This window comes from Streptomyces sp. NPDC033229 (genome assembly GCF_055576875.1).
Genome location: NZ_JBVIQR010000001.1, coordinates 256,889 through 313,571, shown reverse-complemented (window position 1 = coordinate 313,571; position 56,683 = coordinate 256,889). Strand labels below are relative to the sequence as shown.

Genomic DNA, 56,683 nt, shown 5'->3' with positions numbered 1-56,683 from the left:
ACCGAGGAGCGCAGGCGCCGCAAGGAGACCGTCTACGGCATCGCCTCGTACGTACTCCTCTTCTGCTGTGCCGCCGTCGCCGCCGCGCTCTCCTTCCACGGCCTGGTCGGCTTCGGACAGCAGAACCTGGGACTGACGGACGGCTGGGAGTACCTGGTCCCCTTCGGCCTCGACGGCGCGGCGATGTTCTGCTCCGTCCTCGCCGTCCGCGAGGCCAGCCACGGCGACGCGGCCCTCGGCTCGCGGCTGCTGGTGTGGACCTTCGCCGGCGCCGCCGCCTGGTTCAACTGGGTGCACGCGCCGCGCGGGATAGACCACGCGGGCGCCCCGCAGTTCTTCGCGGGGATGTCGCTGTCGGCGGCGGTGCTCTTCGACCGCGCGCTCAAACAGACCCGCCGGGCCGCGCTGCGCGAACAGGGCCTGGTGCCCCGCCCGTTGCCGCAGATCCGCATAGTGCGGTGGCTGCGGGCTCCGCGCGAGACCTTCGGCGCCTGGTCGCTGATGCTGCTCGAGGGCGTACGGACGCTGGACGAAGCCGTCGAGGAGGTCCGCGAGGACAAACGGCAGCGGGAACAGCACCGGATCCGCCAGCGGGAGGCGGGCAGGCTGGAACGGGCCCGTCTCAAGGCCTACAACCGGCAGCACCGGGCGTGGGGCCTCGGCCGCGGCGGCGGCCAGCAAGTGGACGTGCGCCCGCCCAGCGCCTCGGGACCGGCCGCCGTACCCGCCGCCGCGCAGCCCGCGCAGATCGGTTCGGAGCCTTCCATAGTCGAGCAGGGACACCTTCCCGTTCGTTCCCGTCCACTTCAGGCGGTCGGCGACGGCCCTGAGCCGATCGACCTCACCGCGGAGGACGACACCCAGGCCATCCCGCGACTCGACTCGCTGGAGGCCAAACTCGCCCAGATCGAGCGTCAGTTCGGCTGACTGACAACCGGCCGCCCGGGGCCGCCGCGCGGCCCGGGGCGCGCGTGGCGAACCACACTCATACTACCCGGCCGCCCGACTGGTGCCGACCCGGCGACCACCGGTGACCACGCCCGGCGGTGGCCCAACTGGCCGCGCGGCGGCCCGACTCGGAGCGGGCCAGGGCCGAACCATCGACCACAGCCCGTGCCGTCGGCCGTCAGGGCTCCTGCGCCTCCAGCTCGAACCACACGGCCTTGCCGACACCGTGAGCCCGTATGCCCCACGCGTCCGCCAGGGAGTGCACCAATAACAGCCCGCGGCCCGAGGTGGCGGCACCGTCGATGACGGACTCCGGATCGCCGTCCGGCCCCGGACGGCGCAGGGTCGGGTGCCGCGCGACGAAGTCCCGCACCTCCACCCGCAGCCGCCCCTTGACCTCGGCGGCGTCACCACCGCTCAGCGTGACGGTGACCACCGCCCCGCCGTCGGTGTGCACCAGGGCATTGGTGACCAGCTCGCTCGCCAGGAGCCGGGCCGTGTCCGCCCGCCCCGGCGCGCCCCACCGCGCCAGCAGTTCGCGCAACGCGGCACGCACGTCACGGACCGCCGTCAGATCCTTTTGCCGGAGCCGTCTTTCCCAGCGAGGCCCGTAATCCCCTTTTTCGTCCCCGTCCCCGTCCCCGTCCGACGTCATGCCCTCCGCGGCCCCTTCCCGACCCGCGTCGCTCTCCGCGTCCACCCAGTTCGCAGTTCGCCGTTTCATCCCTCGCCGCCCCGACCCCTCCCCGGCGCCCCGGATCGAACACGCTCACGGCAATGCATGCCCCACTCGCAAGGAAACGACGCCTGTTGACGCATCAACATGGCTATATGACCGGAATACAGGAGTGTCCTGCGACCGGTGCGAATAGCCTCCCCGGTGGCGCCCGCGATCACCGGACCGATTGTCAGTGCCCCCTGCGACACTCGCCGCATGACCGAGATTCCAGCGAAGACCCCGGCCCAACTGCCGACCGACGCCTACGCACAGCCCTGGTCGGGCGCGGAGAGGGCGCAGCTCCCCCGCGTCGGCGGGGAGCGCGAGGTGCTGACCGCCTACCTCGACTGGCATCGGGCGACGTTCGAGGCCAAGTGTTCCGGCATCGCGCCGGAGCGGCTCTCCGAAAAGGGTGTCGCCCCCTCCGGCCTGAGCCTGCACGGCCTTCTCCGCCATCTCTCCGGGGTGGAGCGGTGGTGGTTCCGGATGCAGTTCGCCGGTGAGGACCTGCCCCACCTCTACTACTCCGACGACGATCCGGACCAGGATTTCGAGGCGTTGGACGGCGACATCGAGGAGGCGTTCGCGGTGTGGCGGGCGGAGTGCGAGCGCTCGCGCGAGATCGTGGCCGCCGCGCCCTCCCTGGACGCCACCGGCCGGGAGCGGCTGACCGGCGAGCCGGTGTCGCTGCGCGTGATCCTGGTGAAACTGATCGCGGAGTACGCCCGGCACAACGGCCACGCCGATCTGCTGCGCGAGCGGATAGACGGCTCCACCGGCTTCTAGGGTCCTGCCGAGGAAGGCCCCCTCGGCCGAGGAGGTCCCCTCAAGGGCGGGGCACGTTACGGATATTGGAGCGTGCCATCTGCAGCATCCGGCCCACTCCTCCATCGAGCACGATCTTGCCCGCGGAGAGCGCGAAACCGCTGACCATCTCCGCCCGGATCTTCGGGGGGATGGACAGGGCGTTCGGGTCGGTGACGATGTCCACCAGCGCGGGGCCCTTGTGCTTGAAGGCGTCCCGCAGCGCGCCCCGCACATGCTTGGGCTTCTCGACCCGTACGCCGTGCGCTCCGGCCGCCCGGGCGATGGCCGCGAAGTCGGGGTTGTGGTTGGTCGTGCCGTACGCCGGCAGTCCGCCGACCATCATTTCCAACTCGACCATGCCGAGGGAGGAATTGTTGAAGAGCACGACCTTCACCGGGAGGTCGTACTGGACGAGCGTGAGGAAGTCGCCCATCAGCATGGTGAAGCCGCCGTCGCCCGACATGGCGACGACCTGCCGGTCACGGTCGAGGAACTGGGCACCGATCGCCTGCGGCAGGGCGTTGGCCATCGATCCATGGGTAAAGGAACCGATCACGCGGCGGCGGCCGTTGGGGGTGAGATAGCGGGCGGCCCAGACATTGTTCATCCCGGTGTCCACGGTGAAGACCGCGTCGGCGGCGGCTTCCTCGTCGAGGATCGAGGCGACGTATTCGGGATGGATCGGCGTGTGCTTCTCGACCTTGCGCGTATAGGCCTTGACCACCCCTTCGAGGGCGTCGGCATGCTTCTTGAGCATCTTGTCGAGGAACTTGCGGCTGCTCTTGACCTGCACCTTCGGGGTGAGGCAGCGCAGCGTCTCGCGGACGTCGCCCCACACCGCGAGGTCGAGTTTGGACCGGCGGCCCAGGTGCTGGGGGCGCACATCGACCTGGGCGATCTTCACATCGTCAGGAAGGAAGGCGTTGTACGGGAAGTCGGTGCCCAGCAGGATCAGCAGGTCGCACTCGTGGGTGGCCTCGTAGGCGGCGCCATAGCCGAGCAGGCCGCTCATCCCCACGTCGTACGGATTGTCGTACTGGATCCATTCCTTGCCGCGCAGTGCGTGCCCGACCGGCGCCTTCACCCGTTCCGCGAAGCGCATCACCTCGTCGTGCGCGCCCGCCGTGCCGCTGCCGCAGAACAGCGTCACCTTGCCCGCCTCGTCCACCATGCGGGCCAGTGCCTCGATCTCCGTGTCACCGGGCCGCACGGTGGGGCGCGTGGTGACCAGGGCGTGCTCGATGCTGCGCTCGGGGGCCTGCTGGCCCGCGATGTCACCCGGCAGGGCGATGACGCTGACACCGCCCTGGCCGATCGCGTTCTGTACGGCGGTCTGGAGCACCCGGGGCATCTGCTGCGGGTTGGAGACCAGCTCGCAGTAGTGGCTGCATTCGCGGAAGAGCTGGTCGGGGTGGGTCTCCTGGAAGAAACCGGTGCCGATCTCGCTGCTGGGGATGTGCGAGGCCAGGGCGAGGACCGGCGCCATCGAGCGGTGCGCGTCGTAGAGGCCGTTGATCAGGTGCAGATTGCCGGGGCCGCAGGAGCCCGCGCAGGCGGCCAGCTTCCCCGTCAGCTGCGCCTCCGCCCCGGCGGCGAACGCGGCGACCTCCTCGTGGCGGACCTGGATCCAGTCGATGGCGGCGTTGCGGCGGATCGCGTCCACGACGGGGTTCAGACTGTCGCCCACGACCCCGTAGAGCCGCCGCACGCCGGCTCGTACGAGGATGTCCACCGTCTGCTCCGCCACGGTCTGCTTCGCCATCGGGCCGGTCCTTTCGGGTCGGGTCGGGACACGTCCGGACGCGTCCCCTGACAGTGCGCTCCTGCCCCCATCAACCCATGGAACTCCTGGCTATGCCTCCCAGACCGCGCACGCGGTGCGGTCGTCGGCGTATCCCTTCACCCGCAGCTGTCCGTCCGCGAGGAACGCGGCCAGTCCGGGCGGCCGCTGGCCGGTCCACCGCTCGGCGAGGCGGTCGCCCAGCGCGGGCTCGCCGCGCATCGGCTCGGCGAGGCCCGCGCTGCACAGCAGCAGGACGTCACCCGGCCGGGCGACGGACGCACGGAACCGGAAGGGCTCGCTCGGCACCAGGGCGGGGTCGATGACGCGGGCGGTGCCGGGGGTGGCGACGCCGAGGTCCACGGTGATCCGGTCGGCGGGCCCGCTGCCCCGGCCGACGATCGGGTCCACGTTCCCGTCCGCCTCGCGCGGGGCCGGGTCCAGGTCCTGCCAGGCACCCTCCCGCAGCCGGAAGAGCCCGCCCGTACCCACCCCGAAGAAGACCCGCGTACGGCACCGGGCGTCGGCGGGCAGCAGCAGACAGCGCACGGCGGCGGTGTACTCGGCGGGCCGCAGGCCGAGGTCGGCCGCCCGGCCGCGCAGCCGTCCGTACGAGCGGTCGGTGAGCCGGTGCAGCCCCGACCTCAGCTCTCCCCGGCGGCCGCGGCGGATGTCCTCGACCAGCCGGGGGTGGCTGCGCCCGACCGCGTCGGCCAGCCACGCGCAGACGTCCCGGGCCGCCCGGTGGGCGCCTTCCGTGGCGCGTCCGCCGCTCGCCACGGCGACCAGCAGCAGGGCGTCGTCGCCGTCTCCGAAGCGGGCGGTGAGCAGCGCGTCCCGCCGCGGTTCGCCGCGGTAGCGCGCCGAGTCCCCCCGCAGGGACAGGGCGCGCAGCGTCAGCACGCCGTACCGGGCGCCGTCGACCACGGTGTCGGGCACGAGGTCGTCCAGTGCGCCGGGGGCGGCTGGGGGCCAGGCGGTGGGTTCGGCGTCGTACGTGGGCGGCCCCTGGCCGACGAATTCGGCCGCGCGGTTCGCCGTGCGGCCCGTCTGGCGGGGGACCGCGGACAGCCGGGTGGTCGGCTCGGGCCCGCTGCCCGCGTCGAGTTCCCCTGCGGTCCGGCCCGGCTCGATCGCCACCCGCGTCGGTGACGGCGGGGCGGCGGGGGCTGGTGGTGTGGGCGGGGCGGCGGGGAGGGGCCGTGTGGGTGGCTCGGCGGGCGCGGAGCGCTTCTGCGCGAGAGGGAGGCGCGGGGGCGGGACCTGCGCCCTCGGGTCGGTGCGCGGGGGCTTGCGCGGCCGGTCCGGCCGGACGTTCGAGGGCCGGGCGGGCGAGGGAAGTCGGGGCGGTACCGGCAGGGCGCCGGCGTGGGGCGATGCCCAGCTCTTCGGCACGGGGAGCAGGCCTCGGCCAGGCGGTTCCTGTGGGGGCGCCCCGGCAAAGTCCGCTGCGGCGGGCGGGGCGGGCGGATCCGGAGGGGCTTCGGGGCCGGTGCTTTCGGCGGGGGCCGGCGGTCCGGGCGTATCGGTGAGGCGAGCGGAAGCCCGGGGAGCCGGGGGCCTCGATGCGGGGGCGGGCGGGGCGGGTTCGGGCGGGCGTACGGGTTTCGTGGCTTCCGCGGGCGCCGGGCGGCCACCGGGGCCGGAGCGCCTGACCGGTTCCGAGCGGCTCACCGCCTCGCTACGGCGGGGTGGTTGGGGCGGGCGCGGGCCGGGGGGCGCGGGTGGCTCGGCGCCTCGCAGCCCTCGCGGTTCGGCCCTCACCACCGCCGCGGCCGAGGTGAAACGATCATCGAGGCTGTCGTCCTCGGCGGCCGAGCCCGGATCGGGTTCGCTCCTGCCGTACAACTCGCCCCACCAGGCGTCCTCTTGGTCGGCGTACCGATCCCCCTGCTGGTTCATGCCCTTATTGTCCACACTGTGTGGCTTACGGGAAGAGTGCACGGCGGACACCACCCGGGGATGATGGCCCGAGTCGGAACGCCGTTTGGGGAGGGGTTCGCGTGCTCGGTGCCATGGGACTGGACGCCATGAGGGGGACGGTGCCCCGGGATCAGGGGGCTGAACGGCTCAACGGCCCCGGTGCGGTGGAGGTGGTGACCGGGGCGCGCACTGTCGCACAGCGCCTTTCGCGCATGCGTCTTGGCGCGGGCGAAGAAGTGTGCGCGCTGTTGACGGAAAGACCCTGGGGCGCCCCGGGTGCGGAGATCGGGGTGCCCCACCGGGTGGTCGTGGAGCGGGCCGCGTTGGCCGGGGCGCGGGGGCCGGACGGGGCCACGGCGGTGCTCGGCCGTGTCGAGCCCGCGCTGCTGCGGGCCGTCGAGCGGGTACCGGCCGAGCTGGTCATCGCCGACCGCCGGATCGCCCTGCTGCCGCTCGCCTCGCACACCGCCGAGTCCGCCGCGCTCGTCGTCCACGGCGGCGCGCTGCTGGAATCGCTGGTGAACCTCTTCGAGGACGTCTGGCACGAGGCGCTGCCGGTCCGGGCGGCCGGTGCGGATCCTGGCCCGGCCGGCCATCTGCCCGGGGCCCGCATACCCGGCGGGCCCGGGGCACCCGGGCCCGATGCGGTGGACCTGGAGGTCCTTTCCCTGCTGCTGGTCGGGCTCACGGACGCGAGCGTCGCGAAGCAGCTCGGCCTGGGATTGCGGACGGTGCAGCGGCGGGTGAAGCGGCTGATGGAGCTGGCGGGGGTGACAACCCGGTTGCAGCTGGGCTGGCACGCGGCCGAGCACGGCTGGACGGCCCGCGTCTGACGAGGAACAGGCGGCCGCGCATCAGGCGTCTTCGCACGTCAGGTACGGTCCAGGGGCGCTGGCGGCGGCATTTTGGCAACCTGGATCCATGGGGACGTGGCAGCTGGTCCTGGTCGGGCTGGTGATGCTGCTCGGCCTGTTCGGCGTCGTGACCCCGGGACTGCCCGGACCGCCGATCGTGTGGGCGGGGGTGCTCTGGTGGTCGATGACCGAGCGGACCGCGTCGGCCTGGGCGGTCCTGGCCGGGGCGACGGGGGTGCTGCTGCTGAACCAGGCCGTCATCTGGCTGCTGCCGCCACGGCGGCCGAGGGGCGCGGGCATCACCTGGCGCGCCTTCCTGGTGGCGGGCGCGTCGGGCGTCGTGGGCTTCTTCGTCCTGCCCGTGATCGGTGCCGTGCCGGGCTTCCTCGCCGGGCTCTACGCGATGGAGCGGCAGCGGCTGGGCGGGCGCGGCGAGGCATGGGCGTCGACGCGGACGGTGATGCGGTCGCTGGGGACCAGCGTGCTCGTCGAACTGTTCGCCTGCCTGCTGGTCGTCGGCGGGTGGATCGGCGCGGTGCTCCGGGGGTGACGGGAGTCAGGGCCTGTCCGGCGGATCTTCGTGGATCAGCGAGCGGCGTCCGGTACGTGCGATCGCAAGGCGGAGGGTCGCCCTCGTACCGGTCGTACTCGGGCGAGCCCGACAACGCGGCGAGCTCCCCCAGCTACCGCTGGGAGGTGCCCCCAGTGCCAGGCGTCGGGAGCCCACGAAGATCCGCCGGACAGGCCCCAAGGCCGTTCTCACCCCGTGCTCGTGCTCTCCAGGGCCAGCAGCAGACGCTTGCGGTCCAGGCCGCCCGCGTAACCGGTGAGCGAGCCGTCGGCCCCGATCACGCGGTGGCAGGGGCGCAGCACGAGCAGCGGGTTGGCGCCGACCGCGCCGCCGACGGCGCGCACGGCGGCACGCGAGGCCCCGACGCGGGCGGCCAGCTCGCCGTAGCTGGTGGTGGCGCCGTACGGGACGGTGTCCAGGGCGGCCCACACGCGTTGCCGGAATGCGGTGCCCTGGGGGGCGAGCGCGAGCGTGAAGTCCTTGCTCTCGCCCGCGAAGTAGGCGGTGAGCTGCCGTTCGGCCTCGGCGAAGGCTGCGGGTTCGTGGTGCCAGTCCGGCTGTGCGAGGAGACCGTTCTTCTGGCCGGGGACGGACAGCGAGACGAGGGCGGTGCCGCCGGGCGCGTCGGCGGCGGGGCGGCCGGTGAGGAGCAACCGCCCGAGCGGGCTGTCGATTTCGGTGTAGAGCATCGTCAGGCGTCCTTCGGTTCGCGGGGCGGCGTGTGGTTCCACAGGTGATGCAGGGCGTAGGAGCGCCAGGGGCGCCAGGCGTCGCAGGCGTCGGCGGGCGCGCCGAGGGCGGTGAGTCCGTGCCGGGCGCCGGCGTCACCCGGCAGGAAGACGTCGGGGTCGCCGAGGGCCCGCATGCGGATGTAGCCGGCGGTCCAGGGGCCGATGCCGGGCAGGTCGAGCAGGGCGCGCTCGGTGGCGTCCCGGTCGACGCCGGGGTCGAGCCGGACGCGGCCGTCCGCGAGGGCGGTGGCGACGGTGCGCAGGGCGCGCCGTCTGGAGTCCGGCATGCCGAGCTCCTCGAGGGTGGCGTCGGCCAGGGTGGCGGGCTCGGGGAAGACGTGGGTGAGCCCGCCGTCCGGTGCGGCGAGCGGTTTGCCGTAGGCGGCGACCAGGGTGCCCGCGAGCCGTGCGGCGGCGGCCACGGTGACCTGCTGGCCCAGGACGGCCCGTACCGCCAGCTCCTCCCCGTCCGCCGCCCCGGGCGACCGCAGCCCGGGGCGGGCGGCGACGAGGGGTGCGAGACGGGGGTCGGCGCCGAGCCGTTCGTCGACGGCGTACGGGTCGGCGTCGAGGTCGAAGAGCCGCCGTGCACGCTGTACGGCGGTGGACAGGTCCCGGGGGTCGGTGAGGTGCAGGCGGCAGTCGAGCCAGTGGCCGCGGCGCGGCCCGGTGGGGCGCGGTTCGCGGATCTCGGCGATGCCGGTGCCGTACGGCAGGCGCAGGGTGCGGCGGTAGGTGCGGGCGCCGGGCTCGCCGAGGATCTCCTCGATGCCGGGGACGGCGCGCCGCTGGAGGAAGTCGAAGATCTCGCGGGCGGCGTACGGGCCCCGGTGGGCGAGCCGCAGGGGAATGCCGACGGCGGCGCGGCCGCGCGTGCCGGGCGCCTGGGCGCGCAGCGCGCTCGGGGTGCGGGCGTAGGTCTCGCGCATGGTGTCGTTGAACTGCCGCACACTGGCGAAGCCCGAAGCGAACGCGAGTTCGGTGACCGGTAGGTCGGTGGTCTGCAGCAGGACCCGCGCGGTGTGGGCCCGCTGGGCCCGTGCGAGGGCGACGGGGCCGGCACCCAGCTCCTCGGTGAGCTGGCGGTGCACCTGCCGGGAGCTGTACCCGAGCCGGTCGGCGAGCCCGGCGACCCCTTCACGGTCGACGACGCCGTCGCCGATCAGCCGCATCGCGCGTCCGACGAGGTCGGCCCGTACGTTCCACTCGGCCGACCCGGGCGCGGCGTCCGGCCGACAGCGCCGACAGGCCCGGAACCCGGCCCGCTGCGCGGCGGCCGCCGACGGGTAGAAGCGCACGTTCGCCCGCTTCGGGGTCACCGCCGGGCAGCTCGGGCGGCAGTAGATGCCGGTGGTCACCACGGCGAAGAAGAACACCCCGTCGAAGCGGGCATCACGGCTGCTCACTGCCTCGTACCTGGTCTCTTCGTCCATCACGCTTACCAGTTTGCGGCATGGGCGGGTGCCGTTCTGGCGGGAATCGGACGTGGCATCCCGCCCGGCCGACATTGCCGCCTGCGGCGGCCGAGTGCCTCTCGCCTGCCGGCGGATCTTTGACCGCGGGCCGGTTCTGCCGCCTGCGGCGGCGAGCGCCCTGCGGGCGCGTCCTCAATCGCCGGACGGGCTTGATGTGGCCGGCCTCAGCCAAAACAGCCCGTCCGGCGATTGAGGACAACCGCCGCGCAGCGGTGGTGCGGAACAAGCGCAGGGGCAGCCCCGGGCAGGGGGCCCGATTCGCCTGAGCGGCTAGCGACCCCGCTTGCGTTCCATCATTTCGCGCCCCAGCGTCTGCTTCTTCTTCCAGTCGCGGCGGATCTCCGCGCGCAGGCGGGCGTCCGTGCGGGCCGCTATGCGCTGGTTCTCGCGCAGGAGCTTGCGGTAGCTGTCCAGCCGGCGCTGGCGCAGCTCGCCCGTCGCAAGGGCTTCCAGGACCGCGCAGCCCGGCTCCGACTCGTGGCCGCAGTCGTGGAAGCGGCAACGCGCCGCCAGTGACTCGATCTCGGAGAACGTCTGCGCGACCCCGCCCTCCGCGTCCCAGAGGCCGACGCCCCGCAGGCCCGGGGTGTCGATCAGGACACCGCCGCCGGGCAGTGCCAGCAGATTGCGGGTCGTCGTGGTGTGACGGCCCTTGCCGTCCCGGTCGCGGGCGGCCTGGACGGTCTGGACGTCCTCGCCGAGGAGCGCGTTGGCGAGGGTGGACTTGCCGGCGCCGGACTGGCCGAGGAGCACCGATGTCCCCCCGGCCAGTGTCGCGGCGAGGATGTCGACGCCCTCGCCGGTGGTCGCGCTGACCGCCAGGACCGGCACGCCCGGCGCCGACGCCTCCGTGTCCGCGACGAGGTGGGCGAGCACCTCCGGCCCGGCCGTCTCCGTGACCAGGTCGGCCTTGGTGAGGACGACGACGGGCGCGGCGCCGCTCTCCCAGGCCAGGGCCAGGAACCGTTCGATCCGGCCGAGGTCCAGCTCGACGGCGAGAGAGACCGCGATGACGGCGTGGTCGACGTTGGCCGCGAGGATCTGGCCCTCGGACCGCTGCGAGGAGGTGGAGCGCACGAAGGCCGTGCGGCGCGGCAGCAGGGCGCGGACGAACCCCTGGGTGAGGTCGACGGCCGCCCAGTCGCCGGTGCACATGATGCGCAAGGGGTCGCCCGTGGTGACGAGGGCCGTATCGGCGTGGACCGTTCTCACACCGTCGCCGTCGGGGACGACGAGGTCGCAGCGGCCGCGGTCGACGCGGATGATCCGCCCGGGCGCGAAGCCCTCCGCGGCGTACGGGGTGAAGCTGTCAGCGAACCCTTCGTCCCAGCCGTAGCCGGTGAGAGGGTGTGACGCAGCGAGCTCGAACAAGGAAGTGATCCTTCAGGAAAGAAGAGGTGGGGTGATCCGACTTCTGAGTGCGGGCAACGCCCGTCGCAATGACAGTCATCACGGTCCTCACCTCCTGGTTTCCTGTGTCTCGCCGCGTGGTTCGCGCGGTGTGTGGCGAGCGTAGGGGCTCGCCCGGCCGCCGCGCCAACGATTTTCCTAGCCGCGCCCGTCCGGCTTCGCGTGCCGCCCGTGCTTCGCGTGCTTCGGCTGGTGTTCGGGCTTGAGGTGGTGCAGCCGGGCCCGGACGTCCTCGGGGGGCAGGAACTGCGCCCAGCGCTCGGGGAACTCCGAGGGCGGCTCCCGGTCCTGGCCCATCACCCCGTCCTCCTCCTCGTCGATGTCGTCCGGGGCGTAGGCCCGGGCGGCGCGTTCGGCCGCCGCGCGCGCCGCCGCGGCCTCGCGCACCCGGTCCACCTCGGCGCGCGCCGCGGCGGTGGCGACGGACGGCCACACCCGGTCTATCGCGGCGTTCACCGCAGCGCCCACGAGGACCGCGAAGGCCGAGACGCCGATCCACAGCAGCACGGCGACAGGCGCGGCGAGCGAGCCGTAGATGGTGGGGCCCTCGACGGTGTGGGTGAGGTAGATGCGCAGCAGGAAGCTGCCGAGCACCCACATGGCGAGGGCGACGAGCGCCCCGGGGATGTCCTCCTGCCACGGCGAACGGACGGGCACGGACACGTGGTACAGCGTCGTCAGGAAGACGACGGAGAGCAGTGTGACGACGGGCCAGTACAGCGCCCGGACGACGTCCGCGCTCCAGGGCACGATGTCCAGCACGGCGTCCGGCCCGACGACCATCAGCGGCAGCACCACCGCCCCGATCAGGAGGGCGACGATGTAGAGGAGGAAGGCCAGCAGCCGGGTCTTGACGATGCCGCGCTTGCCCTCCAGCCCGTACATGATCGTGATCGTGTCCACGAAGACGTTCACGGCTCGCGAGCCGGACCACAGGGCGATGGCGAAGCCGACCGAGATGATGTCCGGACGGCCGCGTTTGGTGACGTCCTGCAGGAGCGGCCGCGCGATCTCGTTGACGCCCTTGTCCGACAGGACGGTCGCGGAGGCGTTGAGGATGTTGTTCTGGATGCTCTCGATGGTCTTGGTGCCGGTCCAGGCGTCCAGGTAGCCGAGCAGGCCGAGGAGACCGAGGAGCAGGGGCGGCAGCGAGAGCAGCGTGAAGAAGGCGGCCTCGGCGGCGAGCCCGGTGACGCGGTACTCCACGCAGGAGTTGACCGTGTCCTTCAGGAGGAGCCACGCCATCCTGCGTTTTGAGACATTTCGGTACAGGACGCGAGCCCTGTGGAGTCGGCCGACCGACCGCCCCGGTGGTTCATTTGCTGCCTGCACTCCCTTACCGTATCCGCCGAATGGCCCTCGGCCTGCACGGTGGCCGAACGGGTGACACACAAGGACCGGGAGGAGACGGAGCGGGGTGGTCGACGGCCGCGACGGCGGCGGGAGTCGAGGCGGAGGGTGATGCTGCGCCGACTCGGCACCACCCTCCGACCGCTCCCTGTCACCTTGCGCCCGCACCGATGCCACCCGCAACGGTTGCACTGCGTTGCAATCTTGCCGATGCCCCGACGCGACGGGCCTCGCGACGGCACCATTGCAGCGTGAACCGCAGACCATTCGAGGCGGGCCTGCTGCCCGCCGTCCGGGAGGCGTGGCTCGCTGATCCCTCGCTCGCCGGTACGGAGCCCGCCCGGCGGGCCGGAGCCGTGCTGCCGCGCCAGGTGATCGGGCAGTCCTGGCGTCGCGCCCGGCGCCACGGCATCGACCCGGACGTGGGCCGGGCCGCACCGGCCCTGTCGGCCGAGGAGGTGGAGCACCGGCGGCACACCTCTCCGCTGGGCGGCCTGCTGCCGCAGCTGCGCGAGGGGCTGGGCGAGGTGGCCGACACCGTGCAGCATCTGATGGCCGTCGCGGACGCCGACGGCCGGGTGCTGTGGCGGGAGGGCAGCCCGGGGGTGATCAGGAACGCCACCCGGCTGGGCTTCGACGTGGGGGCCTCCTGGACGGAGGACCTCGTCGGCACGAACGGCCTCGGGACCTCCCTGGTGGAGCGCCGCCCGGTGCAGGTGCACTCCGCCGAGCACTTCGTCCGGACCCATCACGCCTGGACCTGCGCGGCGGCCCCGCTGCACGACCCGCGGGACGGGCGGCTGGTGGGCGTGCTGAACGTCAGCGGGCCCGCGGGCGCGTTCAACCCGGCCTCACTGGCCCTCGTCACCGCCGTGGCCAAGGTGGCCGAGGCGGAGCTGCGCGCCCGGCACTGGGAGTCCGTCGACCGGCTGCGTTCGGTCGCCACGCCCATGCTGGCCCGGATCGGCGGCCGGGCGCTGGCGGTGGACCGGGACGGCTGGACGGCCGCGGTGACCGGCATGGGGCCGGTGGGCCGGGTGGTGCTGCCCAAGTCGGTGGCACCGGGGCGCGCGTGGTTGCCGACCCTCGGGCTGTGCCGGCTCGAACCCCTGCCGGACGGCTGGCTGGTGCGCGTCGAGGAGCCCGACGCGGGGGCGGGCCGGGACGGCACACCGAGCCGGGTGGTGCTGGACCTGCGCCGGCCCCGGAGCTGGACGGTGACGGTCTCCGGCGAGTCGGGGCAGTGGTCGCAGGAGCTGAGCCCGCGCCACGCCGAGCTGTTGTACGTACTGGCCCGCCACCCGGCCGGGCGCACGGCCGCGGAGCTGGCGGCGGACCTCTTCGGCGACGCCACCCGCACGGTGACGGTACGGGCGGAGATGTCCCGGATGCGGCGCACGCTGGCGGGGGTGCTCAGCCACCGCCCGTACCGCTTCACGGACGGCATCGACGTCCGGCTGCTGACGCCGCTGCACGCGGAGGACCTGCTGCCGGCGTCCCGCGCCCCGGTCGTGCTGGCCGCCCGCCACGGTCTGTCGGCGCACTGACCGCCGCGGGCCGGAGCCCCTGCGAGGCCCGTCCGAGCGCGTGATTGGCTGGTCGGCATGAGTAACAGCATGATTTCTGTGACGACCTGGTCCTTGGAGCAGACGTCGCCGGCCGACCTCGCGCCGGTGCCCGAACCGGACATGCCGGACGGTCTGCGGATCGGGCGGGCCGAGGTGCCCTCGCCCGAGCTGAGCCGTTTCCTCTACACGGCGGTGGGCGGCAGCATCAGCTGGACCGACCGGCTGCCGTGGCCGTACGAGCGGTGGCAGGCGTATCTGGAACGGCCGGGCGTGGAGACCTGGGTGGCGTACGACCGGGGAACCCCGGCGGGTTACATGGAGCTGGATCCCCAGGACGAGGGCGATCGCCTACTTCGGGCTCCTCCCGGCGTTCCAGGGCCGTCGCCTCGGCGGGCGGCTGCTGTCGTTCGGCGCCGCGCGGGCGTGGGACCTGGCCGAGCGGTGGCCGGAGCTGACCCCGACGAAGCGGGTGTGGCTGCACACCTGCGACAAGGACGGCCCGCACGCCCTCGCCAACTACGAACGGCGCGGCTTCCGGGTCTTCGACACCAAGACGGAGGACGAGCCGGCGGCCCCGCTCCCCGGCCCGTGGCCCGGCGCGTAGCGCCAGCGCCCGACCGGCGGGTTCTTCGACTGCGGGCCACGGCATGCGCACTCGGCTGCCCGGCGGTGCCCCCAAGTGCCCGGACAGGCTGAACGGCTGAGCTCAGCCAAATCGAGCCCGTCCGGCGCTTGAGGACGCGCCCACAGGGCGCCCGCCGCCGCAGGTGGCACAGACAGCAATCCCAGCATCCAAGACGATACCGTCCGCATCGCGGACGGCGCTTTACTGGCCAGAGACCGCCGTGCCACGCTTCCGTCATGTCTCGAGCTGGAGTTGCCTTGGTGAGTCGACGCCACGTCGACCTGGGCCGCATGTCCAGCGCCATCTGTCCGGCGCGCTGAGGGCCTCAGCACCACCGTTCTTCCCGGCGCCCTCCCCGCCGCCCACAGCCGTCCCCATCGTCGCGGACGAGCCACCCCGAGCCGCCCCACCCCGCACCGCCGTGTCCGCGTTCGCCGCGCACGTCGCACCACCCGTGACCGCCGTTTCGCGCCACCCCGGGTTCATCGGCGTACGCGCAGGTCACAGGCGGCGGCTCGGCGTGAACAGCCCTCCTCAGAGCCGCCCCCAGAAGGACATATCGCCATGGCTGCCACTTCGGAAAGCGCCGCCGACGCCACGACCCGCCGCAAGGCCGGCCGCCACCGCGGCGAGGGCCAGTGGGCCGTCGGCCATCACACGCCGCTCAACGGCAACGAGCAGTTCAAGAAGGACGACGACGGTCTCAATGTGCGGACACGCATTGAGACGATCTATTCGAAGGCCGGTTTCGACTCGATCGACCCCAACGACCTGCGCGGCCGGATGCGTTGGTGGGGTCTGTACACCCAGCGCAAGCCCGGGATCGACGGCGGCAAGACCGCGATCCTGGCGCCGGAGGAGCTGGACGACCGCTACTTCATGCTGCGGGTCCGCGTCGACGGCGGCCGGCTGACCACCGGGCAGCTGCGCGTCATCGGCGAGATCTCCCAGGAGTTCGCCCGGGGAACCGCGGACCTGACCGACCGGCAGAACGTGCAGTACCACTGGATCCGGATCGAGGACGTCCCCGAGATATGGCGGCGGCTGGAGGCCGTGGGCCTGTCGACGACCGAGGCCTGTGGTGACACGCCCCGCGTGATCCTCGGCTCGCCCGTCGCCGGCATCGCCGAGGACGAGATCATCGACGGCACGCCCGCCATCGACGAGATCCACCGCCGGTTCATCGGCAACAAGGACTTCTCCAATCTGCCGCGCAAGTTCAAGTCGGCGGTCTCCGGTTCGCCGTTGCTCGACGTGGTGCACGAGATCAACGACATCGCGTTCGTCGGCGTCGACCACCCCGAACACGGCCCCGGCTTCGATCTGTGGGTCGGCGGCGGGCTGTCCACCAACCCGAGGATCGGGGTCCGGCTCGGCGCCTGGGTGCCGTTGGACGAGGTTCCCGACGTGTTCGGCGGCGTGATCGGCATCTTCCGCGACTACGGGTACCGACGGTTGCGCAACCGCGCCCGGCTGAAGTTCCTCCTCGCCGACTGGGGGCCGGAGAAGTTCCGCCGGATCCTGGAGGAGGAGTATCTGCGGCGCCCGCTCCTCGACGGCCCCGCGCCCGCCGCGCCCGTCGAGCAGTGGCGCGACCACGTCGGCGTCCACCGCCAGAAGGACGGCGCGTTCTACGTCGGCTTCGCACCGCGCGTCGGCCGGGTCGACGGCGCCCTCCTGGTGAAGGTCGCCGCGCTGGCGGAGGCCCACGGCTCGGGCCGGCTGCGCACCACCGCCGAGCAGAAGATGCTCGTGCTCGACGTGCCCGAGGAGCAGGTGGAGTCCCTGGTCGCCGGGCTGGAGGCGCTGGATCTGCGGGTCAGCCCGTCGCCCTTCCGGCGCGGCACGATGGCCTGCACGGGCATCGAGTTCTGCAAGCTCGCCATCGTCGAGACCAAGGCCCGCGGCCAGAGCCTGATCGACGAACTGGAGCGCCGGATGCCGGACTTCGACCAGCCGGTCACCATCAACATCAACGGCTGCCCGAACGCGTGCGCCCGCATCCAGGTCGCGGACATCGGTCTCAAGGGCCAGCTCGTCGTCGACGACGCCGGCAACCAGGTCGAGGGCTTTCAGGTGCACCTGGGCGGCGCGCTGGGACTGGAGGCCGGTTTCGGCCGCAAGGTCCGCGGACTGAAGGTCACTTCGGCCGAGCTCCCGGACTATGTCGAGCGCGTCCTCACCCGGTTCTCCGAGCAGCGCGAGGACGGTGAGCGGTTCGCGACCTGGGCGGCCCGCGCCACGCAGGAGGACCTGTCATGAGCGGGCGGGCGGCCCCCTTCTACTGCCCGTACTGCGGGGACGAGGACCTGCGCCCCTCCGAGGAGGGGCACGGAAGCTGGGAATGCGGCGCCTGCAACCGCGCGTTCCGGCTCTCGTTCCTCGGGTTGCTGGCCAAGGGCCTGCGACACGACACACGCGAAGGGGGCCTCGAAACTCCATGAGCCAAAGCAACTTGACCGAACATCACGCATCGCTGGAGGCGCTGGCCGAGCGCGCCGGGCGGGAGCTGGAGGACGCCCCGGCGCTCGACATACTGCGCTGGGCGGCCGAGACGTTCGGGCCACGGTTCTGCGTCACCTCCTCCATGGAGGACGCGGTCGTCGCCCATCTCGCGTCCCGCGCCCGGCCCGGCGTGGACGTCGTCTTCCTGGACACCGGCTATCACTTCCCGGAGACCATCGGCACCCGCGACGCGGTCGCCGCGGTGATGGACGTCAACGTCATCACCCTCACCCCGCGCCGGTCCGTGGCCGAACAGGACGCCGAGCACGGGCCGCGGCTGCACGACCGCGACCCGGACCTGTGCTGCGCGCTGCGCAAGGTCCGGCCCCTGGAGGAGGGCCTCGGCGCGTACGACGCCTGGGCGACCGGACTGCGCCGCGACGAGTCGCCGACCCGCGCGCACACACCCGTCGTCGGCTGGGACGCCCGGCGGCGGAAGGTGAAGGTCTCGCCGATCGCCCGCTGGACGCAGGCGGACGTGGACGCGTACGTCGAGGAGCACGGCGTGCTCACCAACCCGCTGCTGACGGAGGGCTACGCCTCCATCGGCTGTGCGCCATGCACACGCCAAGTCGTGGCGGGCGAGGACTCCCGCGCCGGCCGGTGGTCGGGGAGCGGAAAGACGGAATGCGGGCTTCACGGATGACACGGGACGGAGTGCAAGAGATGAGTGGGGCCACCGTTTGGCTCACCGGGCTGCCCAGCGCGGGCAAGACGACCATCGCCCGCGCACTGGCGGGGCGGTTGCGTGCCGAGGGCCACCGGGTGGAGGTGCTGGACGGCGACGAGATCCGCGAATTCCTCTCCGCCGGGCTCGGGTTCTCCCGTGCGGACCGCGACACCAACGTGCAGCGCATCGGGTTCGTCGCCCAGTTGCTGGCCGCGCACGGCGTGATCGTCCTCGTGCCCGTCATCGCGCCCTACGCGGACTCCCGCGAGGCCGTCCGCAAGCGCCACCAGGAGCACGGCACCGGCTATGTGGAGGTGCACGTGGCGACACCGGTGGAGGTGTGCTCGGTGCGGGACGTGAAGGGCCTGTACGCCAAGCAGGCGGCGGGCGAGATTTCCGGGCTGACGGGGGTGGACGACCCGTACGAGGCGCCCCTGGAACCGGACCTGCGGATCGAGGCGCACCGGTCGGGCGTCCGGGAGTCGGCGGCCGAACTGCACGCGCTGCTGACGGAGAGGGGACTGCTGTGAGCGTGGACGAGACCCCCTACGCCCTGACGCATCTGGACGCGCTGGAGTCGGAGGCGGTGCACATCTTCCGTGAGGTGGCGGGGGAGTTCGAGCGGCCGGTGATCCTCTTCTCCGGTGGCAAGGACTCGATCGTCATGCTGCATCTGGCGCTGAAGGCGTTCGCCCCGGCGGCGGTGCCGTTCTCGCTGCTGCACGTGGACACCGGTCACAACTTCCCCGAGGTCCTCGCCTATCGCGACCGCACGGTCGCCGAGCACGGCCTGCGGCTGCACGTGGCGTCCGTGCAGGACTTCATCGACGACGGGCGGCTGCGCGAGCGCCCCGACGGCACCCGTAACCCCCTGCAGACCGTGCCCCTGCTGGAGGCGATAGGCGCGCACCGCTTCGACGCGGTCTTCGGCGGCGGCCGTCGCGACGAGGAGAAGGCACGCGCGAAGGAGCGGGTGTTCTCGCTGCGCGACGAGTTCGGCGGCTGGGACCCGCGCCGGCAGCGTCCGGAGCTGTGGCAGCTGTACAACGGCCGGCACTCCCCCGGTGAGCACGTGCGGGTCTTCCCGCTGTCGAACTGGACCGAGCTGGACGTGTGGCAGTACATCGCCCGGGAGAAGATCGAGCTCCCGGCCATCTACTACGCCCACGAGCGCGAGGTGTTCGCCCGGGACGGCATGTGGCTGGCGCCGGGCGACTGGGGCGGCCCCAAGGACGGTGAGCGGATCGTCAGACGGCTGGTGCGTTACCGCACGGTCGGTGACATGTCCTGCACCGGTGCCGTCGATTCCTCGGCGGTGACCATCACGGACGTCATCGCCGAGATCGTCGCGTCCCGGCTCACCGAGCGGGGCGCGACGAGAGCCGACGACAAGCTGTCGGAGGCCGCGATGGAGGACCGCAAGCGCGAGGGGTACTTCTAGCCATGAGCACATCGATCGACCCGGCGGCGACCTCGCTGCTGCGTTTCGCCACCGCCGGCTCGGTGGACGACGGCAAGTCCACGCTGGTGGGAAGGCTGCTGCACGACTCCAAGTCGGTGCTCGCCGACCAGTTGGAGGCCGTCGAGCGGGCCTCGCTGGGCCGTGGACAGCAGGCGCCCGACCTGGCGCTGCTGACCGACGGGCTGCGCGCCGAGCGCGAGCAGGGCATCACCATCGACGTCGCGTACCGCTATTTCGCCACCCCGCGCCGCCGGTTCGTCCTCGCCGACACCCCCGGGCATGTGCAGTACACCCGCAACATGGTCACCGGCGCCTCCACCGCCGAGCTCGCCGTGGTGCTCGTCGACGCCCGCAACGGCGTCGTCGAGCAGACCCGCAGGCACGCCGCGGTCGCCGCCCTGCTGCGCGTCCCGCACGTCGTGCTGGCGGTCAACAAGATGGACCTCGTGGACTACGCGGAGCCCGTCTTCGCGGCCATCGCCGAGGAGTTCACCGCGTACGCCGCCTCGCTCGGCGTGCCGGACGTCACCGCCGTGCCGATCTCCGCGCTGGCCGGTGACAACGTGGTGACGCCGTCGGCGCACATGGACTGGTACGGCGGCCCGACCGTCCTGGAGCACCTGGAGAGCGTCCCCGTCGTCGCCGACCCCACCGGCGACCCGGCCCGCTTCCCCGTCCAGTACGTCATCCGCCCGCAGACCCCCGAACACCGCGACTACCGCGGCTACGCGGGGCAGCTCGCCTCCGGGGTGCTGCGCGTCGGCGAGGACGTCACCGTGCTGCCGTCGGGGCGGCGCAGCACCATCGCCGGCATCGACGCGCTGGGCTCGCAGGTCGACGTGGCGTGGGCCCCGCAGTCGGTGACCCTGCGCCTCGCCGACGATCTGGACGTCTCCCGCGGCGATCTCATCGCCCCCAGCACCGGCGTGCCCGCCCTCACCCGGGATGTCGAGGCGACCGTCTGCCATGTGGCCGACCGGCCGCTGCGCGTCGGGGACCGGGTGCTGCTCAAGCACACCACCCGCACGGTCAAGGCGATCGTCAAGGACATCCCGTCGCGGCTGACGCTGGGCGACCTCTCCCAGCATCCCGCGCCCGGCGAGCTGGCCGCCAACGACATCGGCCGCGTGGTGCTGCGCACCGCCGAGCCGCTGGCGCTCGATGCCTACGCCGACTCCCGCCGCACGGGTTCCTTCCTGCTCGTCGACCCCGCCGACGGCACGACGCTGACGGCGGGCATGGCGGGCGCGGCGTTCGCGGCGAAGGCGCCGGGTGAGGCCGCCCCGGCGGTGGCCGACGACGAGGGATGGGACTTCTGATGACCTCGACGGGCCTGACCGCCTCGAAGGGCACGATCCCGACGGGCACGATCCCGACGGGCACGATCTCGACGGGCAGGGACTTCTTCTCGACCTTCGACAAGGAGGGCGGCCGGATCGGCAGCGGCGCCCTCGGCAGCGGACAGGGCGGGGTCGGGCGATGTGTGCGCTGACGCCCGTACCGCAGCCGTGCCTCCCCCACCCCCGAAGACCCCAGCCGACGCCGGGCGTGCCTTAGCCGCACACCCGGACCACCGAGAGGAACCCCCCTCGTGTCTGCCGCCCGCCCCGCCCGCCGCGCCCTCGCGGCCACCGTCGCCCTCCCCCTGCTGATCGGCGTCCTGGGCGCCTGCGGCTACGGCTCGGCGAAGAAGGACGACCGGAGCAACACCGCCGCCGTGGGCGCGAAACTGTCCGTCGACACGGTACGGATCGGCTACTTCCCCAACATCACCCACGCCACCCCGCTGGTCGGTGAACACGAGGGGATCCTCCAGAAGGAGCTGGGCGGCACCAAGCTCCGCACCACGACCTTCAACGCGGGGCCGACCGAGATCGAGGCCCTCAACGCGGGCTCGATCGACATCGGCTGGATCGGCCCGTCACCCGCCATCAACGGCTATGTGAAGTCCAAGGGCAAGAACCTGCGCATCATCTCGGGTTCCGCCTCGGGTGGTGTGAAGCTCGTCGTGAACCCGGACCGGATCTCCTCGCTCGACGACGTCAAGGGCAAGAAGATCGCGACGCCGCAGAAGGGCAACACCCAGGACGTGGCGTTCCTCAACTGGATCGCCGAGAAGGGCTGGAAGGTCGATCCGCAGAGCGGCAAGGGTGATGTGTCCGTCGTCCGCACGGACAACAAGGTGACTCCCGACGCCTACAAGTCCGGTTCCGTCGACGGCGCCTGGGTGCCGGAGCCGACCGCCTCGAAGCTGGTCGCCGAGGGCGGAAAGGTCGTGCTGGACGAGAGCACGTTGTGGCCGGACAAGAAGTTCGTGATCACCAATGTGATCGTGTCGCAGAAGTTCCTCGACGCCCACCCTGATGTGGTCGAGGCCGTGCTGCGCGGCTCGGTGAAGACCAACGCGTGGATCACGGCGAACCCGGACAAGGCGAAGACCTCCGCCAACGCGGCCCTCAAGGGCCTCACCGGCAAGGAACTGCCCGCCAAGGTGCTCGACCCGGCGTGGCGGAGCATCGCGGTCACCGACGACCCGCTGGCATCGACCCTCCAGGCCGAGGCGGACCACGCCGTCAAGGCGGGTCTGCTGGAGAAGCCGGACCTGTCCGGGATCTACGACCTGACCTCGCTGAACAAGGTCCTGAAGGCCCAGGGCAAGCCGGCGGTGGACGCCGCGAACCTCGGCAAGCGCTAGCCCCCGGCGCGGCACGTCTTCCCGTCGAGCCCGCCAGGCCCGTCAAGCCCATCGAGCCCGCCAAGCCCGTCATGCAGCGACCGCCGACCCGTCGGCGCCCAGACCCCAGGAGGTGACCGGATGGCCCCGGCACTGTCCACCGCGAAGTCCGGCACGGCCGTCGTCGTCCCGCAGGACGCCCCGGCAGCCGTCCGGCTCCACCACGTCCACAAGAGCTTCGGCCGCCCCGGGACGGCTCAGCCCGTCCTGGACGACATCACCCTCGATGTCCGGCCCGGTGAGTTCGTCTGTCTGCTGGGCGCCTCGGGCTGTGGGAAGTCCACGCTGCTCAACCTGGTCGCCGGGCTGGACCGGCCGACGGCCGGCACGATCGAGGTGCCGGGCGGCAGGCCGGCGCTGATGTTCCAGGAGCACGCCCTCTTCCCCTGGCTGACCGCGGGCCGGAACATCGAGCTCGCCCTGCGGCTGCGCGGGGTGCCGAGGGCCGAGCGGCGGCCGGAGGCCGAGCGGCTGCTGGACCTGGTGCGGCTCGGCGGCTCGTACCGCAAGCGGGTGCACGAGCTGTCCGGCGGGATGCGGCAGCGCGTCGCCCTCGCCCGCGCGCTGGCGCAGGACAGCCAACTGCTGCTGATGGACGAGCCCTTCGCCGCGCTCGACGCCATCACCCGGGACGTGCTGCACCACGAGCTGACCCGGATCTGGTCCGAGACCTCGCTGTCGGTGCTGTTCGTGACGCACAACGTCCGCGAGGCGGTCCGGCTCGCCCAGCGCGTGGTGCTGCTGTCCTCGCGGCCCGGGCGGGTGGCCCGGGAGTGGGAGGTCGGCATACCGCAGCCGCGGCGCATCGAGGACGCGGCCGTCGCGGACCTGTCCGTCGAGATCACCGAAGAACTGCGTGGGGAGATCCGCCGCCATGGCCAGCACTGACACCGCCGGGAAGGCGAAGCCCGACGGCCACGACCTCGCGGGACTGGAGGCCGGGCTCGACGCGCTGGACGCGGTGCAGGTCAAGCGGACGCCCTTCACCGAGGTCCTGCTGCACAAGGTCCTGCCGCCCGTGAGCGCCGTCGTCCTGGTGCTCGTCGTCTGGAAGCTCCTGGTCCTGGCGGAGGTCACCGACGACTACAAGCTGCCCGACCCCTCCGCCGTCTGGCACAGCCTCACCGAGCTGTGGGTGCAGGGCACCCTGCTCGACATCGTCTGGACCAGCGTCTCGCGCGGCCTGCTGGGCTTCGCCGCCGCCCTGGCCCTCGGCACCCCGCTCGGGCTGCTGGTCGCCCGGGTGCGGTTCGTACGGGCCGCCCTCGGCCCGATCCTCTCCGGCCTCCAGTCGCTGCCGTCCGTCGCCTGGGTACCCGCCGCCGTCATCTGGCTCGGTATCACGGACTCGGCGATGTACGCGGTGATCCTGCTGGGCGCGGTGCCGTCCATCGCCAACGGTCTGGTCTCCGGCATCGACCAGGTGCCGCCGCTGTATCTGCGGGCCGGACGCACCATCGGCGCCACCGGGGCGCGCGGCGCCTGGCACATCCTGCTGCCGGCCGCCCTGCCCGGCTACCTCGCCGGACTCAAGCAGGGCTGGGCCTTCTCCTGGCGCTCGCTGATGGCCGCCGAACTCATCGCCTCCTCACCCGACCTGGGCCTGGGGCTCGGCCAGTTCCTGGAGAACGCCCGGACCGACTCCGACATGCCGGGGGTGCTGCTCGGCATCCTCCTCATCCTCTTCGTCGGCATCGCCATCGACCTGATCGTCTTCAGCCCGTTGGAGCGCCGTGTGCTGCGCACCCGCGGCCTGGCGACACGCCAGGGGTGAGCGGATGGTGGTGTTGATCGTCGCCCACGGCAGCCGCGACCCCCGCCACGCGGCGACGGTGACGGCGCTCCGGGACCGTCTGGCGGCGCTGCGCCCGGGGCTCCGCGTCGAGGTGGGCTTCCTCGACTTCTGCGCGCCGAGCGTGCCCCGGGTGCTGGAACGGCTGTCGGCGGAGGGCGTACGGGACGTCGTCGCCCTCCCCCTGCTGCTGACCCGTGCCTTCCACGCCAAGGCCGACATCCCGGCCGTGCTGCGCGAGGCGGCGGCCCGGCTGCCGTGGCTGCGGGTGCGGCAGGCCGCCGTCCTCGGCCCTTCCCCCCTGCTGACGGCCGCCTTGGAGCGGCGGCTGTACGAGGCCGGGCTGCGGCCCGGCGACCGGCGCCGGACCGGGGTGGTCCTGGCCTCGGCGGGCTCCACCGACCCGGAGGCGAGCGCGGTGATCGCTGAAATCGCGCGGGAGTGGCGGCACACCGGTTGGTGCGCCGTGCGACCCGCGTTCGCCTCCGCTTCCCTGCCGCGCACGGAGGACGCCGTCCGTTCCCTGCGCGCGGAGGGCGTCCGCCACATCGCGGTCGCCCCGTACGTCCTCGCCCCGGGCCGCCTGCCGGACCGCATCGCCGTCGGCGCCCGGGCGGCGGGCGCGGACGTCCTCGCGGACGTCCTGGGCCCGGCGCCGGAGGTCGTCTCGCTGCTGCTGCGGCGGTACGAGGAGGTGGCGCGGGCCGTTGCGGTCACTCCGGCGGTCGGGCTGCCGGCCTAGAGGGAGTGCCTGAGGCCCCGTTTGCTCGTTCCACGGCGGAAGCGCACGCTGAGAATGCAAGGTGCATATCGGATGTGAGCCTGGGCGCCACGTAGTGCCCCCCGCGAGCACACGCCCACACGCGCGCACTCGTTCACTCGTCCACTCGTCGCGAGCGCGCCGTCCCCGGCCGGGCCGACAAGGGCCGATCCGAGCCCGACGGCGCCCGAGAGGGGCCCGTCATGTCCAGCGAGTACACCATCCTGCGTGTCCGCGTCACGGCCAAGGATGCCGACACCCTGCGCGCCCTGCTGCGCGACTCCCGTCCCGACGTCGGCGGCCGGGTCCGCCAGAACGAGGACGGCAGTCTCACCCTGGACGCCTACGTCTCCCCCGAGCAGGGCGAAGCCCTGGCTCGCGAGGGCGTGTCGGTCGAGACCGTCGAGGACGCCACCGCCACCGGACGGGCCCGCCAGGCCGAGGTGGGCGAAGGAGACCGGTTCGCACCCGAGGACGCGGTTCCGCAGGGACTCGCCGTCAAGGTGCGGGACAGCTAGGAGGGGCGCCATGTCGTACCTGAACATCACCGAAGTCGAATCCGGCGTGGCCAGCCTGGCCGCCGCGTTCCCGACGGCGGACCTCATCGAGCTGCCCGAGCCGACCGTCGAGGGCCGGACCTGCCACGCCCTGCGGATCGGCACGCATCGCCTGGAGCCGAAGCCCGCCGTCGTCCTGATCGGCGGCGCACACGCCCGCGAGTGGGGAAGCTGCGAAATCCTGGTCAACCTCGCCGCCGACCTGTTGCACGCACACACCGACGGTACGGGCCTTGCCTACGGCGGTACGAGCTTCACCTCCGCCCAGGTGCGCACACTCATGGAGGAGCTCGATGTCGTAGTCTTCCCGCTCGTCAACCCGGACGGCCGGCACTACAGCCAGACCGTCGATTCAAACTGGCGGCGGAACCGCAATCCGGCCCAGTCCGGCGGCGATCCGGACGCGATCGGCGTCGACCTCAACCGCAACTACGACCACCTCTTCGACTACCGGACCGCCTTCCACCCCCTCGCCCCGGTCCGGGTCTCGGACGACCCGGCCGACCCCGACCAGGTCTACCAGGGCCCCGAGCCCTTCTCCGAGGCGGAGACCCGCAACGTGCGCTGGCTGACCGACCACTTCATCCGCACCCGTTGGTTCGTCGACGTCCACAGCTACAGCCAGAAGATGCTCTACGTGTGGGGCGACGACCAGAACCAGTCCGTCGACCCGGCCAAGAACTTCCACAACCCCCTCTTCGACGGCAAGCGCGGACTGAAGGACGGCCTGCTCTACGCCGAGTTCATCGAGGAGAACGACGCCGACGACTCCGCCGTGCTCGCCGAGCGGTTCTGCGAGGCCCTCAAGGGCGTACGCGGCAAGGAGTACACCCCCGAGCCGTCCTTCGACCTGTACCCGACCTGCGGAACCAGCGACGACTACACCTACGCGCGCCACATCCTCTCGGGCCAGGAGGAGGAGAAGATCCTCGCCTTCACGGTCGAGTGGGGAATGGCCTTCTCACCGCCGTGGCCGGAGATGGAGAAGATCGTCCTCGATGTCGACGCCGGCCTGGTGCAGTTCTGCCTGACGGCTCTCGCCTAGGGGCTGCCCCCTCCGGACCGAGGCTGAACGGGCAGCCGGCACCCCCCCTGTCGGTCTCGGCTCGACAACGAGGTGGTCACAACCGCCCTCGCGAGTGGTGATCAACGGCTCCGCCGGTCATAGTGACCACTCACCCATGGTGAGGCAAGCCTCGCCTTACCTGATCGGAGAAGTGTGTCCACCGCCCTGCCCCCCGACCCGTCGGTGCCCCTCCTCCCCCGCGCGCGGCGGGCGCCGGGCTGGGCGAGGAGCGCCCGGTGCGCCCGGCCGGTAGGGCTGTACGACTCGTGGTGGACGGTCGCGGGGGCCGCGCTGGCCGTCTGTGCTGCGTGGGGTGCGGCGGTCTGGGTCTCGGGGCATCTGCGGGCGGATGCCTCGCTGCACACCGCGGCGCTCTTCGCGCACCTGGCGACGCTGGTACTGGGCTTCGGGGCCGTGCTCGTCGCCGACTACTACGGCCTGTTGTGGCTGACCGGCCGGATGGCGCTGACGGACGCCCTCGACGGTGCGGCCCGGTTGCACACGCCGATCTGGGCCGGTCTGACGGGCCTGGTCGGCAGCGGCATGCTGCTGCACCCGGACACCTCCTCGACGCCCACGCGGATCAAGTTGGTGATGGTGCTGCTGCTGTCCCTCAACGGACTGCAGGCCGGCCTGCTGAACCGGCGCATGGCCGACCGGCGGCCCACCGAGCAGCCGCCGCGCCGCTTCGTGGTCTGGGGCGCCGGCACCGCCCTGATGTCCCAGGTGTGCTGGTGGGGCGCTGTGATCATCGGTTTCCGCAACAGCCAGCGATAGAGGAAGGCCGCCGACTGCAGCCCTGGTCGGTCCAGCCACCTCTTCCCTCAAGGCACCAGCCCCGCTCCCCCTCGCTCTCGCCCGCCCGCGCAACCCGAACCAGCACACCCGTTTGACGGCAGCATTCATCCAACTGTCGGCGGAATACTGACGTTTCATCGCTTAATGCGCGGATTCCTCCCCGGTCCTCCTCCCTCACCTGCTTCGATGGCTCGCAGTACACGACCCGTTACCGCACATCGGAAAGGGGAACAGTGTGACCGCTGCATCGGATTGGGTTCAGCGCTCGACGGACCGCACGTACTGGGCCTGGGACTCGGACCGTTGGGAGACCAAGAGCCCCGGCTGGCAGGACGTGCCGGGGGCGAAGATCGGCCTCAAGATCGGCGGATCGATGTCACCGTCCTACGGGGCGGTCTTCGTGGCGACCTTCAGCGCGGAAACGCTGGTGAGCTCCTCGGACCACAACAGCGTCCTCTGGCTCGACGTCCTGTTCGGCGGCGAGAGCCCGAACCCGGTCAGTGACAACCACCGTTTCTCGTCGGCGGCTTCATCGGCGGAATGGTCCTCGCACACCGCGCTGCGGATCATCAGGTTCGAGCCACAGTTCAACCAGAAGGACGTCACCGCTCAGGTGCGGGTGAGCCCCAGCGACAACATCGGCACCGCCGGACTGCAGAACTGGGTCCTGAAGATCGAGCGCTACAACCTGTGACGGCGTGACGGTACGGCCGTGCGGGAGCCGCCCGGGCGCGCTCCCGCACGGTGCCCGAAAGCGACTGGCCGACTGGATGGGCGCTGCCCCGCGCCGTGGCATCGCCACCGTAGGACAGCGCGGGAGTGCCCGTTCGGTGGCTCGATTCGGTTCGTTAGGGTGACTTGATCATTCCTGATGAAAGGCACGTAGCTCACAGTGACCGAGTCGCGCCCCCACACCCTGTTCTCCTTCGGCACGCTGTTGGACGAGCGGGTCCAGACCACCCTCTTCGGCCGAGCGGTGCCCAGTTCACCGGCGTCGCTGACCGGCTACGCGGCCAGGCCCCTGCCGATCACCAACGAGTCCGTGATCGCCGCCAGCGGCCTCGACGTGCACCTGACCCTGGAGCGCAAGTACGGCGCCGTGGTCGAGGGTGCCGTCCTGCACCTCACCGATCAGGACCTCGCCGCAGCCGATGCCTACGAAGTCGACGACTACGCCCGCCGACGGGTGCTCCTCACTTCCGGGGAAAGCGCCTGGGCCTACCTGGATGCGAAGCCGCTGCGCTCGGCCGCGCGCATCGTGATCGTGGGCGACAGCATCGCCTACGGACGCTGTGATCCGCAGGGAGGATGGGCGGCTCGCCTGGCGGCAACGCACATCGCCGGGAACGAGGCCGAGCACCGGGTCTTCAATCTGGCCATCCCCGGCAGCACCTTGGCCGGTGTCAGCGAGCAGACACCCACGGTGCTGGCTCCTCGCCTGCCCGACACCCTCCTTGTCGCCGCCGGCATCAACGACTCCGCCGTGCCGCTCGCCATGTCGCAGACTCGTCGCGACGGACTGGCACACATCGCGGACAGTCTGGGCTCGTTGGCCGCCACCGCCCTGAGTCACAATGCGCGACTCGTCGTCGTGGGACCGACCTGGGTCGATGAAGAACGCACCCGCGACTACGAGGGCCTGCGATTCACCCAGGAGCGAGCGCTGGCCCTGCGTGAGTCCATACGGACCTGGTGCGACGAGAACCACGTCGACTACCTCGACATGTGGGAGCCACTGCGGGAGAGGACCGAACTCCTCGTCGACGGCCTGCACCCCACCCCCGAAGGACATCAGGTGCTCCATCGGCACCTCGACGCCCTCGGGCGTTAGTCCGTCGGACAGGCACAGGGGGCCGTACCGGGTCAGCTGAAGTCGAGGCCGCCCGTGCGCGTGCGCTTCAGTTCGAAGAAGTCGGGGTACGAGGCCAGCGCGCGGGCGCCGTCGAAGATGCGGGCTGCCGTCTCGCCCCGGGGTATCGAGGTGAGGACCGGGCCGAAGAAGGCGACGCCGTCGATGTGCAGGGTCGGGGTTCCGACCTCCTCGCCGACGGGGTCCATCCCCTCGTGGTGGCTCTTGCGCAGCGCGTCGTCGTGGTCGGTGGTGTGGGCGGCCCCGGCCAGCTCGGCGGGCAGGCCCACCTCGGCGAGCGCCTCCTTGATCAGGTCGTCGTCGATGGCGTTGCCCAGGTTGTGAATGCGGGTGCCGAGCGCGGTGTAGAGGCCGCGGAGCACGGGCTCGCCGTGCTGCTGGGCGGCCGCCGTGCAGACGCGGACGGGTCCCCAGCCGGTGTCGAGCAGTTCGCGGTAGCGCTCGGGGAGGTCTTCGCGGCCCTCGTTGAGTACGGACAGGCTCATGACGCGGAAGCGGAGCTCGATGTCACGCAGTCGCTCGACTTCGAGGATCCAGCGCGAGGTGATCCAGGCGAAGGGGCAGAGGGGATCGAAGTAGAAGTCGACCTTGACGTTCTCGCCATCCGGGACGGAAGGGGCGGTGGTTGCGGGGGAAGTCTCAGAAGCCATGGCCGGAGCCTAACGCCGAGTGGTCGGCCGTCGCGCCCCCGTGGGGGAGGGGCGCGACGGCCGACCAGGATTCAACTCACCGACAGTCGATGACGATGCCCGTCACCGTGTCGGCCGTGCGGTGCCTACTCCACGACCTTGAGCAGCTTGTTCGGCGTGCCCGCACTCGGGTTGGAGACCTTGTCCGCGGTGGCGCCCTTGGTCAGCGCACCGACGACCTGCTCCGGCGTCGCGTCCTTGTGACCGCCGAGGTAGACCGCCGCCGCACCCGCGACATGCGGGGTGGCCATGGACGTACCCGAGATGGTCTTGGTGCCCGAGTCGCTGTCGTTCCACGCGGACGTGATGTCCGAGCCGGGGGCGTAGAGGTCGACCACGCTCCCGTAGTTGGAGAAGTCGGACTGCTGGTCGTCCTTGGTGGTGGAGGCGACGGTGATCGCCTCCGGGACCCGGGACGGGGAGCCCTGGCCCGCGTCGGCGGACTCGTTGCCGGCGGCGACGGCGAACGTGACGCCGGCGGCGACGGCCCGCTTGACGGCCGCGTCGAGGGCCTCGTCGGCGCCCCCGCCGAGGCTCATGTTGGCGACCGACGGGCCCTTGTGGTTCTTGATGACCCAGTCGATGCCCGCGACGACCTGCTCGGTGCTGCCGGAGCCGTTCGCGTCGAGCACCCGGACGGCCACGATCTTGGCCTTCTTGGCGACGCCGTGCGCGGTACCGGCGATGGTGCCCGCGACGTGCGTGCCGTGGCCGTTGCCGTCGTCCGCGTTGTCGTCGTTGTCGATGGCGTCGAAGCCGGACGAGGCGCGGCCGCCGAAGTCCTTGTGGCTGATGCGCACGCCGGTGTCGATGACGTACGCGGTGACGCCCTCACCCGCCCCGTCGGGGTAGGCGTACTTGCCGTCACCCTTGGTGTCCGCCTGGTCGATGCGATCCAGGCCCCAGGAGGGTGGGGCCTCCTGGGTGCCGGTGGCGGTGAAGCGGTGGTTCTGCACGACCTTGGCGACGGACGGGTCGGCGGCGAGCCGCTTCGCCTCCTTCTCGTCCAGGCCGCTGGCGGAGAAGCCGCGCAGCGCCGAGTCGTACGTGCGGTTCAGCTTGCCGCCGTACCGCTTGGCAAGGTCCTTGCCTTCTGCCGTGACGGCCTTGGCGCCGACGGATTCGGCGCTCTTTCCGTCCTTCAGCATGACGATGTAGCTGCCGTCGATCGCGCCCTTGGCATTCGCGCCGTAGACGGTTCCTTCGGCGGGAGCGGCGCCGGCGGGAAGAGCCAGCAGGGTGGCTCCGGCGGTGACGGCGGTCATGGCGGATATCGCCAGTACGAGCCGCCGCTTGCCGACGCGCTTATGGGTTGCCATACGAGGGTTCCTCCTCGTGAGGATGTGGGGGGGAAATTGAGCGTTCATCAAACGTCACCCGGAGCGTGGAAGGGATTGCTCCGGGTGACTCGAAACCCTGTCGGATTTACCGTGCTCAATTCAAGATCCCCACGAAGGTGTGACATACGCAACGCTCCTGCGTAATTTCAAACCCCGCTGAACAGCGCCAAATTGGACAGTCGATTGACAACCACTGTCAGGTTTTACGTTTGGGACACATGTCAACTGGCGCCCACAAGAGGGGACTTCGGAGCGTCGCGATGCTCACTTGCGCAGTTCCGCCTCGATGAGATCGGCCGCGTAGGGCGTCCCGCCCTCCGCCGCCAGCTCCGCCCGCAGCTCCGCCGAACGGGCCGCCACCGCAGGGTCGTTCACCAGCTCCAGGACCGCCGCGCGCAGCGTCGCAGCGTCGGCCCGCTCCATCGGTACGTGCTTGCCGACGCCCAGCTCTTCGATCAGCGCCGCGTTGCCGAACTGGTCGACCGCCTGCGGCACGGCGACCATCGGCACCCCGCAGGCCAGGCCCTCCTGCGAGCCGCCCATGCCGGCGTGCGTGATGAAGGCGTCGGCCTGCTTGAGCACCGCCAATTGCGGAATCCACGAGCGGATCTCGAAGTTGGCGGGGATCGCGCCCAGTTCGGCGACGTCGACCTGCTTGCCGATCTGGAGCAGCACGTGCCAGCCCGGCAGGTCACCGAAGGCCTCGATGCACGCGCGGTAGAAGCCGGGCTGCTTGGTGAAGGTGGAGCCGAGCGAGACGAGCAGGACCTTCTCCGCGTCGGCGGGGCGCTCCCAGTCGCCCTGGTCGGCCCGGTCACCCTGGCAGGGGCCGGTGAAGGTGTAGACGGACTCGTCGACCCGGTCGGCCTGGGGCTGCATGGCGCGCGGGATGAGGGCGAGACAGCGGTCCGGGCGGCCCATGAAGGTGTCGGGGTCGATGTCCATGCCGTTCTCGGCGATCCAGGCGGCGAAACGCTCATAGAAGGCGATGCCGCGCGGGGTCCTCTTGACCGGGTCCATGACGGCCGCCGCGACCTCGTGCTCGTAGCCCTCCCAGGCGACGAGGTTCGGCGAGAGCTGGACCACCGGCACCTGCCAGCGGTGCCCGAGGACCCGCGCGGGGTAGGCGGTGATGTCGTACAGGACCAGATCCGGCTCGTCACCCTCGTACGCGGCGATGAGCTGCGGCAACACCTGGATGGCGTCGGCGAGGAAGGGCTCCATGTGGTCCATCACCTCGGTGCCCCAGGCGTCGGGGTCACCGTCGGCCGGGAGGGTCGAGGTGTAGATCCGCGGCTCGGCGCCGGTGGCGGCGACGCGCTCCGCGAAGGACTCGGGGATGGCGTAGGTGACGCGGTGGCCACGGGCGACGAGTTCCCGGATGACGTCCAGGCTGGGGTTCACATGCCCGTGGGCCGCGATGCTGAACATGGCGATATGGGCGGGGCGGGGAATGGTCATGCCCGGAGATTAGACGAGACGAAACGTATCGTACAAGTGATTAATTGTCGCCTGTGCTGTGTGGCCCGCGCCCACCCGGTGCCGACACGCGCCCGGTCGGAGGGGAGACTTGTGGCGATCGGCCGGGCGGCGCCGACACGGCAGGTACGGAAGGTACGAGTGGTGAATCCAGTGGCCTCGACGAATCCGGCGAACGTTCCCTTCACGGAACAACGGGCGCGCGAGCTCCTCCCGGCAACCGTTCCGGCGGCCGACGCGAAGCTCCTCGCGCTCGGGGAGAACGCGGTGTTCGCCGCCGGTGACCTCGTCGCCAAGGTGGGGCGCGACGCCTCGCTGGTGGACCGGGCCCGTCATGAACTGCGCGTCGCCGCCTGGCTCGCGGAGTGCGGCATCCCGGCGGTCCGGGCGGCCGCACCCGAGGTGCTGTCGGCCGACGGGCACCCGGTGACGCTCTGGCACCGGCTCCCCGACGCGCCGCGCCCGGCCGGCCCCGCCGACCTCGCCGAACTGCTGCGGCTGATCCACGCCCTGCCGGAACCCGGCTTCGCGCTGCCGCGCCGCGAGCTGCTCGGCGGCGTCGAGCGGTGGCTCCGGCTGGCCGGGGACGCGATCGACCCGGCCGACGCCGCCTATCTGCGGGAGCGCCGGGACGGTTTCGCGGCGGCGGCCGCCGCGCTGACACCTCAGCTGCCTCCGGGTCCGATCCACGGCGACGCCTCGCCGCGCAACGTCCACATCGGACCTGACGGGCCGGTCCTGGTGGACCTGGAGACGTTCGCCGGGGATCTGCGGGAGCACGACCTGGTGGTGATGGCGCTCAGCCGGGACCGGTACGGGATGGACCCCGACGCCTACGACACCTTCGTCCGGACCTACGGCTGGGACGTTCGGGAGTGGGCGGGCTGCGCGGTGCTGCGCGGGGCGCGGGAGACCGCGAGCTGCGCGTGGGTGGCTCAGCACGCGCCCGGGAACCCGGCGGCTCGCGCCGAGTTCGGCCGGCGGGTCGCGTCCTTGCGGGACGGCGACCCGGCGGTGCGGTGGTACCCCTTCTGACCGGGACCCGACCGGCTCCGGCCCGCCCGGGTCCGGCGGGACCCCGGCGTACCCACGCCGGCGCCTTGGGACGGTACGGGGCCGGACGGTCCTGCCGCCTCATCCTCCGAGTCCCCGCCCCGCGGGGACATCGACGTGAGCGGACCTTCCGGATTTCGCGGAAGGCCCCTTCACCTCCCCGGACGGCACGCCACCGGATATTCCGATGTGCCCGACTTCTCGCCATCGCGCGCGAATGCGTGAACCGCCGGAGACATCAGGTCATATCCCCCGATGCCCTTTCCCGAGCCGTCCTCGGGATCTCGGGAAAGAAAAGGCTGGAAGAGGAAAGGCCGGGCCCCACCGGTCGGCTCGTGCCGCGAATGGTGGAACGCGCCGATACCCGGCCGATAGGGCGCGAGATGGTCATGCCCGCCTGAACTCGTGTAATCGAAGGCGAAAACGTGACCCGGCTCCGACTTCGGGCCATATCCACCGATGCCCCCTACAGGGCCGCTCCGAGGAGCCCCGAAAGCGCGGGGAGGCGGGCCCCCGGCCGTCAGCGCAGTGGCCAGCGCGGGTCGACGACCGCCTCCGGGTCTCCCTGCCGGCGCAGCCACTTCTGATAGCCCGCCGCCCACTCGCCGTACCACCCCGCCTGCTCGCGGTGGAGTGCCCAGAGGTCGGCCTCCGCCACCCGCGGATACCGCTCGGCGACCGCACAGGCGACCCGCACCGCCGCGAGCGCGTCCGCCCCGGCCTCGTGCGCGCTGTCCAGCACCACGCCGTACTCGCCGCAGACCGCCTCGAGATTGCGCTTGCCCTTGCGGTAGCGGTCGACGGCCCGGTCGATGGTGAGCGGGTCGACGACCGGGCCCACTCCCCCGTCGCCGTCGTCGCCCAGCCGATCGCCGAGCGAGGGCAGGCCGTGCCGCCGCAGCTCCGCCGCCAGCATGCTGAGGTCGAAGCAGGCGTTGTACGCGACGACGGGCACGCCCACCGACCAGTGGCCGACCAGCGCGTCCGCTATCTCGTCGACCACCTCGCGGGCCGGCCTGCCCAGCGCCGCCGCGCGCTCGCTCGTGATGCCGTGTATGGCCGCGGCCTCGGCCGGGATGGGAACTCCCGGATCCGCCAGCCACTCCCGGCGGCCCGTCGGCTCGCCGCCCTTGGCCTCGACGACGGCCGCCGTGACGATCCGCGACTCCCCCGGGTCGGTGCCCGTGGTCTCCAGGTCGAACCCGATCAACAGCTCCCGGTGCCACCCCATCGCGGCCCCCCTTCGTGGTGCTTCCCCCGACTGGTCCCCAGCGTCGCACGGCCCACTGACAATGGGCCCGCGCGCGATCCGGCACCGGCGGATCCACATCGACCCGCCGGCCCGGGGAGACCGCCTCGGGAAGGTCACGAAGTGACCGTCACAGTCCGGTCATCACAGTCCGGTCATCACCGCCCGGTCACCCTCACGACACCGGGCGCGAGTCCGCCCACACGCCCTCGAACTCCTCGCGGTACGTCTCGAAGAGCCCGTGCTCCTGCTCCCGCCCGTCGCGCACCACGTTCCGCCCGCCACCGCGCAGCACCAGCACCGGCGCCTCCATCCCGCGCGCCTTGCGCAGATAGGACTGCACCACCGCGAGGCCGTCCGAGCCGTCGCCGTTGACGAGATAGGCCGTGAAGCGCGGCGTCTCGTCGAAGACCCGGATCTCGAAGGCGGCGGTGTCGCGCAGCCGGTCCCGCACCCGCCGCATGTGCATGATGTTCATCTCTACGGACCGGCTCATCTCGCCCTTTTTGATGCCCAGTTCGCGCTCGCGCCGGCGGACCGCGCTGCTCGCCGGGTTGAGGAAGAGCAGCCGGGCCCGGCAGCCGGCCTCGGCCAGCCGGATGAGGCGGCGCCCCGAGTAGTTCTGGACGAGCAGGTTCAGCCCTATGCCCACCGCGTCGAGGCGGCGGGCGCTGCCGAAGAGATCCTCCACGGGCAGTTGCCGCTGGAGCCGCACCCGGTCGGGGTGGACGCCGATGACGTCGGCGTAGCGGTCCCCCACCAGGTCTTCCACGGCGTCGATGGGCAGCCGGTCGGCGGACGGGGCGCCGCCGCTGCCGAGGATGTTCAGCAGCCGCGCGGAGGCCCGCTCGGCCTGGGCGAGGACCGTCTCGGACAGGGCCCGGTTGCGGGAGACGACGTTACGCGCGACCTCGAGCTCGTCCAGTGCGAGTTCGAGGTCGCGCCGGTCGTCGAGGTACGGCTCGAAGCACGGCCAGTGCTGTACGAGGAGCTCCCGCAGCTGCGGCAGGGTGAGGAAGCTGAGGACGTTGTCGTCGGCCGGGTCCAGCAGATAGCCCTTGCGGCGGCTCACCTCCCGGACCGCCGCGGCCCGCTGCACCCACTCCTGTCCGGCGGGCCCGGCGGCGGCGACGACCCACTCGTCCTCGCCGTGCACGGGTTCGTAGACAGGCCGCAGTACGGCGGCCACGACGGCACGCAGCCGCTGCTCCACCAGATTCAGCCAGATGTAGGCCCGCCCCGCCCGCCGTGCGCGGGTGCGTACCTCGCTCCAGGCGTCGGCGTTCCAGTCCAGTTCCGCCCCGATCTCCATCGGGCGGGCCAGGGAGACCGCGCCGGGTGGCGCGTCGGTCGAACCGTCTCCCCCGGGAACGCCGTCGCCAGGGGGCAGCTCCAGTCCGCCCGAGCTCACCAGTGCACCGCCTTCCGCCCCCGTCCAACGATCAAGGCAGACTACTGTGCGGGCGGGAGGCGGTGCACCCGCTCGTAGCCAGTCGTCGGTCAACTGTCCCACCGTATGAGGCGGTTGTTTCCGGCCGTGGTGGCCGAAGTGAGCGGATTCATAGCGCGGGCCCCGGCCGTCACCCGGTTGGACGAGCCGAACGGGGCGCAAGAAGGAGGTGCCGGTCTCCTTTTGGGGAAGATCTGCGGAAAGGCCCGCTCGGTCGCGTCGGTTGGGAAAGGATTCCGGGTCGGCCTCGTACAGGAGTCCTCATGGCGCCTCCCGGCGCCCGGGGGCTCGTCCCAGAAGACCCTACGAAGAACCCCCGGAAGTACCCCGGAAGGCCCCCGGAAGAAGTGGAAGAGTCGACTCATGCAGGTGTGGCCGGGACAGGCGTACCCCCTCGGTGCCACGTACGACGGCGCCGGCACCAACTTCGCGGTCTTCTCGGAGGCCGCCGAGCGGATCGAGTTGTGCCTGCTGCACGACGACGGTTCGGAGACGGCGGTGGAGTTGCGCGAGAGTGACGCGTTCGTCCGGCACGCCTATCTGCCGGGCATCATGCCGGGTCAGCGGTACGGCTTCCGCGCGCACGGACCGTACGAGCCCGAGCGCGGGCACCGCTGCAATTCCGCCAAGCTCCTGCTGGACCCGTACGCCCGCGCGGTGAGCGGCGCCGTCGACTGGGGGGAGGCGGTGTACGGCTACCGCTTCGGGCGGCCCGAGAAGCGCAACGACATGGACTCGGCGCCGCACATGATGACCTCGGTGGTCGTCAACCCGTACTTCGACTGGGGTGACGACCGGCCGCCGCGCACCGACTATCACCGTACGGTCATCTACGAGGCCCATGTGAAGGGCCTGACGATGCGCCACCCGGCGCTGCCGGAGGAGGTGCGCGGGACCTACGCGGCGCTGGCGCATCCGGCGGTGATCGAGCATCTGACGGAGCTCGGGGTGACCGCGATCGAGCTGATGCCGGTCCATCAGTTCGTGAACGACCACCGGCTGGTGGACGCGGGGCTGGCCAACTACTGGGGTTACAACACCATCGGCTTCTTCGCCCCGCACAACGCGTACGCCTCGTGGGGGGACCGGGGCCAGCAGGTGCTGGAGTTCAAGTCGGCGGTGCGGGCCCTGCACGCCGCGGGCATCGAGGTCATCCTCGACGTGGTCTACAACCACACCGCCGAGGGCAATCACCTCGGCCCCACCCTCTCCTTCCGCGGCCTGGACAACGCCTCGTACTACCGGCTGACGGACGATCCGCGCTACTACATGGACACCACGGGCACCGGCAATTCGCTGCTGATGCGCAGCCCGCACGTGCTCCAGCTCATCATGGACTCGCTGCGCTACTGGGTGACCGAGATGCGGGTGGACGGCTTCCGGTTCGATCTGGCGGCGACGCTGGCCCGGCAGTTCCACGAAGTGGACCGGCTGTCGTCGTTCTTCGACCTGGTGCAGCAGGATCCGGTGGTCAGCCGGGTGAAGCTGATCGCCGAGCCGTGGGACGTCGGGGAGGGCGGCTACCAGGTCGGCAATTTCCCCCCGCTCTGGGCCGAGTGGAATGGCAAGTTCCGCGATACCTCGCGGGACCTGTGGCGCGGTGAGCCGGCCACGCTGGCGGAGTTCGGCTCCCGGCTGACCGGATCCTCCGACCTCTACCAGGGGGACGGCAGGCGGCCGCTGGCCTCCGTCAACTTCGTGACCTGTCACGACGGCTTCACCCTGCACGACCTGGTCTCCTACAACGACAAGCACAACGAGGCCAACGGCGAGGACAACCGGGACGGCGAGAGCCACAACCGGTCGTGGAACTGCGGGGCCGAGGGCGAGAGCGACGACCCGGAGGTGCTGGCGTTGCGCGAGCGCCAGATGCGCAATTTCATCGCCACCCTGATGGTGTCGCAGGGGGTGCCGATGCTGAGCCACGGCGACGAGTTCGCGCGCACCCAGCGGGGCAACAACAACGCCTACTGCCAGGACTCCGAGCTGTCGTGGGTGCGCTGGCCGCACCCGGCGGACGAGACCTCCGCCCGGGCCCGGCGGATGCTGGCCTTCACGCGCGCGATGATCTGGCTCCGCCGCGACCACCCGGTCTTCCGGCGCCGCCGCTTCTTCCACGGCCGCCCGGTGCAGGGCACGCACGACGAGCTGTCGGACATCGCCTGGTTCACCCACGAGGGTGAGGAGATGCGGGACGGCGACTGGCAGGCCGCCCATGCGAAGTCGCTGACCGTCTTCCTCAACGGGGGCGCGATCTCCGAGCCGGGGCCGCGCGGCGAGCCGGTCGTCGACGACTCCTTCCTGCTGATGTTCAACGCCCACGGGGAGCCGCTGGACTTCGTCGTGCCCGTGGACCACGGCGCGCAGTGGCAGGTCGTGGTCGACACCGCCCGCTCCCTGGGCGTCGAGTCCAACGGGCCCAAGGTCCAGGCCGGTGACCACCTGACGCTCACGGACCGCAGTCTGACCATCCTGCAGCGTCCGGCGTAGTCCGGCCTGCGCCCGACGGCCCGGCCCACCACCGCACGCGGCCTAGTCCCTTGCGGCATCAGCGCCCGTTGCGGGTACGTACGTTCCCATGACGCCCGACAGCACCGCGCCGCCCCCGACCGCCACCTACCGGATCCAGCTCCAACCGGACTTCCCCTTCGCGGCGGCCCGAAGGGCCGTGCCCTACCTCGCCTCGCTCGGGGTCTCGCATCTGCACCTGTCACCGGTGCTGGAGGCGGTGCCGGGCTCCGACCACGGCTACGACGTGGTCGACCACGCGGCGGTCCGGGCGGAGCTGGGCGGTGAGGAGGGGCTGCGCGCGCTGGCGCGTACCGCCCGGGAGCACGGGCTCGGGCTGATCCTCGACATCGTGCCGAACCACATGGCGGTCCCGGTGCCCGCGCGGCTGAACCGGCCGCTGTGGGAGGTCCTGCGGGACGGCCCAGCGTCGCCGTACGCGCGCTGGTTCGACATCGACTGGGCCGAGCACGGCGGGAAGGTGCTGCTGCCGGTGCTGGGCGGCCGGCTCGGTGACGAGCTGGCCCACCTGCGCGTGGAGGACGGTGAGCTGCGCTGGCACGACCACGCCTTCCCGTTGCGGCCCGGCACCGAGCGGCTGCCGCTGCCGGAGCTGCTGGACGCCCAGTGGTACCGGCCCGCCTGGTGGCGGCTGGCCCGCACGGAGGTGAACTACCGGCGCTTCTTCACGATTTCCACGCTGATCGCGGTCCGCGTGGAGGACCCCGAGGTCTTCGCCGCCACCCACGCCACGGTGCTGCGGCTGCTGCGCGAGGGGGTGATCGAGGGCCTGCGGATCGATCACCCGGACGGGCTCGCGGACCCGGCCGGCTATCTCCGGCGGCTGGGGAAGGCGACGGGCGGCTGCTGGACGGTCGTCGAGAAGATCCTCAGCGGCGACGAACGGCTGCCCGCCGACTGGCCCGTGGCGGGGACGACCGGCTACGACGCCCTGCGCCACCTCGACGGCCTCTTCGTCGACCCGGAGGGCGCCACCGAGCTGACGGCCGTATACCGCGCCTTCACCGGCGGGCCGCCCGACCGGGGCGGCGACTGGCCGGCGACGGTGCGGCGCGCGGCCTACAAGGTCGTCACCCATGAACTGGCCGCGGAGGTCGAGCGACTGGTCCGCACCCTCGACCGGGCCCGCGACACATCGCCCCTGCTGCGCGACCACGCCCCGTGGGCCCTGCGCACCGCCCTGCGCGAGATCCTCGTCCGGCTGCCCGTCTACCGCCCGTACGCGGTGCCCGGGGAGCCGGTGGCCCCGGTGGACGCCGCGCTGCTGGACGAGGCGGCCCAGGGCGCCCGTACGGCCTTCTCCGTGCCCGAGGAGGCCGCGGCGGTGGAGCTGGTGCGGGACGCGGCGCTCGGCCGGCTCGGGGACGGGCCGGACCACCGGGACTTCTGCGCCCGGTTCGCGCAGACCGCGTCCGCGCTGCGTGCCAAGTCGGTGGAGGACACGGCCTTCTACCGCTACGTGCCCCTGCTGTCCGCCAACGAGGTGGGCGGCTCCCCGCAGCGGCCCGCCGTCTCGCCCGGCGAGTTCCACGCCTACTGCGCCCGGCTGCGCCGCGACTGGCCCGCCACCGGGACGGTGCTGTCCACGCACGACACGAAGCGCAGCGCGGACGCGCGGGCGAGGATCGCGGCGCTGACGCAGTACCCGCGGCGGTGGGCCGATCTGATGGACCGGCTGACGGCTCGTGCGGCGGCGCCCGACCCGCATGTGGCGTGGGTGGCCTGGCAGAGCGCGCTGGGGCTCAGTGAAGCGGACGGCTCGGGCGCCGTCGAGGCAGAGCGCTTGGTCCCCGCGGTCCTCAAGAGCGTGCGCGAGGCCGCGCTGCGCACGACGTGGACCGAGCCGGACGCGGCCTACGAACGGGCGGTGGAGGCGTTCGTCACGACCGGCCCCTGCGGGCCGCCCGGCGAGGTGCTCGCGCCCCTGGTCCGCGAGATGGGCCCGGCGGTGCGGGCCAACGTCCTCGGTGCCGCGTTGCTGCACCTCACCATGCCGGGCGTGCCGGATCTCTACATGGGCACCGAGGGCGACCGCACCGCGCTCGTCGACCCGGACAACCGCCGGGTGCCGCCGTTCCCCGACGGGCCGCTCGCCGATCGGGTCCCGGTGGACGGCGGGCTCTCGGCGGAGAAGCTGTGGCTCACCCGGACCGCGCTGCTGCTGCGGCGCGACCGCCCCGCCTGGTTCGCCGCCGAGGCCTCGTACGAGCCGCTGACCGCGCTCGGCCCGGCCGCCGGGCACTGCGTGGCATTCACCCGTTCGGGTGAGGTCGTCACCGCCGTGACCCGGCTGTCCCGCCGGCTCGCGGACGCCGGCGGCTGGCGGGACACGACGCTGGGGCTGCCCGGCGGCGGCCGGTGGCGCGAGCTGCTGACCGGTCGCGGGTACGAGGGCGGGGCGGCGCTGGCGGAGCTGCTGGACCGCTACCCGGTGGCGTTGCTGGTGCGGGACTGAGCGGTGTCCGGGAAGGCCAGCTCCTGGCTGAGGCGCACGAAGGTGGCGGCGATCCCCGTGAGCTCCACCCGGGAGTAGGCGGTCTGTTCGCGGCGCCAGGGCGGGTCGACGCGGACGACCGCCGCGCCGGTGACGTCCCGGGCGAGGTGCGGGGGCGCGGCCACGAGGCCCACTCCGGCCACCGCCATGCGGACGGCCGTGGAGGAGTGCTCGGTCCACACGCCCGTACGGGGTGCGAAGCCGCTCCGCTCACAGACCCAGTCCAGCCAGCGCTGTCCCTGCACCACCGGTTCGAGGGCGCAGCGGACCCATACGCGGTCCGCCAGTTCCGTCAGCCGCACGGGTGCCGCGCGGCTTGCGAGCGGGTCGTCGGCGGAGGTGACCAGCATGATCTCCTCGTGGCCGAGCGGGACCACGGGGCCGTGCCAGTCGTCCGGCCGGGGGCCGATGGCGATGTCGGCCACGCCGCGCTCCATGTGATCGCGCAGTTCCTCCGTGGTGGCGTACTCATGGAGGTTCAGCAGGACCTGGGGGTACGCGCGCCGCCAGTCGGCGAAGACGGACGGCAGCACGCCGACGGCGAGCGCGTGCAGCGTCGCGATGTGCAGCTCGCCGCCCGCCGCCCCGGCCGCGGCCTTCGCCGCGCGGCGCGCCTGTTCGGCGCTGCGCACCGCCAGTTCGGCGTGCGGCAGGAAGGCGCGGCCCATGGGCGTGAGCCCGATGCCGCGCGGGCGCCGCTCCAGCAGCGGGCCGCCGACCTCCCGCTCCAGTGCCTTGATCTGGTGGGAGAGCGCGGACTGGGTGACATTGAGCGCCTCGGCGGCCCGGGTGAAGGACTCCTCCCCCACCACCGTGACCAAGTACTCCATCTGCCGCAGACTCAACAGGACTCCTTTGGCGGCCCGGTATGAACGAATGTCATCGATTCGATCGAAACATTGCGTTGGACTCATGATCCCCCGCGCCGGAAGGTGGAGTCATGCAGGAAACAGATGTCTTCGTCATCGGTGGCGGCACCGGCGGTTACAGCACCGCGCTGCGCGCCGCCGCCCTCGGGCTCGATGTCGTCCTCGCGGAACGCGATCTGGTGGGCGGCACCTGTCTGCACCGCGGCTGCGTCCCGAGCAAGGCGATGCTGCACGCCGCGGAGCTGGTGGACGGGATCGCCGAGGCTCGGGAGCGGTGGGGGGTGAAGGCGACGCTCGACTCCGTCGACTGGTCCGCGCTGACCGCCACCCGGGACGACATCGTCTCCCGCAACCACAAGGGCGTGGAGGGACACCTGTCCCACGCACGGGTGCGCGTGGTGCGCGGGTCCGCCTCGCTGACGGGCCCGCGCGGCGTCCGCGTCGACTCCGGTGCCGAGGCGGGGTCCGAGTGGACCGTGCGGCGCGGCATCGTGCTCGCCACGGGTTCGCGGCCACGCACGCTGCCGGGGCTGGAGCCGGACGGCGATCGGGTCGTCACCAGTGACGACGCGCTGTTCGCACCGGGTCTGCCCACCTCGGTGCTGGTGCTGGGCGGCGGCGCGATCGGCGTCGAGTACGCCTCCCTGCACCGGTCGATGGGTGCCGAGGTGACGCTGGTGGAGGCGGCCGACCGACTGCTGCCCCTGGAGGACGCCGACGTGAGCCGGCATCTCACCCGGGGCCTGAAGAAGCGCGGCATCGACGTCCGGGTGGGAGCGCGGCTGGAGGACGCGCGGCCGTACGAGGGCGGGGTGCGGGCCACCGTGCGCACCGCGCGCGGGGAGTCGCGTGTCGTGGAGGCCGAACGGCTGCTGGTGGCCGTGGGCCGGGTGCCGGTCACCGACGGGCTGGGGCTGGCGGCCGCCGGACTGACCACGGACGCGCGGGGGTTCGTCGCGCCCGCCGACTGGGCGCGCCTGGAGACGTCCGTGCCGGGCATCCATGTGGTCGGTGATCTGCTGCCGCCGCCGTCATTGGGGCTGGCGCACGCGTCCTTCGCCGAGGGGCTGGTGGTCGCGGAGACCCTCGCGGGCGGGGCGCCGCGGCCGGTCGACTACGCCGCCGTGCCGCGGGTCACCTACTCCAGCCCGCAGACGGCGTCCGTGGGCCTGTCCGAGGCCGGGGCGCGGGAGCGGGGCCACGAGGTGGAGGCCAACTCGATGCCCCTGACGGCGGTGGCCAAGGGCATGGTGCACGGGCAGGGCGGGGTGGTGAAGGTGGTCACGGAGGCAGGGGCGAAGGCCGGGGGCGGGGGCCGGGTGCTGGGCGTCCACCTGGTCGGTCCGCACGTCTCGGAGATGATCGCGGAGAGCCAGCTGATCGTCGGCTGGGATGCCGAGGCCGCCGATGTGGCCCAGCACGTCCACCCGCATCCGACGCTCTCGGAGGCGGTCGGTGAGGTGTTCCTGTCCTTGGCCGGCCGGGGTCTGCACCAGCGGTAAGTACGGTGCGCGGGAAAAGCGTTGGACGCCGAGGGGGGCGTCTCCTAGCGTTCCGGAGCCGTCCACCGGAAGAAGGACCTCCATGACCGAGCTGGTCATCCGTGCGCTCACCGAGAACGACACGGCTCTCTTCACGTCCCTGCCCGACCCCGGCCTCGTCGGCCGGGGCGCCTTCGGCCACCGTTATGCGCCCGTCCACGAGGGTGGCGAGTACCGCCCCGACTGGACCTGGGTCGCGCTGCGCGACGGCAAGGTCGTGGCCCGCGCCGCCTGGTGGGGCGGGCCCGGCGACGAGACGCCGAAGGCCCTCGACTGGTTCGACTTCGCCGAGGGCGAGGACGAGGCCGCGGTCCGGCTGCTGCGCACGGCCCCGCTGCGCACCGAGTACGCCCTGCTGGCCCCGCCCGGGTGGCGGGACCGGCCGGAGACCCGGGCGGCCGGCGAGGCCCGGATCGCCGCGGCCGAGGCGGCCGGTCTGCGCCACCTGGTCGACCGCTTCCGCTACGAGTGGACGACCGCCTGCGGGTTGCCGGAGCGGCCCGGGCGGCTCACGTTCCGGGCGGATCCCGACGACGCGGTGATACGGGATGTGGTGCGCCGTACTCATCAGGGCACCCTCGACGCCCATGACCGGCGGAACATCGCCGAGCTTGGGCCGGACGCGGCCGTCGACGAGTTCATGGGCTTTCTCGACTGGCTGCCCTCGCCGCGCGCGTGGTGGAAGCTCGCCTACTCCCCCGACGGCGAGCCGGTCGGCATCCAGGTGCCCGCGCACAACCCGGCCGGCCCGTGCGTGGGGTACATCGGGGTCGTGCCCGAGCAGCGCGGCCACGGCTACGCGTACGACCTGCTCGTGGAGTGCACCCACGACCTGGTCGCCGAGGGGGCGACGTGGATCGCGGCGGCGACCGACCAGGGCAACCACCCGATGGCCGCCAACTTCGCGAAGGCGGGCTATCCGGTCACCCAGGAACGCGTCGACCTCGTTCCGCCGCAGTCCGGCTGACCTTATTTCAGCTGACTGACCGCCACCCGGCAGGCAGTCGTCCCGCATTCGGACGGCCCGGGCCGGGCACCATGAACAACACCGTCGTCGAGAGGAGCCGGCTGTGCTGTTCGAGGTGTGGGCGCCGAACGCCGGACGGGTGGTGCTGCGCGCGGCGGACCGCGAGCACCCCATGGAGCGCCATCCGGCCCGCGCGGGCTGGTGGCGGTGCGCGGTCCCCGCGACCCCGGGGGACCGCTATGGCTTCGCCCTGGACGGCGGGCCCGTGCTGCCCGACCCGCGCTCCCGCCGCCAGCCGGACGGCCCCGACGGGCTCAGCGCGGTCGTCGACCCGGCCGCCTTCGACCGGCGGCAGCCGTGGCCGGGCCGCGCGCTGCCCGGCGCGGTCCTCTACGAGCTGCACATCGGCACCTTCACCCCCGAGGGCACCTTCGACGCGGCCGCCGAACGGCTGCCGCACCTGGCCGACTTGGGCATCACCCATGTGGAACTCATGCCCGTGTGCCCGTTCCCGGGCACACACGGCTGGGGGTACGAGGGGGTCTCCCTCTGGGCCGTCCACGAGCCCTACGGCGGCCCGGCGGGCCTGGGGCGCTTCGTGGACGCGGCGCACGCGCTGGGCCTCGGTGTGGTGCTCGACGTCGTGCACAACCACCTGGGTCCGTCCGGCAACCACCTGCCCGCCTTCGGCCCGTACTTCACCGACACCCACCACACGCCGTGGGGTGCGGCCGTCAACCTCGACGCCCCCGGCTCCGCGGAGGTCCGGGCGTTCCTGATCGGCAGCGCCTTGGCCTGGCTGCGCGACTACGGGCTCGACGGGCTACGGCTGGACGCGGTGCACGCGCTGATCGACACCGGGCCGAAGCACTTCCTCGCCGAGGTGTCGGCCGCGGTCGACGCGCTGGCCGGGCGGTTGGGGCGGCCGCTCTTCCTCATCGCCGAGTCCGACCTCAACGACCCGGCCACGACCACCGCACGCGAGGCGGGCGGCATGGGCATTCACGCCCAGTGGAACGACGACTTCCACCATGCGCTGCACACGGCCCTGACGGGCGAGTCGCAGGGGTACTACGCGGACTTCGCCGCCGACCCGGCGCACGCCCTCGCCAAGACGCTGCGCGGCGGCTTCTTCCACGACGGCACGTACTCCGCCTTCCGCTCCCGCCCCCACGGCCGCCCCCTTGATCCGCGCACCACACCCGCGTACCGGCTCCTCGGCTACGCCCAGACGCACGACCAGGTGGGCAACCGTGCCCTGGGTAACCGGCTTTCGGCCCGGCTGTCCCCCGGGCTGCTGGCCTGCGCGGCCGCGCTCGTGCTGTGCGCGCCCTTCACCCCGATGCTGTTCATGGGCGAGGAGTGGGGGGCCCGCACGCCCTGGCAGTTCTTCACCGACCACACGGACCCGGCGCTGGCCGAGGCCGTACGCACAGGAAGGCGGCGCGAGTTCGCCGCGCACGGCTGGGCGGCGAAGGACATCCCCGACCCGCAGGACCCCGCCACCCGGGACCGCTCCTGCCTCGACTGGAGCGAGCCGGACCGCGCGCCGCACACGGCGCTGCTCGACTGGTACCGGCGGCTGATCGCCCTGCGCCGGACCGAGCCGGCCCTCGGTGATCCCCGGTGGGAGTACGGCACGCTCTTCACCGGGGACCGCACGGTCCACTTCCGGCGCGGCCCCCTGCACGTCGCGGTCAATCTCTCCGACCGGCCCGTGGCGCTGGACCTGGGCCCCGACGCGGCGGGTGCGGAGACCGTCCTGGCCTGGCGTCCCGTCGCGCCGCCGGACGCGGACGGGGTGCTGCGGCTGCCGCCCCAGGCGGCCGTCGTGCTGCGCCCGGGGCGCGCTGTTGCGGAGCCCGGCGAGCGGGCAGACGCTTGAAGTGGCGCGACCGCGCCTCAGCGAGCGCTGCCGAAACGCCACACGCGGCGCGCCGCCGAAGGAGTGAGGTCCATGCGCACGCTACTGGAGGCCCGGCTGGACACCCGCGCGGGCAATGAGGCGATCAAGAACGGAAAGCTGCCGAAGCTGCTGCAGGAAGTGATGGCGCAGATCAACCCCGAGGCCGCCTACTTCGCCCCGATGGACGGCGGGCGCACCTGCATGATGGTCTTCGACATGCAGGACTCCTCGCAGATGCCCCCGATCCTCGAAGCCTTCTTCACGGAGCTGGAGGCGGAGGTCCACATCCAGCCGGTGATGAACTACGAGGATCTCCAGAGGGGTCTGGGCGTCCTGGGCAGGACCTGACCGAGTGCCTCAGTCCTCGGCCGGCTCCAGCCGCAGGGAGATCGAATTGATGCAGTACCGCTGGTCGGTCGGGGTGGGGTAGCCCTCGCCCTCGAAGACGTGGCCGAGGTGCGAGCCGCAGCGCGCGCAGCGCACCTCGGTGCGGGTCATGCCGTGCGAGCGGTCCTCGATGAGCTCGACGGCGGAGGAGTCCTTCGGGTCGTAGAAGCTCGGCCAGCCGCAGTGGCTCTCGAACTTCTCCGTGGAGCGGAAGAGCTCCGCGCCACAGGCCCGGCAGGAGTAGACCCCCGCCGTCTTCGTGTCGGTGTACTCACCGCGGAAGGCGGGCTCGGTGCCGGCCTGGCGGAGCACCTGGTACTCCGCGGGGGTCAGCTCCGCGCGCCACTGCTCGTCCGGCTTCTCGACCTCGTACGACATCTCGCGCGCCTTTCGGTGAGGACGGGTCTTTCGCGTCGTGCTCGTGCCTGGGGTCAGCTCTCCAGGCGGGCCAGGATCTTCGGACCGAGGTCCGTCACATCACCGGCGCCCATGGTCAGAACGAGATCACCGGGCTTGGCCATTCCCGCGATCACGTCGGCGACGGCCGCCATGTCGTGCTCGGCGCGCACGTCCGCGCCCGCGGCCCGTGCGGCGTCGATGATCACGGTGCTGGTGACGCCGGGGATCGGCTCCTCGCGCGCCGGGTAGATGTCGAGGACCACGGAGGCGTCCGCGAGGGCCAGTGCCTGGCCCATCTCGGTGCCCAGCTCCTGGGTGCGGCTGAAGAGGTGCGGCTGGAAGACCACGAGCAGGCGCGCGTCGGCGGCGGCGCCGCGGATGGCCTCCAGGTCCGCCGTCATCTCGGTCGGGTGGTGGGCGTAGGAGTCGATGACCTGCACGCCCTTGGCCTCGCCCTTGAGCTGGAGGCGGCGCTTGACGCCGGTGTACTTGCCGAGCGCGGAGGCGAGGTTGTGCAGCGGCAGGCCGAGCGCGACGCCCGCGGCGAGGGCCGCGACGGCGTTGTGCGCGTAGTGGCGGCCGGGGACGGAGACGGCGAAGGTGAGCACCTTGCCGCCCATGACGACGGTGACCTCGCTGGTCAGACCGCGCGGGTTGACCTTGAGGACCCGCACGTCCGCGTCCTCGGCCTCGCCGTAGGTGACGACCTGGATGTCCTCGCGGGCCGAGTTCCGGGCGAGCCGCTCGGTGAGCTCGCGGGCGCCCGCCTGGTCGGCGGCGATGACGAGGGTGCCGCCGGGGCGGAGCCGGCCGACGAAGGTCTCGAACGACTCGTAGATCTCGTCCATCGACGCGTAGTTCGCGTGGTGGTCCAGCTCCACGTTGAGGATGATGGCGACCTCGGGCGCGTACTTGTGGAAGCTGCGGTCGCTCTCGTCCGCCTCGGCGACGAAGATCTCGCCGGCGCCGTGCCGGGCGTTGGATCCCGGGGCGTCGAGGTCGCCGCCGATGGCGTACGAGGGGTCGAGGCCGAGGGCGTCGAGGGAGATGGCGAGCATCGAGGTCGTGGTCGTCTTGCCGTGCGTACCGGCGACGGCGATCGGGCGCAGGCCCTCCATGAGCCCGGCGAGGGCGTCCGAGCGGTGCACGACGGGGATGCCGCGCTCGGCGGCGGCCGCCAGCTCGGGGTTGTCGGCGCGGATGGCACTGGAGACCACGACGCAGGTGGCGTCCTCGGCCAGGTGCCCGGCGGCGTGCCCGATGTGCACGGTCGCCCCCAGAGCGCGGAGGGCCTCGGCGGTGGCGGAGTCCTTCGCGTCGCTGCCCGCGACGCGCGCGCCGCGCTGCGCGAGGATCTTCGCGATGCCCGACATGCCGGCGCCGCCGATGCCGATGAAGTGCGGTCGGTCCATCGTCGTGGGGACGGCCGGTGCCATGTGCGGTGCTCCCTGGGATCGGAAATAGGTACCTGCGTTTGCGCACCGATTCTTGCACCCGGTACCGACAGCCCGCCCACGGCCACCCCCGCCGGTCATACCGGGCGGATCAGGCCTCCGGCCGAGGCGGGGTGGCTCCAGGGCGGGGGGCCGTCGACGGGGAGCAGCCGGACGGCGCCGCTCCTACGCTCACCCGCGGGGGTGACGCGCGGCGCCGGGCCCGGCCGTCAGCCCATGCCCTCGTCCCGGCTCTCGTCCTTGGTCTCCGCCTCTTCCTCGTCGTTGTGGGCGTAGAGCTTGAGGACGGGGACACCCACCTTGTGGCGGGCGCGCGAGGCCCAGTCCCGGTGGAAGAACTCCTCGACCAGGTGCGGGGCGGTCAGCACGATCACCTCGTCGGCGTGCGTCTGCTCGACGACGGACCGCAGCAGGTCCAGCGGGTGGCCGTCGACGATCTGGCCCACGGCCTCGCTGCCCGCGTCGCGGAGCAGCCGGAGCGAGTGTTCGAGGGCGAGGGCGGCGGGCCGCACGGCCTGCTCGCCCTCGGGCTCGTCGGCCTCGTGGACGGCCTGTTCCAGCTCGCCGAGCGCCACGTCGTCGATGGCCCGCAGCAGCCGGTCCTCGGCGCCTCTGGGCTGCATCAGGACCACGAAGGACATCGCGTCGTCGTGCAGGGTGGTGACGAAGTCGACATCGGTGACGGACAGCGGTTGCTCGATCATCAATACGCTCGTGAACACGGTGGGAGCCCTTCTGCTACGTGGGCCACCGGGCCCAACAGAAACCATCCTGCGCGTGCCCTCCATGGGCCCGCCTGTTGTGATCTCGTGCCCTTCGAGGACGCGTCTGACTCAATTCTGCCCACCCGAAGCTAACCGGAGCAGCAAATTCCGCCGATTGTCAGACTCTTCGGTAGCTGGTGAAGAGAAAACCGCCCTCCTCGATGACGGAAGCGAGAGCGAATCGTTCCGGCACGGCGAGCGGCGGCCCGTTCATGATGCGCGGCGCGGTACCGGCGGCCACCAGCGGAGCCAGCGACAGACACATCTCGTCCAGCACCCGCGCCTTTGCGAACTGGCCCAGCAGCCGTGGCCCGCCCTCCGTGAGCAGCCGGGTCAGCCCACGCCCGGCCAGCACCGCCGGCACCCGCGCGGCGTCCACCCGGCGCCCCTGGCCCGCCGTGACGACCTCCGCGCCCGCCTCGCGGGCCGCGGCGATCCGCTCCGCCGGGGCGTCCTCACCGGTCAGCACGATCGTCGGCACCAGGGGCGAGGTGAACAGGGGGAGCGAGAAGTCCAGGTCGAGCCCGGCGCTGACGACCGCGATCACCGGCGCCACCGGCTGGCCGAGCGCCGCCCGCCGCGCCGCGAACGCCTCCCGGGCGCGCGCGGGGCGGTAGCCCTCCTGCCGCACGGTCTCGGCCCCGACCACGATCGCGTCGGCGAGGCCGCGCAGGGTGCCGAAGATCCGCATGTCGGCCTCGGAGGACAGCGGCTGCGAGCGCCCCTCGTGGTGGGCGGCACCGTCGAGCGAGGAGACCATGTTGGCCCGCAGCCAGGGACGCCCGTCGCCACCCGCCGTCTCGGGGTAGGCATAGGCGTCCGCCAGTTCGTCCAGCCCCCATTCGCGGTCTTCGAGGTCGGACGGGGCCAGTGGGGAGGGGAACAGGCGTCGCATGGCGGCAGTGTGGCATGCCCCGGACGGCTCGCACCGCCGCCTCGACGGAGGGTGTCGCACACACCGACTACCCTGGACGGTTGTGTCGTCCTCCACCGCTTCCCCCGCCTCCCCCGGCCCCGCCGACCCCGCCTTCGACGGGCCGCTCGCGCTGACCTCACGCGCGCCGCAGGTGCCCGCCGACCGTCTGGTCGCCGAGATGGTGCCGCCGCCGCGCTTCGACTCAGTGCGGTTCGACAACTACATCCCCGACGCGAACCAGCCCAGCCAGGCCGAGGCCGTGCGGGTGCTCGCCGGCTTCGCGGCCGGGCTCGGGGGCGGCGCGAGCGCGAGCGGCGCGGGGCGCAAGCGCTGGTTCCGGCGCGAGGCGAAGCCCGCCGTGCCCGCCGGCCCGCGCGGCGTCTACCTCGACGGCGGCTACGGCGTCGGCAAGACCCACCTGCTGGCCTCCCTCTGGCACGCCACCCCCGCCGCCCCGGAGCACAAAGCCTTCGGCACCTTCGTGGAGCTGACCAACCTCGTCGGCGCGCTGGGCTTCCAGCAGACCGTGCGGACGCTGAGCGGCCACCGGCTGCTGTGCATCGACGAATTCGAGCTGGACGACCCGGGCGACACCGTGCTCGTCTCGACCCTGCTGGGCAAGCTGGTCGACGCGGGCGTGGCGCTCGCCGCGACGTCCAACACGCTGCCGGGCAAGCTCGGCGAGGGCCGCTTCGCGTCCGCCGACTTCCTGCGCGAGATCCAGGGCCTGTCCGCGCACTTCCGCCCCCTGCGCATCGACGGCGAGGACTACCGCCACCGCGGCCTGCCCGAGGCCCCGGCCCCGTTCGACGACGACACCGTCGAGCGGGTGGCGCACGCGACGGGGGGCGCCTCGCTCGACGCCTTCCCCGCCCTGCTCGACCACCTGTCCAAGGTGCACCCGAGCCGCTACGGCGCCATGTGCGACTCGCTGCGGGCCGTGTGCCTGACCGGCGTGGAGCCGGTCCCCGACCAGTCGACCGCGCTGCGGCTCGTGGTGCTCGCCGACCGGCTCTACGACCGCGAGATCCCGGTGCTGGCGTCGGGTCGGCCGTTCGACGAGCTGTTCAGCGAGGAGATGCTGAACGGCGGGTACAAGAAGAAGTACTTCCGGGCGATCTCCCGGCTCACGGCCCTCGCCCGCGACGCGAAGTCGTTGGTCAAGGAGTAGCGGTCGGTCCTGGGGCGGCACCGGGGGCACACGTCTTCGGATGATCTGTCCGGTACGGTTCCCCGGTGTCCCCCATGATCCATTTCCTGCGCGCCCGGCGGGTCCTCGCCCCGGCCGCCGCCGCGCTGCTGTGCGGCGCGCTGGCGGCCTGCGGCGCGGACGGCTCCGGCGCCGCCGGGCCCGGCAAGCCGTCCGCCGCGTCGGCCCCCGCGGTGAAGCCCACGGCGCCCACCGCCCCCGCGACGCCCGACGCCAGGTCGGCCGCACCGACCCTCCCGCCCGGGCCCGGCGGGGCCGCCCCCGTCTTCTCGCACGGCAGGCGCGACGGCGGCAAGCGGGTCGCCCTCACCTTCGACGCCGACATGACGGCGGACCAGGACAAACGGGCGGCGCGAGGCGAGCGGTTCGACAACCCCCGGCTCATCGCGACCCTGCGGCGGCTCAAGGTCCCCGCCACGGTCTTCATGACCGGCAAATGGGCGGAGCAGTACCCGGCCCAGGCGCGGTCCATCGGCGGTGACCCGCTCTTCGAGGTCGCCAACCACTCGTACGCGCACCACGCGTTCTCCAGCCCCTGCTACAAGCTGCCGACCGTCCCGCTCAAGGGCGCCCGCGCCGATGTGGAGCGTGCCTTCGACGCCTTCCGCCGCGCCGGGATCAAGAACACGGTCCCGTACTTCCGCTTCCCCGGCGGCTGTCACAACGACGCCGTGCTGCGCGCCATCGGCCCGACGAAGGCGACGGCCGTTCAGTGGGACGTGGTCAGCGGCGACGCCTTCGCCAAGCAGGCCGGCCCGGTGGCCGAGACGGTGCTGTCGCAGGTGAAGCCCGGCTCGGTGGTCGTGATGCACTGCACGCGCAGCGCGGCACCGGTCACGGAGGAGGCGATCCGGCGGATCGTGCCGGAGCTGCGGGCCCGGGGGTACGAGTTCGTACGGGTCTCCGAGCTGATCGCCGGCCGCTGACCGCCCCCGGCGGGGCGGTCAGCCGGAACAGGCCGTCCGCTGGGCCTCCTGCCACTCGCAGACCGGGCACAACGTGCTGCCGGGCCGGTCCGATGGGTGTTCGGTGGGCTCGCCGCACTGCACGCAGTCCGCGAGGCCGGTCGGTTCACGGTCGTTCATGTCGCTCCTTCTCTCCCGACCACCGGTCCGTCACCCGTCCGCGTGAGCCCCTCACGGCCCGCCGCCCGGCTGCCGCGCACTGAGCGCGCAGGCCGCCGCCATGGCCGCCGCCGCGAGCGCGGCGGCCACGGCGAGCGGTACCAGCGGCACCGTGACGGTCGCCGTCCGGGAGCCGCTGACCAGCCCGTTCACGGCGGCCCTCGCGGGCGATCCCCCGGTGAACAGCACCACGAACGCGCCGAGCACGGTCGTCGGCACCGCCCACGCGGTGCTGCGCAGCACCGGCCGGTTGCAGACCGCCCCGACGGCCGCCCCGAGCAGTACACACGTCACGGCGGTCGCCAGCCCCGCTCCGGCCGCGGACCAGATCGGCAGTTCCTCGTGGCGGTTGCCGCGCGGGTCGCTGACCGCCGTGACGACGGCGGTGCCCACCACGGCGAGGCCCGTCGCGGTGAGCAGGGCGGTGAGCAGCGCCGCGAGATGGACGCGGGCCGGGCCGGCCGCGGCGGCGGCGCAGTCCCGGGCGGCGCCCGGCTCGTTGGTCACGCACACCCGAACCAGCCAGGCGGTCACCGGCAGCAGCACGGCCGCCGCGAAGCCGAGCGAGTCCAGGACCGGCCGGCCGGTCTGTATTCCGATGGCCATGAGGGCCAGGTAGAGCAGCAGCGGGGGCAGCCACCGGTGCGAGCGGGCCAGCAGAACGGCCTGGTAGCGGAGCAGTGCGGTCATCGGCCGGGCTCTCCTTCGGCGGGGGCGGGCCGCGTGGTCGTCACGGCGCGGATGTGCCACGCGGGGCGGGCCGCCAGGAGGGCCCGGAGCAGGGCGTCCGAGTGCGCGGCGGCGACGGTCAGGCGGTGGACGGCGGGGGCGCCGGGTGCCGCGGGGCCGAGGATCTTGTGCACGGGGTCGCCGGGCAGACCGTCGGGCAGCCGGGCACCGGGCGGCCCTTCGGCCTCGACGCTCACCCGCGGACCGGCGGGGCGGGCCGCGGGCCGCTCCTGTACGTCCACAGCGCCCGCCGTGCCCGCCGGAGCCACCGCGGCCACCCCTCCCGCCTCCACGCGGAAGACCGCGTCGGGCACGCCCGCCAGGCGGCCCGGGTCGTGGTCGACGTAGACGACCGTGCCGCCGGCCGCCACGCGGTCCGTCACGGCACGGTCGAGGGCGGCCCGGGAGGCCTGGTCGAGACCGGTCCAGGCCTCGTCGAGGACGAGCAGACGGGGGTCGGCGAGCAGGCCCTGGGCGACGGCGACCTTCTGGCTGCTGCCCTTGGAGAGCTCCGACAGGCGGGTACGGGCGTGCTCGGCGGCGTCGAAGCGCTCCAGCCACGCGGCGGCGGCGCTCGCGGCGGCGGAACGGCTCAAGCCGTGGATCCGGCCGAGCATCGTCAGATAGCCGAGGGCGGTGAAGGGCAGCGCGGCGGGAAAGCGCTCGGGAACGAACGCGGTGCGCGGCCGCCCGGTGATCCGGCCGGTGGTGGGGGCGTCGATGCCGGCGAGCAGCCGCAGCAGCGTGGACTTGCCGCTGCCGTTGGTGCCCTCGACGCGCACCAGCGACCCCGGCCGGAGCTCGAGGTCGACCCCCCGCAGCACCCACGGGCCGCCGATGCCGTAGCGACGCCCGACCCCCGTCAGTCTCATGGACCACACAGTAACGGGCGGCTACGGGCGTTCGGAGCGGCTGGCAGACTGGGGGCGTGACCAGCTCTGACACCGCTTCCGAGACCGTTTCCGAGACCGTTCGCGAGACCGCCCCCCAGGCCGCTCCCCGGGCCGGGGGCGCCGACCCGCGCGACGAGTCCCCGCAGTTCGTCCTGCCGCTCGTGGTGCGGATCGAGAAGGCCGAGCCGCCGGCCCGTACGGACGCCCTGGAGACGGCGGCGCGCGCGGTGCTCGCCATGTTGTCCGACGAGCGGTCCCAGGGCGAGGGCGACGAAGAGGGCGAGTGGGCGCGGGCCGTCCGGGACTGGCAGGACGCCCGGATCCGCAAGGTCGTGCGCCGGGCGCGCGGCGCGGAGTGGCGGCGGGCGGCGCAGCTGCCGGGGATCACCGTGACGGGCACGGAGGCCGAGGTGCGGGTCTTCCCGCCCGTACCGCTGGACGGCTGGCCCAAGGAGCTGGTCAAGCTCCAGGTGTCGGGCACGGACCTGGCCGACCCCGAGCCGCCGGCCGCACCGGCCCCCGCCCGGCCGGTGCTGTGGCTGAACCCGGGCCTGGAGATGTCGGCGGGCAAGGCGATGGCGCAGGCGGGGCACGGCGCGCACCTCGCCTGGTGGGGGCTGGACGACGTGGCGCGCGCGGCCTGGCGGGAAGCCGGCTTCGCGCTGTCGGTGCGGACCGCCGACCCGGCTCGCTGGGCGGAGCTGACGACGAGCGGGCTGCCGGTCGTGCGGGACGCGGGCTTCACGGAGATCGCGCCCGGGTCGTGCACGGTGGTCGCGGACCATCCGACACTTCGGGGTTGTCCGACCATCGGGTGATACTGGGCCGGAACATCTGTACTGGCGCCAGGGAGTACGAAGTTGACGAGGATGAACAGGACGAACGCGCCCAAGCGGCCAAAGTGGTCCTCGTACGCCGGGCAGACCCTGGGCGCCTCGGCCCTCGTGCTCGCGATCATCGCCGGGCTGGCGTTCGACAACGCCGACGAGAAGGACGGCCGGAAGGACACCGCCGCCGCCTCGGAGGCGGACGCCCCGGCGCGGAGCGGGGCCGGAGGCACCCAGAAGAAGAAGCCGGAAGACAAAGAAGAGAAGTGGGACGGCAAGGTCAGGGTGCTCGGTGACGGCTCGACGTCCTACACCGGCCCGCAGCCCAAGCAGCCGAAGGCCGAGAAGCTGAAGCCGGGCGAGAAGCCGCCGCAGTTCGTGGTCTTCTCCTGGGACGGCGCGCTGTCCGGCGACGACGACCTGTTCGCACACTTCCGCGAGGTCGCCAAGCAGAACGACGCGCAGATGACGTTCTTCCTCAGCTCGATGTATCTGCTGCCGAAATCGAAGGCATCGCTGTACAAGCCGCCGCAGCACAAGCCGGGCGACGCGGCGATCTCCTACGCCACCGACCAGCACATCAAGGACACCATTTCGCAGCTGCGTGGTGCGTGGCTGGACGGCAATGAGATAGGCACCCACTTCAACGGGCATTTCTGCGGCCCCAAGGGCGGCGGCGAATGGAGCCCGGCCGAGTGGAAGAGCGAGATCGAGCAGTCGTACTCCTTCGTGCAGAACTGGAAGACGAACACGGGCTACACGGACCTTCCGCCGCTGCCCTTCGACTTCAAGAAGGAGCTGGTGGGCGGCCGCGCCCCCTGCCTGGAGGGGCAGAAGTCGCTGCTGACGGCGGCGAAGTCCTTCGGCTGGCGCTACGACGCCAGCTCGCCCGGTGATTTCCAGCTCTGGCCGTCCCAGATCAACGGCATCTGGAATTTCCCGCTGCAACTGCTGCCGTACCCGAAGAGCGAGAAGCAGGTCCTGTCCATGGACTTCAATTTCCTCTACAACCAGTCCGGCGGCACGACCAAGGGCGACCCGACGAAATACGCCGAGTGGCGGAAGCTGACCCGCGACGGATATCTGAACGGCTTCGAGCGGGTCTACAACGGCAGCCGGGCACCGATGTTCGTCGGCAACCACTTCGAGGACTGGAACGGCGGCATATACATGAAGGCCGTCGAGGACGTCGTGAAGTCGGTCTGCAAGCGCGACGGGGTGCGCTGCGTGTCCTTCAAGCAGCTCGCCGACTGGCTGGACGCGCAGGACCCGAAGGTGCTGGCGAAGCTGCGCGGCCTGGACCCGGCACAGGCGCCGAACTGGCAGACGTTCCTCAAATGATCCGCCGGCCGTGGGGGGGGGGGGGGGGGGGGGGGGGGGGGGGGGGGGGGGGGGGGGGGGGGGAGGGTGGGGGGGGGGGGGGGGGGGTGGGGTGGGGGA

At 72.4% G+C, this 56,683-nt stretch carries 53 protein-coding genes and 1 pseudogene (1 of these 54 only partly in view); 34 read left to right on the top strand and 20 right to left on the bottom strand.

Annotated elements, in window-relative coordinates; translation table 11 throughout:
* Positions 1-927, top strand: partial view of a DUF2637 domain-containing protein gene (locus ACZ53N_RS01325; protein WP_469138917.1) — the 3' portion only. The gene continues 144 nt to the left of window position 1, outside the view; only the last 927 of its 1,071 coding nucleotides appear in the window; its start codon lies off the left edge, out of view; it ends in the stop codon at positions 925-927.
* Positions 928-1,126: 199 nt separating this feature from the next.
* Here the strand turns inward: ACZ53N_RS01325 and ACZ53N_RS01320 are convergent, their stop codons facing one another.
* Positions 1,127-1,603, bottom strand: coding sequence for an ATP-binding protein (locus ACZ53N_RS01320; RefSeq protein ID WP_469138916.1), 477 nt, complete (start codon positions 1,601-1,603; stop codon positions 1,127-1,129).
* Between the two features lie 279 nt (positions 1,604-1,882).
* On the opposite strand from ACZ53N_RS01320, the gene ACZ53N_RS01315 reads away from it, so the two are divergent.
* Positions 1,883-2,452, top strand: a complete 570-nt coding sequence (locus tag ACZ53N_RS01315) for a DinB family protein (RefSeq protein WP_469138915.1) — start codon at positions 1,883-1,885, stop codon at positions 2,450-2,452.
* Positions 2,453-2,492: 40 nt separating this feature from the next.
* On the opposite strand, the gene ACZ53N_RS01310 is transcribed toward ACZ53N_RS01315, so the two are convergent.
* Together ACZ53N_RS01310 and ACZ53N_RS01305 are read right to left on the bottom strand one after the other, a co-directional pair.
* Positions 2,493-4,235, bottom strand: coding sequence for a pyruvate dehydrogenase (locus ACZ53N_RS01310; protein ID WP_469138914.1), 1,743 nt, complete (start codon positions 4,233-4,235; stop codon positions 2,493-2,495).
* 90 nt (positions 4,236-4,325) lie between these two features.
* Entirely contained in the window at positions 4,326-5,393 is a 1,068-nt protein-coding gene (locus tag ACZ53N_RS01305; protein WP_469138913.1) for a protein phosphatase 2C domain-containing protein, read from the bottom strand.
* Between the two features lie 1,031 nt (positions 5,394-6,424).
* Between ACZ53N_RS01305 and ACZ53N_RS01300 the strand changes: the two genes are divergently transcribed.
* Both ACZ53N_RS01300 and ACZ53N_RS01295 read left to right on the top strand, forming a co-directional pair.
* A complete protein-coding gene (locus ACZ53N_RS01300; RefSeq protein WP_469138912.1) occupies positions 6,425-7,009 on the top strand; it encodes a helix-turn-helix transcriptional regulator in 585 nt (194 codons plus the stop codon).
* An 88-nt stretch (positions 7,010-7,097) separates the two neighbouring features.
* On the top strand, positions 7,098-7,580 hold the full coding sequence (locus ACZ53N_RS01295; RefSeq protein WP_469138911.1) for a DUF456 domain-containing protein: 483 nt from the start codon (positions 7,098-7,100) through the stop codon (positions 7,578-7,580).
* Positions 7,581-7,789: 209 nt separating this feature from the next.
* On the opposite strand, the gene ACZ53N_RS01290 is transcribed toward ACZ53N_RS01295, so the two are convergent.
* The 4 genes from ACZ53N_RS01290 to ACZ53N_RS01275 all read right to left on the bottom strand — a co-directional run bounded on the left by ACZ53N_RS01290 (position 7,790) and on the right by ACZ53N_RS01275 (position 12,549).
* Positions 7,790-8,290 (bottom strand): methylated-DNA--[protein]-cysteine S-methyltransferase, encoded by a 501-nt coding sequence (locus tag ACZ53N_RS01290; RefSeq protein ID WP_469138910.1) that lies wholly within the window; start codon positions 8,288-8,290, stop codon positions 7,790-7,792.
* Positions 8,291-8,292: 2 nt separating this feature from the next.
* On the bottom strand, positions 8,293-9,765 hold the full coding sequence (locus ACZ53N_RS01285; RefSeq protein ID WP_469139031.1) for a DNA-3-methyladenine glycosylase 2 family protein: 1,473 nt from the start codon (positions 9,763-9,765) through the stop codon (positions 8,293-8,295).
* A 312-nt stretch (positions 9,766-10,077) separates the two neighbouring features.
* The gene (gene rsgA / locus ACZ53N_RS01280; protein WP_469138909.1) at positions 10,078-11,178 is read right to left on the bottom strand and encodes a ribosome small subunit-dependent GTPase A; all 1,101 of its coding nucleotides are present in this window, start codon (positions 11,176-11,178) and stop codon (positions 10,078-10,080) included.
* 177 nt (positions 11,179-11,355) lie between these two features.
* Positions 11,356-12,549: a YihY/virulence factor BrkB family protein gene (locus tag ACZ53N_RS01275; RefSeq protein WP_469138908.1), complete on the bottom strand. Its 1,194-nt coding sequence runs from the start codon at positions 12,547-12,549 to the stop codon at positions 11,356-11,358.
* Between the two features lie 269 nt (positions 12,550-12,818).
* Here ACZ53N_RS01275 and ACZ53N_RS01270 point away from each other — a divergent pair, with 269 nt between their 5' ends.
* From ACZ53N_RS01270 to ACZ53N_RS01180, 19 genes and pseudogenes are all read left to right on the top strand, one after another.
* Positions 12,819-14,114: a helix-turn-helix domain-containing protein gene (locus tag ACZ53N_RS01270; protein WP_469138907.1), complete on the top strand. Its 1,296-nt coding sequence runs from the start codon at positions 12,819-12,821 to the stop codon at positions 14,112-14,114.
* Positions 14,115-14,171: 57 nt separating this feature from the next.
* A pseudogene (locus ACZ53N_RS01265) lies at positions 14,172-14,739 on the top strand (GNAT family N-acetyltransferase).
* 257 nt (positions 14,740-14,996) lie between these two features.
* A complete protein-coding gene (locus ACZ53N_RS01260) occupies positions 14,997-15,080 on the top strand; it encodes a putative leader peptide (protein ID WP_356458947.1) in 84 nt (27 codons plus the stop codon).
* Between the two features lie 244 nt (positions 15,081-15,324).
* Entirely contained in the window at positions 15,325-17,022 is a 1,698-nt protein-coding gene (locus ACZ53N_RS01255; protein ID WP_469138906.1) for a nitrite/sulfite reductase, read from the top strand.
* Positions 17,019-17,204: a hypothetical protein gene (locus ACZ53N_RS01250; protein WP_469138905.1), complete on the top strand. Its 186-nt coding sequence runs from the start codon at positions 17,019-17,021 to the stop codon at positions 17,202-17,204. Before ACZ53N_RS01255 ends, ACZ53N_RS01250 begins: the two co-directional genes overlap by 4 nt.
* An 11-nt stretch (positions 17,205-17,215) precedes the next feature.
* On the top strand, positions 17,216-17,911 hold the full coding sequence (locus tag ACZ53N_RS01245; RefSeq protein WP_469138904.1) for a phosphoadenylyl-sulfate reductase: 696 nt from the start codon (positions 17,216-17,218) through the stop codon (positions 17,909-17,911).
* Positions 17,893-18,465, top strand: a complete 573-nt coding sequence (gene cysC, locus ACZ53N_RS01240; RefSeq protein WP_469138903.1) for an adenylyl-sulfate kinase — start codon at positions 17,893-17,895, stop codon at positions 18,463-18,465. The genes ACZ53N_RS01245 and cysC overlap by 19 nt, the downstream gene beginning before the upstream one ends.
* Entirely contained in the window at positions 18,462-19,376 is a 915-nt protein-coding gene (cysD, locus tag ACZ53N_RS01235) for a sulfate adenylyltransferase subunit CysD (RefSeq protein ID WP_469138902.1), read from the top strand. Before cysC ends, cysD begins: the two co-directional genes overlap by 4 nt.
* A gap of 2 nt (positions 19,377-19,378) precedes the next feature.
* On the top strand, positions 19,379-20,716 hold the full coding sequence (locus ACZ53N_RS01230) for a sulfate adenylyltransferase subunit 1 (protein ID WP_469138901.1): 1,338 nt from the start codon (positions 19,379-19,381) through the stop codon (positions 20,714-20,716).
* Entirely contained in the window at positions 20,716-20,889 is a 174-nt protein-coding gene (locus ACZ53N_RS01225; protein ID WP_469139036.1) for a hypothetical protein, read from the top strand. Before ACZ53N_RS01230 ends, ACZ53N_RS01225 begins: the two co-directional genes overlap by 1 nt.
* Before the next feature lie 99 nt (positions 20,890-20,988).
* Positions 20,989-22,092, top strand: coding sequence for an aliphatic sulfonate ABC transporter substrate-binding protein (locus tag ACZ53N_RS01220; protein ID WP_469138900.1), 1,104 nt, complete (start codon positions 20,989-20,991; stop codon positions 22,090-22,092).
* A 120-nt stretch (positions 22,093-22,212) separates the two neighbouring features.
* Positions 22,213-23,019 (top strand): ABC transporter ATP-binding protein, encoded by an 807-nt coding sequence (locus ACZ53N_RS01215; RefSeq protein WP_469138899.1) that lies wholly within the window; start codon positions 22,213-22,215, stop codon positions 23,017-23,019.
* Entirely contained in the window at positions 23,006-23,905 is a 900-nt protein-coding gene (locus ACZ53N_RS01210; RefSeq protein ID WP_469138898.1) for an ABC transporter permease, read from the top strand. Before ACZ53N_RS01215 ends, ACZ53N_RS01210 begins: the two co-directional genes overlap by 14 nt.
* Before the next feature lie 4 nt (positions 23,906-23,909).
* Entirely contained in the window at positions 23,910-24,665 is a 756-nt protein-coding gene (locus ACZ53N_RS01205) for a sirohydrochlorin chelatase (protein WP_469138897.1), read from the top strand.
* Between the two features lie 221 nt (positions 24,666-24,886).
* A complete protein-coding gene (locus ACZ53N_RS01200; RefSeq protein ID WP_469138896.1) occupies positions 24,887-25,201 on the top strand; it encodes a hypothetical protein in 315 nt (104 codons plus the stop codon).
* A gap of 10 nt (positions 25,202-25,211) precedes the next feature.
* Positions 25,212-26,285 (top strand): M14 family metallopeptidase, encoded by a 1,074-nt coding sequence (locus ACZ53N_RS01195; protein ID WP_469138895.1) that lies wholly within the window; start codon positions 25,212-25,214, stop codon positions 26,283-26,285.
* A gap of 174 nt (positions 26,286-26,459) precedes the next feature.
* A complete protein-coding gene (locus ACZ53N_RS01190; RefSeq protein WP_469138894.1) occupies positions 26,460-27,083 on the top strand; it encodes a hypothetical protein in 624 nt (207 codons plus the stop codon).
* Positions 27,084-27,339: 256 nt separating this feature from the next.
* Positions 27,340-27,798 carry a hypothetical protein gene (locus tag ACZ53N_RS01185; protein WP_469138893.1) on the top strand — a complete coding sequence of 153 codons (459 nt, stop codon included), beginning with the start codon at positions 27,340-27,342 and terminating at the stop codon, positions 27,796-27,798.
* Positions 27,799-27,996: 198 nt separating this feature from the next.
* Positions 27,997-28,935 (top strand): GDSL-type esterase/lipase family protein, encoded by a 939-nt coding sequence (locus tag ACZ53N_RS01180; protein WP_469138892.1) that lies wholly within the window; start codon positions 27,997-27,999, stop codon positions 28,933-28,935.
* A 32-nt stretch (positions 28,936-28,967) separates the two neighbouring features.
* On the opposite strand, the gene ACZ53N_RS01175 is transcribed toward ACZ53N_RS01180, so the two are convergent.
* The 3 genes from ACZ53N_RS01175 to mgt form a co-directional block, all read right to left on the bottom strand.
* Positions 28,968-29,624: a mycothiol-dependent nitroreductase Rv2466c family protein gene (locus ACZ53N_RS01175; RefSeq protein WP_469138891.1), complete on the bottom strand. Its 657-nt coding sequence runs from the start codon at positions 29,622-29,624 to the stop codon at positions 28,968-28,970.
* 125 nt (positions 29,625-29,749) lie between these two features.
* The gene (locus ACZ53N_RS01170) at positions 29,750-30,982 is read right to left on the bottom strand and encodes a S8 family peptidase (RefSeq protein ID WP_469138890.1); all 1,233 of its coding nucleotides are present in this window, start codon (positions 30,980-30,982) and stop codon (positions 29,750-29,752) included.
* Between the two features lie 285 nt (positions 30,983-31,267).
* The gene (gene mgt / locus ACZ53N_RS01165; RefSeq protein WP_469138889.1) at positions 31,268-32,464 is read right to left on the bottom strand and encodes a macrolide-inactivating glycosyltransferase; all 1,197 of its coding nucleotides are present in this window, start codon (positions 32,462-32,464) and stop codon (positions 31,268-31,270) included.
* A gap of 171 nt (positions 32,465-32,635) precedes the next feature.
* Between mgt and ACZ53N_RS01160 the strand changes: the two genes are divergently transcribed.
* A complete protein-coding gene (locus ACZ53N_RS01160) occupies positions 32,636-33,517 on the top strand; it encodes a phosphotransferase enzyme family protein (RefSeq protein WP_469139030.1) in 882 nt (293 codons plus the stop codon).
* A 538-nt stretch (positions 33,518-34,055) separates the two neighbouring features.
* Here ACZ53N_RS01160 and ACZ53N_RS01155 read toward each other — a convergent pair.
* Entirely contained in the window at positions 34,056-34,766 is a 711-nt protein-coding gene (locus ACZ53N_RS01155) for an exonuclease domain-containing protein (protein WP_469138888.1), read from the bottom strand.
* Between the two features lie 193 nt (positions 34,767-34,959).
* Complete coding sequence (locus tag ACZ53N_RS01150; protein ID WP_130881676.1) at positions 34,960-36,195, bottom strand: SAV2148 family HEPN domain-containing protein; 1,236 nt, start codon at positions 36,193-36,195, stop codon at positions 34,960-34,962.
* 402 nt (positions 36,196-36,597) lie between these two features.
* On the opposite strand from ACZ53N_RS01150, the gene glgX reads away from it, so the two are divergent.
* Together glgX and treY are read left to right on the top strand one after the other, a co-directional pair.
* A complete protein-coding gene (glgX, locus tag ACZ53N_RS01145) occupies positions 36,598-38,724 on the top strand; it encodes a glycogen debranching protein GlgX (protein ID WP_469138887.1) in 2,127 nt (708 codons plus the stop codon).
* An 88-nt stretch (positions 38,725-38,812) separates the two neighbouring features.
* Positions 38,813-41,218, top strand: coding sequence for a malto-oligosyltrehalose synthase (gene treY, locus ACZ53N_RS01140; protein ID WP_469138886.1), 2,406 nt, complete (start codon positions 38,813-38,815; stop codon positions 41,216-41,218).
* Here treY and ACZ53N_RS01135 read toward each other — a convergent pair.
* Positions 41,188-42,102: a LysR family transcriptional regulator gene (locus ACZ53N_RS01135; protein ID WP_469138885.1), complete on the bottom strand. Its 915-nt coding sequence runs from the start codon at positions 42,100-42,102 to the stop codon at positions 41,188-41,190. The genes treY and ACZ53N_RS01135 overlap by 31 nt on opposite strands.
* Positions 42,103-42,197: 95 nt before the next feature.
* Here ACZ53N_RS01135 and lpdA point away from each other — a divergent pair, with 95 nt between their 5' ends.
* From lpdA to ACZ53N_RS01115, 4 genes are all read left to right on the top strand, one after another.
* Positions 42,198-43,628 (top strand): dihydrolipoyl dehydrogenase, encoded by a 1,431-nt coding sequence (gene lpdA / locus ACZ53N_RS01130; RefSeq protein ID WP_469138884.1) that lies wholly within the window; start codon positions 42,198-42,200, stop codon positions 43,626-43,628.
* Between the two features lie 82 nt (positions 43,629-43,710).
* Positions 43,711-44,634 carry a GNAT family N-acetyltransferase gene (locus ACZ53N_RS01125; RefSeq protein ID WP_469138883.1) on the top strand — a complete coding sequence of 308 codons (924 nt, stop codon included), beginning with the start codon at positions 43,711-43,713 and terminating at the stop codon, positions 44,632-44,634.
* A gap of 103 nt (positions 44,635-44,737) precedes the next feature.
* Positions 44,738-46,519, top strand: a complete 1,782-nt coding sequence (gene treZ / locus ACZ53N_RS01120; protein ID WP_469138882.1) for a malto-oligosyltrehalose trehalohydrolase — start codon at positions 44,738-44,740, stop codon at positions 46,517-46,519.
* A 72-nt stretch (positions 46,520-46,591) separates the two neighbouring features.
* The gene (locus ACZ53N_RS01115) at positions 46,592-46,888 is read left to right on the top strand and encodes a hypothetical protein (protein ID WP_469138881.1); all 297 of its coding nucleotides are present in this window, start codon (positions 46,592-46,594) and stop codon (positions 46,886-46,888) included.
* Positions 46,889-46,897: 9 nt separating this feature from the next.
* Here the strand turns inward: ACZ53N_RS01115 and msrB are convergent, their stop codons facing one another.
* The 4 genes from msrB to ACZ53N_RS01095 form a co-directional block, all read right to left on the bottom strand.
* Complete coding sequence (gene msrB, locus ACZ53N_RS01110; RefSeq protein ID WP_469138880.1) at positions 46,898-47,305, bottom strand: peptide-methionine (R)-S-oxide reductase MsrB; 408 nt, start codon at positions 47,303-47,305, stop codon at positions 46,898-46,900.
* Between the two features lie 53 nt (positions 47,306-47,358).
* Positions 47,359-48,762 carry a UDP-N-acetylmuramate--L-alanine ligase gene (gene murC / locus ACZ53N_RS01105; protein ID WP_469138879.1) on the bottom strand — a complete coding sequence of 468 codons (1,404 nt, stop codon included), beginning with the start codon at positions 48,760-48,762 and terminating at the stop codon, positions 47,359-47,361.
* Positions 48,763-48,989: 227 nt separating this feature from the next.
* Positions 48,990-49,502, bottom strand: a complete 513-nt coding sequence (locus ACZ53N_RS01100; protein WP_469138878.1) for an indole-3-glycerol phosphate synthase — start codon at positions 49,500-49,502, stop codon at positions 48,990-48,992.
* Positions 49,503-49,662: 160 nt separating this feature from the next.
* Positions 49,663-50,439, bottom strand: a complete 777-nt coding sequence (locus ACZ53N_RS01095; RefSeq protein ID WP_469138877.1) for a pyrimidine reductase family protein — start codon at positions 50,437-50,439, stop codon at positions 49,663-49,665.
* An 82-nt stretch (positions 50,440-50,521) separates the two neighbouring features.
* Here ACZ53N_RS01095 and zapE point away from each other — a divergent pair, with 82 nt between their 5' ends.
* On the top strand, positions 50,522-51,631 hold the full coding sequence (gene zapE, locus ACZ53N_RS01090) for a cell division protein ZapE (protein WP_469138876.1): 1,110 nt from the start codon (positions 50,522-50,524) through the stop codon (positions 51,629-51,631).
* Between the two features lie 74 nt (positions 51,632-51,705).
* Positions 51,706-52,596, top strand: coding sequence for a polysaccharide deacetylase family protein (locus ACZ53N_RS01085; protein ID WP_469139029.1), 891 nt, complete (start codon positions 51,706-51,708; stop codon positions 52,594-52,596).
* Positions 52,597-52,614: 18 nt separating this feature from the next.
* Here the strand turns inward: ACZ53N_RS01085 and ACZ53N_RS01080 are convergent, their stop codons facing one another.
* From ACZ53N_RS01080 to ACZ53N_RS01070, 3 genes are read right to left on the bottom strand one after another with little or no spacing between them, the layout of a single operon-like run.
* A complete protein-coding gene (locus ACZ53N_RS01080) occupies positions 52,615-52,755 on the bottom strand; it encodes a hypothetical protein (RefSeq protein WP_469138875.1) in 141 nt (46 codons plus the stop codon).
* A gap of 51 nt (positions 52,756-52,806) precedes the next feature.
* Positions 52,807-53,484, bottom strand: a complete 678-nt coding sequence (locus tag ACZ53N_RS01075) for an ABC transporter (protein ID WP_469138874.1) — start codon at positions 53,482-53,484, stop codon at positions 52,807-52,809.
* The gene (locus ACZ53N_RS01070) at positions 53,481-54,395 is read right to left on the bottom strand and encodes an ABC transporter ATP-binding protein (RefSeq protein ID WP_469138873.1); all 915 of its coding nucleotides are present in this window, start codon (positions 54,393-54,395) and stop codon (positions 53,481-53,483) included. Before ACZ53N_RS01070 ends, ACZ53N_RS01075 begins: the two co-directional genes overlap by 4 nt.
* Positions 54,396-54,451: 56 nt before the next feature.
* On the opposite strand from ACZ53N_RS01070, the gene ACZ53N_RS01065 reads away from it, so the two are divergent.
* Both ACZ53N_RS01065 and ACZ53N_RS01060 read left to right on the top strand, forming a co-directional pair.
* A complete protein-coding gene (locus ACZ53N_RS01065) occupies positions 54,452-55,234 on the top strand; it encodes a peptidyl-tRNA hydrolase (RefSeq protein WP_469138872.1) in 783 nt (260 codons plus the stop codon).
* A 51-nt stretch (positions 55,235-55,285) separates the two neighbouring features.
* Entirely contained in the window at positions 55,286-56,584 is a 1,299-nt protein-coding gene (locus ACZ53N_RS01060; protein ID WP_469138871.1) for a polysaccharide deacetylase family protein, read from the top strand.
* The last annotated feature ends 99 nt before the right edge of the window (positions 56,585-56,683 follow it).

Coding starts and splice junctions, on each gene's coding strand:
- ACZ53N_RS01170 (WP_469138890.1), bottom strand. CDS start 30,982: ATGGCAACCCATAAGCGCGTCGGCAAGCGGCGGCTCGTACTGGCGATA.
- ACZ53N_RS01095 (WP_469138877.1), bottom strand. CDS start 50,439: ATGCGACGCCTGTTCCCCTCCCCACTGGCCCCGTCCGACCTCGAAGAC.
- ACZ53N_RS01225 (WP_469139036.1), top strand. CDS start 20,716: ATGACCTCGACGGGCCTGACCGCCTCGAAGGGCACGATCCCGACGGGC.
- msrB (WP_469138880.1), bottom strand. CDS start 47,305: ATGTCGTACGAGGTCGAGAAGCCGGACGAGCAGTGGCGCGCGGAGCTG.
- ACZ53N_RS01195 (WP_469138895.1), top strand. CDS start 25,212: ATGTCGTACCTGAACATCACCGAAGTCGAATCCGGCGTGGCCAGCCTG.
- ACZ53N_RS01250 (WP_469138905.1), top strand. CDS start 17,019: ATGAGCGGGCGGGCGGCCCCCTTCTACTGCCCGTACTGCGGGGACGAG.
- ACZ53N_RS01315 (WP_469138915.1), top strand. CDS start 1,883: ATGACCGAGATTCCAGCGAAGACCCCGGCCCAACTGCCGACCGACGCC.
- ACZ53N_RS01060 (WP_469138871.1), top strand. CDS start 55,286: ATGAACAGGACGAACGCGCCCAAGCGGCCAAAGTGGTCCTCGTACGCC.
- ACZ53N_RS01075 (WP_469138874.1), bottom strand. CDS start 53,484: ATGACCGCACTGCTCCGCTACCAGGCCGTTCTGCTGGCCCGCTCGCAC.
- ACZ53N_RS01070 (WP_469138873.1), bottom strand. CDS start 54,395: ATGAGACTGACGGGGGTCGGGCGTCGCTACGGCATCGGCGGCCCGTGG.
- mgt (WP_469138889.1), bottom strand. CDS start 32,464: ATGACCATTCCCCGCCCCGCCCATATCGCCATGTTCAGCATCGCGGCC.
- ACZ53N_RS01125 (WP_469138883.1), top strand. CDS start 43,711: ATGACCGAGCTGGTCATCCGTGCGCTCACCGAGAACGACACGGCTCTC.
- ACZ53N_RS01255 (WP_469138906.1), top strand. CDS start 15,325: ATGGCTGCCACTTCGGAAAGCGCCGCCGACGCCACGACCCGCCGCAAG.
- ACZ53N_RS01285 (WP_469139031.1), bottom strand. CDS start 9,765: ATGGACGAAGAGACCAGGTACGAGGCAGTGAGCAGCCGTGATGCCCGC.
- murC (WP_469138879.1), bottom strand. CDS start 48,762: ATGGCACCGGCCGTCCCCACGACGATGGACCGACCGCACTTCATCGGC.
- ACZ53N_RS01215 (WP_469138899.1), top strand. CDS start 22,213: ATGGCCCCGGCACTGTCCACCGCGAAGTCCGGCACGGCCGTCGTCGTC.
- ACZ53N_RS01320 (WP_469138916.1), bottom strand. CDS start 1,603: ATGACGTCGGACGGGGACGGGGACGGGGACGAAAAAGGGGATTACGGG.
- ACZ53N_RS01115 (WP_469138881.1), top strand. CDS start 46,592: ATGCGCACGCTACTGGAGGCCCGGCTGGACACCCGCGCGGGCAATGAG.
- lpdA (WP_469138884.1), top strand. CDS start 42,198: ATGCAGGAAACAGATGTCTTCGTCATCGGTGGCGGCACCGGCGGTTAC.
- ACZ53N_RS01260 (WP_356458947.1), top strand. CDS start 14,997: ATGTCTCGAGCTGGAGTTGCCTTGGTGAGTCGACGCCACGTCGACCTG.
- ACZ53N_RS01085 (WP_469139029.1), top strand. CDS start 51,706: ATGATCCATTTCCTGCGCGCCCGGCGGGTCCTCGCCCCGGCCGCCGCC.
- treY (WP_469138886.1), top strand. CDS start 38,813: ATGACGCCCGACAGCACCGCGCCGCCCCCGACCGCCACCTACCGGATC.
- ACZ53N_RS01295 (WP_469138911.1), top strand. CDS start 7,098: ATGGGGACGTGGCAGCTGGTCCTGGTCGGGCTGGTGATGCTGCTCGGC.
- ACZ53N_RS01175 (WP_469138891.1), bottom strand. CDS start 29,624: ATGGCTTCTGAGACTTCCCCCGCAACCACCGCCCCTTCCGTCCCGGAT.
- cysC (WP_469138903.1), top strand. CDS start 17,893: ATGCGGGCTTCACGGATGACACGGGACGGAGTGCAAGAGATGAGTGGG.
- ACZ53N_RS01155 (WP_469138888.1), bottom strand. CDS start 34,766: ATGGGGTGGCACCGGGAGCTGTTGATCGGGTTCGACCTGGAGACCACG.
- glgX (WP_469138887.1), top strand. CDS start 36,598: ATGCAGGTGTGGCCGGGACAGGCGTACCCCCTCGGTGCCACGTACGAC.
- ACZ53N_RS01230 (WP_469138901.1), top strand. CDS start 19,379: ATGAGCACATCGATCGACCCGGCGGCGACCTCGCTGCTGCGTTTCGCC.
- ACZ53N_RS01310 (WP_469138914.1), bottom strand. CDS start 4,235: ATGGCGAAGCAGACCGTGGCGGAGCAGACGGTGGACATCCTCGTACGA.
- ACZ53N_RS01080 (WP_469138875.1), bottom strand. CDS start 52,755: ATGAACGACCGTGAACCGACCGGCCTCGCGGACTGCGTGCAGTGCGGC.
- ACZ53N_RS01290 (WP_469138910.1), bottom strand. CDS start 8,290: ATGCTCTACACCGAAATCGACAGCCCGCTCGGGCGGTTGCTCCTCACC.
- ACZ53N_RS01205 (WP_469138897.1), top strand. CDS start 23,910: ATGGTGGTGTTGATCGTCGCCCACGGCAGCCGCGACCCCCGCCACGCG.
- ACZ53N_RS01200 (WP_469138896.1), top strand. CDS start 24,887: ATGTCCAGCGAGTACACCATCCTGCGTGTCCGCGTCACGGCCAAGGAT.
- ACZ53N_RS01210 (WP_469138898.1), top strand. CDS start 23,006: ATGGCCAGCACTGACACCGCCGGGAAGGCGAAGCCCGACGGCCACGAC.